General features: G+C 60.3%; 49 protein-coding genes and 1 pseudogene (1 of these 50 cut by a window edge). 25 read left to right on the plus strand and 25 right to left on the minus strand.

Features of this window, described 5'->3' with window-relative positions:
• On the plus strand, positions 1–2,444 hold the 3' portion of the coding sequence (hrpB, locus tag JOE33_RS17940; protein ID WP_187624909.1) for an ATP-dependent helicase HrpB. The gene continues 91 nt to the left of window position 1, outside the view; 2,444 of the gene's 2,535 nt are visible here — the last part of the coding sequence; the start codon falls outside the window, past its left edge; it ends in the stop codon at positions 2,442–2,444.
• 168 nt (positions 2,445–2,612) lie between these two features.
• On the opposite strand, the gene JOE33_RS17945 is transcribed toward hrpB, so the two are convergent.
• Positions 2,613–2,870: a hypothetical protein gene (locus JOE33_RS17945; protein WP_025990760.1), complete on the minus strand. Its 258-nt coding sequence runs from the start codon at positions 2,868–2,870 to the stop codon at positions 2,613–2,615.
• Positions 2,871–3,168: 298 nt separating this feature from the next.
• On the opposite strand from JOE33_RS17945, the gene JOE33_RS17950 reads away from it, so the two are divergent.
• Positions 3,169–3,936: a hypothetical protein gene (locus JOE33_RS17950; protein ID WP_187624964.1), complete on the plus strand. Its 768-nt coding sequence runs from the start codon at positions 3,169–3,171 to the stop codon at positions 3,934–3,936.
• A 120-nt stretch (positions 3,937–4,056) separates the two neighbouring features.
• On the opposite strand, the gene JOE33_RS17955 is transcribed toward JOE33_RS17950, so the two are convergent.
• From JOE33_RS17955 to JOE33_RS17965, 3 genes are read right to left on the minus strand one after another with little or no spacing between them, the layout of a single operon-like run.
• Positions 4,057–4,458 carry a hypothetical protein gene (locus JOE33_RS17955; protein WP_032615542.1) on the minus strand — a complete coding sequence of 134 codons (402 nt, stop codon included), beginning with the start codon at positions 4,456–4,458 and terminating at the stop codon, positions 4,057–4,059.
• Between the two features lie 49 nt (positions 4,459–4,507).
• Positions 4,508–5,650 (minus strand): endonuclease/exonuclease/phosphatase family protein, encoded by a 1,143-nt coding sequence (locus JOE33_RS17960; RefSeq protein WP_096244577.1) that lies wholly within the window; start codon positions 5,648–5,650, stop codon positions 4,508–4,510.
• 33 nt (positions 5,651–5,683) lie between these two features.
• Entirely contained in the window at positions 5,684–6,346 is a 663-nt protein-coding gene (locus JOE33_RS17965; RefSeq protein WP_122530064.1) for a YciC family protein, read from the minus strand.
• A 197-nt stretch (positions 6,347–6,543) separates the two neighbouring features.
• Here JOE33_RS17965 and JOE33_RS17970 point away from each other — a divergent pair, with 197 nt between their 5' ends.
• From JOE33_RS17970 to JOE33_RS17980, 3 genes are all read left to right on the plus strand, one after another.
• Entirely contained in the window at positions 6,544–7,248 is a 705-nt protein-coding gene (locus JOE33_RS17970) for a DUF2076 domain-containing protein (RefSeq protein WP_187624910.1), read from the plus strand.
• A 285-nt stretch (positions 7,249–7,533) separates the two neighbouring features.
• The gene (locus tag JOE33_RS17975; RefSeq protein WP_187624911.1) at positions 7,534–8,010 is read left to right on the plus strand and encodes an NYN domain-containing protein; all 477 of its coding nucleotides are present in this window, start codon (positions 7,534–7,536) and stop codon (positions 8,008–8,010) included.
• Positions 8,011–8,031: 21 nt separating this feature from the next.
• Entirely contained in the window at positions 8,032–8,643 is a 612-nt protein-coding gene (locus tag JOE33_RS17980; RefSeq protein WP_010426726.1) for an exonuclease domain-containing protein, read from the plus strand.
• A 4-nt stretch (positions 8,644–8,647) separates the two neighbouring features.
• Here JOE33_RS17980 and JOE33_RS17985 read toward each other — a convergent pair whose 3' ends face one another.
• Entirely contained in the window at positions 8,648–9,115 is a 468-nt protein-coding gene (locus JOE33_RS17985) for an Lrp/AsnC family transcriptional regulator (RefSeq protein WP_003313835.1), read from the minus strand.
• Positions 9,116–9,282: 167 nt separating this feature from the next.
• Here JOE33_RS17985 and yedA point away from each other — a divergent pair, with 167 nt between their 5' ends.
• Positions 9,283–10,197: a drug/metabolite exporter YedA gene (yedA, locus tag JOE33_RS17990; RefSeq protein ID WP_096125258.1), complete on the plus strand. Its 915-nt coding sequence runs from the start codon at positions 9,283–9,285 to the stop codon at positions 10,195–10,197.
• Positions 10,198–10,259: 62 nt separating this feature from the next.
• Positions 10,260–11,588 (plus strand): DEAD/DEAH box helicase, encoded by a 1,329-nt coding sequence (locus tag JOE33_RS17995; protein ID WP_003368731.1) that lies wholly within the window; start codon positions 10,260–10,262, stop codon positions 11,586–11,588.
• Between the two features lie 248 nt (positions 11,589–11,836).
• Here JOE33_RS17995 and JOE33_RS18000 read toward each other — a convergent pair whose 3' ends face one another.
• Positions 11,837–13,075 (minus strand): TIGR03862 family flavoprotein, encoded by a 1,239-nt coding sequence (locus tag JOE33_RS18000; protein ID WP_187624965.1) that lies wholly within the window; start codon positions 13,073–13,075, stop codon positions 11,837–11,839.
• 106 nt (positions 13,076–13,181) lie between these two features.
• Positions 13,182–14,099 carry a histone deacetylase gene (locus JOE33_RS18005; protein WP_187624912.1) on the minus strand — a complete coding sequence of 306 codons (918 nt, stop codon included), beginning with the start codon at positions 14,097–14,099 and terminating at the stop codon, positions 13,182–13,184.
• A gap of 121 nt (positions 14,100–14,220) precedes the next feature.
• On the opposite strand from JOE33_RS18005, the gene JOE33_RS18010 reads away from it, so the two are divergent.
• From JOE33_RS18010 to JOE33_RS18020, 3 genes are all read left to right on the plus strand, one after another.
• Positions 14,221–14,790 (plus strand): GNAT family N-acetyltransferase, encoded by a 570-nt coding sequence (locus JOE33_RS18010; protein WP_003313831.1) that lies wholly within the window; start codon positions 14,221–14,223, stop codon positions 14,788–14,790.
• 138 nt (positions 14,791–14,928) lie between these two features.
• Complete coding sequence (tesB, locus tag JOE33_RS18015; protein ID WP_054993129.1) at positions 14,929–15,798, plus strand: acyl-CoA thioesterase II; 870 nt, start codon at positions 14,929–14,931, stop codon at positions 15,796–15,798.
• Positions 15,795–16,385: an HAD family hydrolase gene (locus JOE33_RS18020; RefSeq protein WP_010435333.1), complete on the plus strand. Its 591-nt coding sequence runs from the start codon at positions 15,795–15,797 to the stop codon at positions 16,383–16,385. The genes tesB and JOE33_RS18020 overlap by 4 nt, the downstream gene beginning before the upstream one ends.
• A 255-nt stretch (positions 16,386–16,640) precedes the next feature.
• Here the strand turns inward: JOE33_RS18020 and JOE33_RS18025 are convergent, their stop codons facing one another.
• The 5 genes from JOE33_RS18025 to JOE33_RS18045 form a co-directional block, all read right to left on the minus strand.
• Complete coding sequence (locus tag JOE33_RS18025) at positions 16,641–17,630, minus strand: hypothetical protein (protein WP_010435331.1); 990 nt, start codon at positions 17,628–17,630, stop codon at positions 16,641–16,643.
• Positions 17,631–17,634: 4 nt separating this feature from the next.
• Complete coding sequence (locus JOE33_RS18030) at positions 17,635–18,525, minus strand: neutral zinc metallopeptidase (protein ID WP_096101403.1); 891 nt, start codon at positions 18,523–18,525, stop codon at positions 17,635–17,637.
• Between the two features lie 170 nt (positions 18,526–18,695).
• On the minus strand, positions 18,696–19,982 hold the full coding sequence (locus JOE33_RS18035; RefSeq protein ID WP_163023654.1) for an MFS transporter: 1,287 nt from the start codon (positions 19,980–19,982) through the stop codon (positions 18,696–18,698).
• A gap of 374 nt (positions 19,983–20,356) precedes the next feature.
• Positions 20,357–21,442, minus strand: coding sequence for a tRNA (uridine(54)-C5)-methyltransferase TrmA (gene trmA, locus JOE33_RS18040; protein WP_010437526.1), 1,086 nt, complete (start codon positions 21,440–21,442; stop codon positions 20,357–20,359).
• Complete coding sequence (locus tag JOE33_RS18045; RefSeq protein ID WP_010437528.1) at positions 21,439–22,734, minus strand: NCS2 family permease; 1,296 nt, start codon at positions 22,732–22,734, stop codon at positions 21,439–21,441. Before JOE33_RS18045 ends, trmA begins: the two co-directional genes overlap by 4 nt.
• Before the next feature lie 265 nt (positions 22,735–22,999).
• Here JOE33_RS18045 and JOE33_RS18050 point away from each other — a divergent pair, with 265 nt between their 5' ends.
• The 6 genes from JOE33_RS18050 to JOE33_RS18075 all read left to right on the plus strand — a co-directional run bounded on the left by JOE33_RS18050 (position 23,000) and on the right by JOE33_RS18075 (position 29,777).
• Positions 23,000–23,530, plus strand: a complete 531-nt coding sequence (locus JOE33_RS18050) for a (2Fe-2S)-binding protein (RefSeq protein WP_025991110.1) — start codon at positions 23,000–23,002, stop codon at positions 23,528–23,530.
• Entirely contained in the window at positions 23,527–24,516 is a 990-nt protein-coding gene (locus JOE33_RS18055; protein WP_010437532.1) for a xanthine dehydrogenase family protein subunit M, read from the plus strand. The genes JOE33_RS18050 and JOE33_RS18055 overlap by 4 nt, the downstream gene beginning before the upstream one ends.
• A complete protein-coding gene (locus JOE33_RS18060; protein WP_187624913.1) occupies positions 24,513–26,714 on the plus strand; it encodes a xanthine dehydrogenase family protein molybdopterin-binding subunit in 2,202 nt (733 codons plus the stop codon). Before JOE33_RS18055 ends, JOE33_RS18060 begins: the two co-directional genes overlap by 4 nt.
• 423 nt (positions 26,715–27,137) lie before the next feature.
• Entirely contained in the window at positions 27,138–28,577 is a 1,440-nt protein-coding gene (locus JOE33_RS18065; RefSeq protein ID WP_004416056.1) for a cytochrome ubiquinol oxidase subunit I, read from the plus strand.
• A 3-nt stretch (positions 28,578–28,580) separates the two neighbouring features.
• Positions 28,581–29,588 (plus strand): cytochrome d ubiquinol oxidase subunit II, encoded by a 1,008-nt coding sequence (gene cydB / locus JOE33_RS18070; protein ID WP_032614747.1) that lies wholly within the window; start codon positions 28,581–28,583, stop codon positions 29,586–29,588.
• A 21-nt stretch (positions 29,589–29,609) separates the two neighbouring features.
• Positions 29,610–29,777 (plus strand): DUF2474 domain-containing protein, encoded by a 168-nt coding sequence (locus JOE33_RS18075; protein WP_002555239.1) that lies wholly within the window; start codon positions 29,610–29,612, stop codon positions 29,775–29,777.
• Between the two features lie 92 nt (positions 29,778–29,869).
• Here JOE33_RS18075 and JOE33_RS18080 read toward each other — a convergent pair whose 3' ends face one another.
• Both JOE33_RS18080 and JOE33_RS18085 read right to left on the minus strand, forming a co-directional pair.
• Positions 29,870–30,994, minus strand: coding sequence for a methyltransferase (locus JOE33_RS18080; RefSeq protein ID WP_054993133.1), 1,125 nt, complete (start codon positions 30,992–30,994; stop codon positions 29,870–29,872).
• Between the two features lie 130 nt (positions 30,995–31,124).
• Complete coding sequence (locus tag JOE33_RS18085; protein ID WP_003340758.1) at positions 31,125–31,358, minus strand: helix-turn-helix transcriptional regulator; 234 nt, start codon at positions 31,356–31,358, stop codon at positions 31,125–31,127.
• A gap of 335 nt (positions 31,359–31,693) precedes the next feature.
• On the opposite strand from JOE33_RS18085, the gene JOE33_RS18090 reads away from it, so the two are divergent.
• Positions 31,694–32,470 carry a ferredoxin--NADP reductase gene (locus JOE33_RS18090; RefSeq protein ID WP_187624914.1) on the plus strand — a complete coding sequence of 259 codons (777 nt, stop codon included), beginning with the start codon at positions 31,694–31,696 and terminating at the stop codon, positions 32,468–32,470.
• A gap of 713 nt (positions 32,471–33,183) precedes the next feature.
• On the opposite strand, the gene mscL is transcribed toward JOE33_RS18090, so the two are convergent.
• Positions 33,184–33,630: a large-conductance mechanosensitive channel protein MscL gene (gene mscL / locus JOE33_RS18095; RefSeq protein ID WP_054992785.1), complete on the minus strand. Its 447-nt coding sequence runs from the start codon at positions 33,628–33,630 to the stop codon at positions 33,184–33,186.
• A 195-nt stretch (positions 33,631–33,825) separates the two neighbouring features.
• On the opposite strand from mscL, the gene radA reads away from it, so the two are divergent.
• The gene (gene radA / locus JOE33_RS18100; RefSeq protein ID WP_002555235.1) at positions 33,826–35,193 is read left to right on the plus strand and encodes a DNA repair protein RadA; all 1,368 of its coding nucleotides are present in this window, start codon (positions 33,826–33,828) and stop codon (positions 35,191–35,193) included.
• A gap of 14 nt (positions 35,194–35,207) precedes the next feature.
• Here the strand turns inward: radA and JOE33_RS18105 are convergent, their stop codons facing one another.
• Complete coding sequence (locus JOE33_RS18105; RefSeq protein WP_010434443.1) at positions 35,208–35,582, minus strand: PilZ domain-containing protein; 375 nt, start codon at positions 35,580–35,582, stop codon at positions 35,208–35,210.
• Between the two features lie 286 nt (positions 35,583–35,868).
• On the opposite strand from JOE33_RS18105, the gene JOE33_RS18110 reads away from it, so the two are divergent.
• From JOE33_RS18110 to yjiA, 3 genes are all read left to right on the plus strand, one after another.
• Positions 35,869–37,944, plus strand: coding sequence for a carbon starvation CstA family protein (locus JOE33_RS18110; RefSeq protein WP_032615065.1), 2,076 nt, complete (start codon positions 35,869–35,871; stop codon positions 37,942–37,944).
• Between the two features lie 27 nt (positions 37,945–37,971).
• Positions 37,972–38,169 carry a YbdD/YjiX family protein gene (locus JOE33_RS18115; protein WP_002555232.1) on the plus strand — a complete coding sequence of 66 codons (198 nt, stop codon included), beginning with the start codon at positions 37,972–37,974 and terminating at the stop codon, positions 38,167–38,169.
• A gap of 95 nt (positions 38,170–38,264) precedes the next feature.
• Positions 38,265–39,242, plus strand: a complete 978-nt coding sequence (gene yjiA / locus JOE33_RS18120) for a GTPase (RefSeq protein WP_187624915.1) — start codon at positions 38,265–38,267, stop codon at positions 39,240–39,242.
• Between the two features lie 105 nt (positions 39,243–39,347).
• On the opposite strand, the gene glyA is transcribed toward yjiA, so the two are convergent.
• The 5 genes from glyA to JOE33_RS18145 form a co-directional block, all read right to left on the minus strand.
• Positions 39,348–40,601, minus strand: a complete 1,254-nt coding sequence (glyA, locus tag JOE33_RS18125) for a serine hydroxymethyltransferase (protein WP_010434456.1) — start codon at positions 40,599–40,601, stop codon at positions 39,348–39,350.
• A gap of 167 nt (positions 40,602–40,768) precedes the next feature.
• On the minus strand, positions 40,769–42,220 hold the full coding sequence (locus tag JOE33_RS18130; RefSeq protein ID WP_032615068.1) for an amidase: 1,452 nt from the start codon (positions 42,218–42,220) through the stop codon (positions 40,769–40,771).
• A gap of 47 nt (positions 42,221–42,267) precedes the next feature.
• Complete coding sequence (locus JOE33_RS18135) at positions 42,268–43,161, minus strand: transporter (protein ID WP_074595014.1); 894 nt, start codon at positions 43,159–43,161, stop codon at positions 42,268–42,270.
• Between the two features lie 140 nt (positions 43,162–43,301).
• A complete protein-coding gene (locus JOE33_RS18140) occupies positions 43,302–44,294 on the minus strand; it encodes a helix-turn-helix transcriptional regulator (protein WP_010434464.1) in 993 nt (330 codons plus the stop codon).
• 138 nt (positions 44,295–44,432) lie between these two features.
• Positions 44,433–48,269, minus strand: coding sequence for an EAL domain-containing protein (locus JOE33_RS18145; protein ID WP_187624916.1), 3,837 nt, complete (start codon positions 48,267–48,269; stop codon positions 44,433–44,435).
• 383 nt (positions 48,270–48,652) lie between these two features.
• On the opposite strand from JOE33_RS18145, the gene ettA reads away from it, so the two are divergent.
• Positions 48,653–50,317, plus strand: a complete 1,665-nt coding sequence (gene ettA, locus JOE33_RS18150; protein ID WP_010434472.1) for an energy-dependent translational throttle protein EttA — start codon at positions 48,653–48,655, stop codon at positions 50,315–50,317.
• 60 nt (positions 50,318–50,377) lie between these two features.
• Here ettA and JOE33_RS18155 read toward each other — a convergent pair whose 3' ends face one another.
• From JOE33_RS18155 to JOE33_RS18170, 4 genes are all read right to left on the minus strand, one after another.
• Positions 50,378–50,875 carry a GreA/GreB family elongation factor gene (locus JOE33_RS18155; protein WP_187624917.1) on the minus strand — a complete coding sequence of 166 codons (498 nt, stop codon included), beginning with the start codon at positions 50,873–50,875 and terminating at the stop codon, positions 50,378–50,380.
• A 73-nt stretch (positions 50,876–50,948) separates the two neighbouring features.
• Entirely contained in the window at positions 50,949–51,302 is a 354-nt protein-coding gene (locus tag JOE33_RS18160) for a lipoprotein (RefSeq protein WP_032615078.1), read from the minus strand.
• Positions 51,303–51,436: 134 nt separating this feature from the next.
• Positions 51,437–53,290, minus strand: a complete 1,854-nt coding sequence (locus JOE33_RS18165; RefSeq protein WP_187624918.1) for a DUF4105 domain-containing protein — start codon at positions 53,288–53,290, stop codon at positions 51,437–51,439.
• Between the two features lie 62 nt (positions 53,291–53,352).
• Positions 53,353–53,841 (minus strand): DUF3015 domain-containing protein, encoded by a 489-nt coding sequence (locus JOE33_RS18170; protein ID WP_002555221.1) that lies wholly within the window; start codon positions 53,839–53,841, stop codon positions 53,353–53,355.
• A 276-nt stretch (positions 53,842–54,117) separates the two neighbouring features.
• Here JOE33_RS18170 and JOE33_RS18175 point away from each other — a divergent pair, with 276 nt between their 5' ends.
• The 3 genes and pseudogenes from JOE33_RS18175 (at position 54,118) to JOE33_RS18185 (ending at position 57,661) form a co-directional block, all read left to right on the plus strand.
• A complete protein-coding gene (locus JOE33_RS18175; protein ID WP_011268923.1) occupies positions 54,118–56,553 on the plus strand; it encodes an ATP-binding protein in 2,436 nt (811 codons plus the stop codon).
• A 167-nt stretch (positions 56,554–56,720) separates the two neighbouring features.
• Positions 56,721–57,050, plus strand: a pseudogene (locus JOE33_RS18180) (hypothetical protein).
• A gap of 122 nt (positions 57,051–57,172) precedes the next feature.
• On the plus strand, positions 57,173–57,661 hold the full coding sequence (locus tag JOE33_RS18185; RefSeq protein WP_003313787.1) for a TIGR00645 family protein: 489 nt from the start codon (positions 57,173–57,175) through the stop codon (positions 57,659–57,661).
• Positions 57,662–57,671 lie beyond the last annotated feature (10 nt).

Genomic DNA, 57,671 nt, shown 5'->3' on the forward strand with positions numbered 1-57,671 from the left:
CGGGCAAGACCACGCGCGTGCCGCTGGCGCTGCTTGAGGAAAACTGGCTGGCCGGGCAGACCATTCTGATGCTGGAACCTCGGCGCCTGGCTGCAAGAGCGGCTGCAGAGCGCCTGGCCAGTGAGCTGGGCGAGAAGGTCGGCGAGACGGTGGGCTATCGGATTCGTCTGGAAAGCCGGGTCGGCCCGAAGACGCGCATTGAAGTGGTCACCGAGGGGATTCTCACGCGTCGTTTGCAGGACGATCCGGCGCTGGAAGGTGTGGGGCTGCTGATTTTCGATGAGTTTCACGAACGCAGCCTGGATGCCGATCTGGCCCTGGCCCTGAGCCTCAATGGCCGGGAACTGTTTCGGGACGATCAGCCGCTTAAGATTCTGCTCATGTCGGCCACGCTGGAAGGCGAGCGGTTGGCGGCGTTGCTGGACGATGCGCCGGTAGTGCGAAGCGATGGGCGGATGTTTCCGGTGAGCATGCAGTGGGGGCGTACTTTTCAGCCCGGTGAGTTTGTCGAGCCGCGCGTTGTGCAGACGGTACTGGATGCGCTGGGCAGCGAGTCCGGCAGCCTGTTGGTGTTTCTGCCGGGGCAGGCCGAGATTCGCCGGGTCAACCAGCAACTGGCGGAAGCACTGGGCGAGCGCGGCGACATTCTGCTTTGTCCTCTGCATGGCGAGCTTGATCTGAATGCGCAACGCGCTGCTATCGAACCGGCTCCCAAGGGCACGCGCAAGGTGGTGCTGGCGACCAATATTGCGGAAACCAGTCTGACCATCGACGGCGTGCGTGTGGTGATCGATGCCGGGTTGGCGCGGGTGCCACGTTTCGATCCGGGCAGCGGCATGACGCGTCTGGAAACACAGCGTATCTCCCGTGCCAGCGCCACCCAGCGTGCCGGACGGGCAGGGCGGCTGGAGCCGGGCGTGTGTTACCGGCTATGGTCCGAAGCGCAGCACGATCAACTGGCCGCCTATGGGGCGGCAGAAATTCTTCAGGCGGACCTCGCCGGGCTCGCGTTGCAACTGGCCCGCTGGGGCGTCACGCCCGCGCAACTGGTCTGGCTCGACGTGCCGCCAGCTGCGGCTTATGCACAGGCGCAGGATTTGTTGGTGCGTCTGGAGGCGTTGAACAATCAGCCGGGTCAGCCGCCAGTCCTGACGCCTCATGGTCAGGCGATGGCTGAGCTGCCTGCTCATCCGCGCATCGCCCATCTGCTGCTGCGCGGCCATGCGCTAGGGCTGGGCGAACTGGCGTGTGACGTGGCGGCCTTGCTGGGCGAGCGCGATATCTTGCGCGGCGCTGGCGCGGACTTGCACAGTCGCCTGACCCTGCTGGCCGGTACCGAACGCGCGGCGCGTGGCGCACAAGGCGGTGTACAGCGGGCCAGGCAACTGTCGCGGCAGTATCGCGGGTATCTGCGCGGCGCAGCGAACAGCCCTGTCAGCGATCCGGACCACTCACGCTGGCTGGGCGCCTTGCTGGCGCTGGCCTACCCGGATCGCGTCGCACAGCAACGCCGAGCGGGCGGAGCCGAATACCGACTGGCCAACGGCCGCGCGGCACTGTTCGCCGAGACTGATGCGCTGATGAAACAGCCTTGGTTGGTCATCGCTGATCTTGGCAGTCGTCAGGGCCAGCGCGAAGAACGCATCTACCTCGCTGCCGAATTCGATCCGGCACTTTTTGATTCGGTGTTGGCCGAGCAGGTCAGCACCGTGGACCAGATCGACTGGGACGAACGCGAAGGTGTATTCCGTGCCGAGCGACAGCGCAAAGTCGGTGAACTGATCATCAGTCGCGAACCACTGACCGGCCTCGACGAGGCAACCCGCAGCCATGCGCTGCTGGCGCTGGTGCGTCGCAAAGGCCTGGAACTGCTGCCCTGGACGCCGGAACTGCGTCAGTGGCAGGCGCGTGTTGCACTGTTGCGCAGCCTGGATATCGAGAAAAATTCAGCGAGCGAGTGGCCTGATCTGAGTGACGCGCAACTGCTGGCGACACTGGAAAACTGGCTGATGCCCTACCTGGGCAAAGTCACTCGGCTCAGCCATTTCAGCCAGCTCGACCTGTCCTCCATCCTGCGCAACCTCCTGCCATGGCCATTGCCACAACAGTTGGAAGCGCAGGCACCCCAGACTCTGCAAGTGCCGTCAGGCTCGAACATCCGTATCGACTACAGCGAACATCCGCCGATTCTGTCAGTGCGGCTGCAGGAATTGTTTGGGCTGTCCGACACACCACGTATCGCCAATGGGCGGCAGGTGCTGAAACTGCACTTGCTGTCCCCGGCACGCCGTCCAGTACAGGTGACGCAGGATCTGGCCAACTTCTGGCGATCTACCTACATAGATGTGAAGAAGGACTTGAAGGGGCGCTATCCCAAGCATTACTGGCCGGATGATCCGTTGGTGGCGGAGGCGACGGCGCGGGTGAAACCGAGGGGGACATGAGGTCGCTCAGCATTCAACGAGCTGTTGTTTAGTTAAGACGAGAACGATCAATGTGAGAGGGGCGCACTCTCGCCGTTCAACGTACCCGAGTTGGAACACCTGATCGGATGTTGGATATCCAGACAGCCAGAGAACGCCAGGGCGCAACGCCCTGGCAGGCAGCAGATGTCACTTTTTCTTTTTAGCTGGCTTTTCAGCCTTTTCAGCCTTGTCTGATTTCTTGGCCTTTTCTGGCTTGCTATCAGCTTTTTTGGCAGCTTTCTTTGGCTCGGCGTCTTTTTTCTTGTCTTTCTTTTCGGAAGACTTGGAAAGCGTCGAGGCCGCTTCAGATTTCTTGGCCGGTGATGACTTCTTGTCTTTCAGGTCCTTGCTGGCTTTCGAGGCTTCGCCTTTACTTTTCTTGTCGTCTTTAGCCATGTTGATCACCCTTTGGTGTATGCCGGTATTGGCACGTCGCCCATGGAAGTATCCACAGGCTAATCATTAGGCGAGTGCGCTCAGAAACGGTTCAAACTGTTTTGACCCTGTCGGCCGCTGAAAGACGACATTCAGATGCTCGGCGACTCGCCAGCTTACCGAGGGCTGCCATCCCCGCTGTGTTCAGGTATTTTCAATCACGCAAACGCTCAGGGATTGATCGCGGAAAATTGCCGAGTATCCGGGGAACCAAGGAAAGACATTGAACACTGCCAGATTTGTTTTCAAATCCATTATCACGCGCTGGATGAAAAACATCTTTTCACGGGATGAAAACCGTAAAAGCGAGCTCGAACCCGAGTGGACATCCCAAGGCCCGGGTTCAATCCTCATGGAGCGGTATCACCACATCGACGCCAGCGAGCAGGATAAGGACGGCCTCTACGACTATTACTATGAGTACGATATGTACTACTTCACGGAAGGCACCTTGTCCCTCGTCGCGCGCTGTTACACGGATGATGCTGATGAAGCGAACTTTATGGGCATCGAGTTTGACGGATATGACCGCGCGCTTGAGTCTGACGATCGGTCTCTCCCGTTGGTGAGCGCAGCCCTGGCCCAGTTGAAAGCGGATGGAAAGACGAAATTCTTCACGTTCACCGGAAAGGGTTACGAGCCCATATTTGCGTACACTGAGCATGAAGGCGACACCCTGCGCAGAGAGCGCATCGAAGTGATCGCGCTGTCCCCCAGTGCTCGCTATCGTGTCCAGGCGACGCCTTACGAGGCACTTGCCACGCACTGGATTTATCCACCCGAGATAATCGACATCAGGCGCGACATCCGCGTGTTTGCTTTCGAAGACAACGGCTGGTCAGCCGATCAGGCACGCTGGCTGGACTGCTCTTGTGTCGAGCTGACCCTGCGCAAATATCCCGGACGACTCACTGGTGCTGGAATAACGGTGATTATCGATTGCGCTCGTGGCACGGCGGTTTACGGCAATGGCATCGAGATCAAGACGCCTGCGCTTGAGCGGGCGCTTGATGCGATGTTGAGCGGTGCGGGCTGACGTAGCGGGGGATACGCTTCAATTATCAGGTGCGTGCGACGGCGCAGGCCCGTATCTAAAAACTGATCTCATGAGCGCCCTGTCTTTTTTCAGGGCGCGCACAAGGACGCACCTGTTGCTTTACTTACAGTCTTCGCGTGAAAGCGTGATTGATGTAATGAACTCGCCTGTCGAGCTGGAGTACGAATAAGTGATTTTGTTACCCAGCTCCAGCACCAATAGATAGGCTGTCTGCTTACACAAGCTGCCTTGGATTTGCTGAGTCAGATAGCTGTCGTAGTAGACTTTTTCGCCAGGCCTTCCGTTGTAACCATTGATCGTGAGGTTGTAGAGGACGGTGTGATCAGCATAGGCAATCGTGTCAATTCGGGTCATCAGGTCCAGCATGATGGGAAGCTGTTTCTTTTGCTGATCGATTACCGCCGCCAGTGCTTCGTTTCCATCTTTAGCCCAGAGGGGAGTCATGAAGCAAAGTGCTGCAGCGCCCCCCAGAATAGTTTTAGCAACGTTAAGTTTTTTCAATTCAATATCCTTATTTTAGAAAACTATCTGATTACAGAGCAGGAACCCCTCAAGGCAAAACCGGCAACAAAAACCGCCCGATCACGGGCAAGTGATCAGAGATCAGCAACGTATCATCCCGCCGCACGCGTGCACTGACCCGCTTCAGGCTCGGGCTGTAGAACAGATAATCCACAGTCCGGTCCGGCCCGCTGATGCGGCTGTCGTTGGGAAAGTGCGTAAGCCATTTGCTGCGGTCGATGCCGCTGGATTCGGCGTTGTCGGGGATCATCGGGTATTTGTCCCACAGCTCGTGCAGTTCGCTGTCGGCGGCGTAGCCAAGGCGCTGCTGCTCGGGGAGGCGCTGGTATTGGCCCAGCGGCAGCAGGTTGAAGTCGCCGCCGATCAGCCAGGGCGTGCCGCCGCTTTCCAGCTTGTCCAGCTGCGTTTCAGTGGCAGCGACCTGTCTTTGTGCAGTGTCGCCGGTGTGTCTGGCGGTGGTCAGGCTGGTGTTGATGACGGCCAGCTTGCCGCCGTCACGCAAGGGCAGGTAGCTGACCAGCAAGGCATCCTTTGGCTGGAACTGACGGCTGATGAGGTTGGCGTCGGGCACCGGCAGTTGTAGGCGTTCGGCACTGTCGATATGGAAGCGGCTGAGGGTCGCGAGTTTTCTGCCGACGCTGCCCCAGATATGCGGGTTGGGCACGAACTCTGCTTTCCAGTAGAACGCTTGCGTACTGCACGGGTAGAGGTCCGCCACACGTTCCTTGATCAGCGCCAGCTGATCTTCATAGTCGGAGTTCTTGGCGCCATCGTCGACGCCTTGCAGCAGCACGATGTCGGGCTGTTCGTCACGGATGACCCGCGCCACTTCGTCCAGATTGTAGGCAAGGTCTTCATGGGTCGGGCGTTCGTCCGGGCCGCTGCCGTCGGCCATGTCGTACCAGAACACATAGCGTTTACCCGCAAGGTACTGGATGTTCCAGGTCATGACTTTCAGCGCTTGCCCCGGCACCAGTTTCGGTGCCTCGACCGCAGGGTTGCAGCTGGCCGTGACTAATTCACGGGCTGGAGGGCGCCATGTCAGTTGGAAAACCAGTAACAGCAATACGGCGACCAGCAGCAAGCCGTACAGGGTCAGACGTAGCAGTAAACGGGGCATCGGCTCGACTTGGAGCGCCTGGCGCTCAGTGAGGGATTCGGCACTGAGCATACCGAATCGACGCGCCTGACGTCAGCCTTTGCTTCAGGCGCGGTGCGCGGGCTCGCTGATCAGCATGAACAGGCGGAACGTCACGATGGTGGTGAACAGTTGCAGGAAGCTGCCGATGCTGTCGGTGATCACGGAAATCGCTGCGCTTTGCGGCTCCGGAAACAGGTACAGACTGGCGCCCTCAAGCAGCCACAGGGGAATGTAGACGCTCAGGACGCACACCAGAATGCGCGTGAAGTGCCCGGTGGTCATCTGCATGCTTTCGCGCATGGCCATGAACGGCGTGAGTTTGCGCAGAACCAGCAGGTATTCGCTGAACGCCAGTTTGATCATCACCCAGATGCCCGGTACTACGAAAAGTGAAAGGCCGAACATGATCAGCAGGGTGCTCATGGCCGAGAGCACGGCGAAGGTCGGCCACAGGCGCACGGCCATGGCCAGTACATCGCGGGTGTGTACGTCCTCGCCACGACTGCGTGCGTCGAGAAACAGGATCAGCGCGGCGGTATAGATAGGGTAGAAAAACAGCCCGATCACCAATGCGTAGGCAGGCGAAGTGTCGGCGGACATGGCGCTGCCCAGCGCTTGTTTGGCCAGCACTTCAAGAATCACGACAGGCAGACACAGCAGCGCGATGCTGCCCAGATTGCGCCGAAAGAAATAAAGCGAATCCTGGATGATGTTCAACGGGTTCATGGAGATAGATCGCAGGCTAAAAGCAGGCGCACACTTTAGCCCATGGCCCCTGTCGAACCAAGCGCAGTGGTTTTCCGCGCACGCCTTGTTATCTTTTTCTTCATGTCATTGAAGCGTGTCGATGAGGCCCCATTTTCTGCACATGGTCCTGCCATTGCGGCAGGGAAGAATTCCAGTGGCAACTCAGTGAGGTGGTCATGAACAGCGAAGAGCAAACCCTGATTGACGGTCTTTTCTCGAAACTGAAAGACGCTGAAACGGCATCCGCCCCGCGAGATGCTGCGGCCGAGGCGCGTATCAAGGAACATCTGACCCGCCAGCCCGCTGCGCCGTACTACATGACGCAGGCGATTCTGGTGCAGGAGGCGGCCGTCAACCAGCTCAATCAGCAGGTCAAACAGCGTGACGAGCAGATTCAGCAACTGCAGGCCGAGCTCCAGCAGGCCAAGGGGCAAGCCTCATCCGCGCCCGCCGGCGGCGGGTTTTTATCGAGTATCTTTGGCAGCAGTGCTCCGCGCGCGTCGCAGCCGCAACCGAGCCAGCCTTCCAGCGGTGGCTGGCGCGATGGTAGCGGTTTCAATTCTGCACCTGCGCCGGCAGCGCCGCAGGGCGGTTACGCCGCGCCTGCTCCGGCTGCCGGCAGTGGCTTTCTTGGCGGGGCGCTGAAGACCGCGGCCGGTGTAGCGGGCGGCGTGCTGCTGGCAGAGGGCATCAGCAGCATGTTCAGCCACCACAGCCAGCCGCAGGAGATCGTCGAAGTCATTCACGATGCGCCACAGGCTCAGGACACTGGCTCGTTCAATGATCAGGGCGGTTGGGTACAGCCGGATCAGCAGTACACGGCTGACGACAATTTCGACGATGGTGGCGACAATTTCTCGGACGATGATTCGTTCGTTTGAGGACGTGACGATCGCTCTCCACACTCCTGCGTGAGAATGCCTTGGGTGATGCTCTGCGTCACACATGGGCGCTGCGCCGCCTGTTCAGGATCGGACGCGGAGCGTCCAGAACGGCGTTCCCACGCTGGAGCGTGGGAACGATAATCTTTGCCATGACGCGCGTGTCTCAGAGCGGCCGGTGCCGATCCATCCCTCAATTCCTTCTTCAAACTGGCATACTGGGCGTCGATTCACGTTCCGGATCGCTGTAACCCGTGGGCATGTTGCCCGCCATGAGGAATTGCGGTGAAGAAGATCGCGGTGTTCGCCGACGTGCAGAACCTGTATTACACCGTGCGCCAGGCGCATGGCTGTCATTTCAATTACGCCGCCTTGTGGGCGGATATCAGCAAGCGCGGCGAGATCGTTCACGCGTTTGCGTACGCCATCGATCGTGGCGACAGCAAGCAACAGCAGTTCCAGCAGATCCTGCGCAATCTGGGGTTCACGGTCAGGCTCAAGCCGTACATCCAGCGCAGCGACGGTTCGGCCAAAGGGGACTGGGATGTCGGCATCACCATCGACATCATGGATTTCGCGCCGCAAGTGGACGAAATCGTGCTGGCGTCGGGTGATGGCGACTTCGACATGTTGCTCGAACGCGTGATCAGCAAGCATAGGGTCGAGGCGGTCGCCTACGGCGTGCCGGGGCTGACCGCGAACTCGTTGATTCGCGCGGCCAGCCGTTACGTGCCGATCGAAGGCGCGTTTTTGCTGAAATGAATTTACAGGGCCAGGCCAGTGTTGGAACGTATTGCAGTCATCGACTTTGAAACCACCGGTATCTCCCCGGGCCACAGCTGTCGGGCGACCGAGATTGCGGTGGTGATCATGGAGCAGGGGCGTATCGTCGAGCGCTTTCAGAGCCTGATGAATGCCGGCGTGCGTATTCCCGCGTTCATCGAAGGGTTGACCGGCATCAGCAACAACATGATTCGTACCGCCCCCAGCGCCGAGCGGGTGATGGGCGATGTGGCGGATTTTGTCGGTTCGACGCCGCTGGTGGCGCACAATGCCTCCTTCGACCAGAAGTTCTGGGATTACGAGCTGTCGCGTATCCAGCGCACGCGCGAGCAGAGCTTTGCCTGTTCACTGCTGCTGGCCCGACGCCTGATGCCCGGCGCACCGAACCACAAGCTCGGCACCTTGACCCGTTATGCGCGCCTGCCCGACACCGGCAAGGCTCACCGGGCGATGGCCGATGCGGAAATGGCGGCCAACCTGACCGTGCACCTGACCAACGAATTGCGCCAGACCCACGGCATCTCTGCCATTTCCCACCAGATGCTGTGTTCCCTGCAGAAAGTCCCGGCCGCGAAGATCGGCGAAACGCTGAAGCGCCAGCGCGGCTTTTGACCTGTCAGTGCTCCTGCTTGCCGTTGCTGATCAAGTAATCGGCCGGCAGGCTGCGTTCTACCGCCGTCGACAATACGATTGACGTCTTGCTGAAGCCAAACTTGGCGATCCGGTTGATCAGGTCTTCCAGGTGCGGCATCGAGTCGACCGCCGCGCGCATGATCACACACGGGTCGCCCGTCACCCGGTAACACTGGATCAGCTCGGGGACTTTCCACAGGTCCTTATAGGCCTGCTGATTGCCATGGCTGCCCATGCGCAGTTCGATGATGCATTGAATCGGCAGGCCGACTTTCGACAGGTCAACCTTCGCCTCGTAACCGGTGATCACGCCACTGGCCTCGAGCTTGGCGACCCGCTCGGCCACGGCGGGCGCGGACAGGTTGACCAGTTTCGCCAGTTGCGCAAAAGACGCCCGGCCATTTTTCAGCAGCTCATCGAGCAGAATCCGATCGTATTTATCCAGGGTCATGGCGTGCCTCGTACCGTGTGGTGGGCGATTTTAAAATAAAAGGAAAGCAGGCCATACAAGCATTGAATCGTAAGTTTCAGAACGGTTTAAACAGGTTTTTCTGCTTAATGTCCGCCTTCGGCCTTCATACAATAGGCCAACCATAACAATGATCCCAGAGCCTTGCCATGCCTCAGTCCGTTCGTGTTTCACCCTTGCTCATCGGTGCCTTTCTGGCCTTGTACCTGATCTGGGGTTCTACCTATCTGGTGATCCGCATTGGTGTGGAGTCATGGCCACCGTTGATGATGGCGGGTGTGCGTTTTCTGATTGCCGGCTGCCTGATGTATGGCTTTCTGCGGTTTCGTGGCGTACCTGCGCCGACCTGGCGCGAGTGGAAAGCCGCGTTCGTGATCGGCTTCCTGCTGCTGGCCTGCGGTAATGGCGGTGTGACCCTGGCCGAACACGCCGGTGTTGCATCAGGCGTTGCAGCACTGGCGGTGGCGACCATGCCGCTGTTTACCCTGCTGTTCGGCCTGTTCTGGGGCAATCGCACCACTAACCTTGAATGGGCGGGCATCGTTCTGGGTCTGATCGGCATAGGTTTGCTGAACCTCGGCTCCAATTTGCAGGCCAGCCCTTATGGCGCCGCCGTGGTGATCTTTGCCGCCGCAGCCTGGGCGTTCGGTTCGGTGTTGAGCAAGCACATGCCGTTGCCGAAAGGCCCGATGGCCAGCGCGGCGGAAATGATCACGGCGGGGGCGACGCTGCTGATCGGCAGTGCCTTGAGTGGCGAACGTCTGGCACATATGCCGACAGCGGCAGGCTGGGGCGCGCTGCTGTATCTGGTGGTGTTCGGCTCTATCGTCGCGTTCAGCGCTTATATGTACCTGCTCAAGAACGTGCGCCCGGCAGCGGCGACCAGCTACGCCTACGTCAACCCGGCTGTGGCAGTGATGCTCGGCGTGGTGTTCGCTGGCGAAACGATTGGCGTCGAAGAGTGCATGGCCATGGTGGTGATCATCAGTGCCGTGGTGCTGATTGGCCTTCCGCAATGGCGCCGGTCGCCGCCGCAAGAGGTCGTATCGACACGTACAAGCTAACCGAGGCGCGCCGGACAGGTTAAACTGCGCGCCTTGCGTTGAATCTTTCCTACGGTATTTCCATGACATTCGCCTCTCTCGGCCTGATCGAACCCTTGCTGCGCGCCCTCGAAGCGCTCGGTTACCAGACTCCGACGCCTGTACAGACCCAGGCAATTCCTCCGGTACTGGCGGGCCGCGATCTGATGGCAGCTGCGCAGACCGGCACCGGCAAGACCGCTGGCTTTGCCCTGCCGCTGTTGCAACGGCTGACCATGGAAGGCCCGAAAGTCGCGCCCAATTCGATTCGTGCGCTGGTGCTGGCGCCGACCCGCGAGCTGGCCGATCAGGTTCACGAAAGCATTCGTCAGTACGCCGAGCATCTGCCACTGACCACCTACGCGGCCTACGGTGGCGTGAGCATCAATCCGCAAATGATGAAGTTGCGCAGGGGCGTGGACGTGCTGGTCGCGACCCCTGGTCGCTTGCTCGATCTGCATCGCCAGAACGCGGTCAAGTTTTCCCAGTTGCAGACGCTGATCCTTGATGAAGCAGACCGCATGCTTGACCTGGGATTTGCTGAAGAGTTGCGCGGTATTTATGCCGTGCTGCCCAAGCAGCGTCAGACCCTGCTGTTCTCCGCTACGTTCTCCGACGAGATTCGTCTGCTGGCTGCGCAGATGCTCAATGACCCGCTGACCATCGAAGTCAGCCCGCGCAACGTCGCGGCGTCGTCGGTCAAGCAATGGGTCGTGACCGTGGACAAGAAGCGCAAGGCGGATCTGTTCATCCATCTGATGAAGAAGCATCGCTGGGGGCAGGTGCTGGTATTCGCCAAGACCCGTGTTGGCGTCGATCAACTGGTGGATCGCCTGCAGGCGCTGGGCATGAACGCCGACGGTATTCACGGCGACAAGCCGCAGGCTACCCGCCAGCGTGCGCTGGACCGCTTCAAGAGCAACGAAGTGAAGATTCTGGTCGCCACCGACGTGGCGGCGCGCGGTCTGGACATTGATGACCTGCCGACCGTGGTCAACCTGGACCTGCCGATCGTGGCCGAGGATTACATCCACCGTATTGGCCGCACCGGCCGTGCGGGGCTGACGGGGGAGGCGATTTCGCTGGTGTGTGCCGATGAAGTCGAGCTGCTGTCAGCCATCGAAGTGCTGACCCGCCAGACCCTGGAGCGCAAGGAAGAGCAGGACTTCGAACCGGAGCATCGCGTGCCGAGCACGGATGCCAGCGGCCAGATCCTGAAAAAGCCCAAGAAACCGAAAAAACCCAAGGTGTCGGGCAGCAAGCGCAACCTGGGCAAATGGGTCGACAGCGGCGAGTCCGAGCCTGCGCCGGTGGTCAAACCGGTGCGTAAAGTACCGGTCTTCAACACGGGGCCGCGCAAGAAGAAGCCTTGAAGCGCAGTGCGCATTCAACGCGGACGGAGCGCTCATTGCTACATACAAGTTCGTTTTTGATTCTGGCCGGAGGCCGTAGGAGCGAACTTGTTCGCGAAGGGGCCTGCATAATCGCCGAAAATGCATCGATTGAAACACCCTCTTCGCGAACAAGCGAAGCGTCGCCCGGTTTGCTCCTACGCCCTGCGGGCAGAATCAAAAGCGGACTTTTACATAACAATAAGCGCGGAGCGTGGCGACGATCATGATCAGCGCGATTGCAGCCACTCAACCATCCCCAACCCCGCAGCGCGGCCGCTGGCGAAGCAGGCGGTCAGCAGGTAGCCGCCTGTTGGCGCTTCCCAGTCGAGCATTTCGCCGGCGCAGAACACGCCGGGCAATTGCCTGAGCATCAGACGCTCGTCCATGGCCTCGAAGGTGACGCCCCCTGCGGTGCTGATGGCCTCATCGATGGGGCGCGGTTTGATCAAAGGCAGTGGCAACGCCTTGATGGCCTCGCTCAACAGCAGCGGATCGGCAAACGCTTCACGAGGCGCAAGCTCGCGCAACAGCGCTGCCTTGGCGCCGTCCAGCCCCAACTGACTGTGCAGATGCTTGGACATCGAGCGCGAGCCGCGTGGTTTGCTCAGGGCTTTTTGAATGTCTGTCAGCGCTTTGCCGGGCAGCAGATCGATATCCACAACCGCTGAGCCGTGAAGGTTGATCTGTTCACGAATCTGCGCCGACAGCGCATACACCAGGCTACCTTCCACGCCCGTCGCGGTCAGCACACATTCGCCCAGACGCAGGGCATGGCCATGCAGGCCCATCGCGATATTTTTCAGTGGCGCACCGGCAAACTTGTCGCGCAGCAGGTCGCTCCAGGCGCTTACCTCGAAACCACAGTTGGCGGCCTGCAAAGGCGCAACCTCGACCTGCCTTGCCTGCAGCCATGGCAGCCAGGCCCCGTCAGACCCCAGCCGCGCCCAACTGGCGCCGCCCAGCGCCAACAACGTGGCTGCCGGCTTGATCGCCAGTTCACCGTCAGCATGAGTAATGCGCAGGCTGCCATCAGTGTTCCAGCCCGACCAGCGATGCCGCGTGTGAATCGTGACACCCGCGTCACGCAACCGCTTGAGCCAGGCGCGTAGCAGAGGGGCGGCTTTCATGTCTGTGGGAAACACGCGCCCCGAGCTGCCGACAAAGGTCTCGATGCCTAGTGCATGAATCCACTGGCATAGCGCATCAGCGTCAAAGCCGCGCAACAGCGGTGCGATCATCGGCGACCGTTCGGCATAGCGCGCCAGAAAAGCGGGGTAGGGCTCTGAGTGGGTGATATTCATACCGCCCACCCCGGCGAGCAGAAACTTGCGCCCGACCGACGGCATGGCGTCGTACAGATCGACCCTCAGTCCGGCCTGGCTCAACACTTCTGCTGCCATCAACCCCGCAGGGCCGCCTCCGATGATGGCGACGGTTCGGGCAGTGGAGGGGGCGAGGTCGGTCATGGTCAGCGAAATATCGATAGCAGAGGGGTGGGGCATTCTACCCGAGCGCTCTTTCAAGGTGTGGCGCACGTCATGGCCTGCGACTGAGGCGAAGTCCCGCGCAGGGTCACAGACCCATGTCGTTCCACACCCGTTGCGCACTGTGATGGAGGATCCCGTGGCGCCTTGCGAGTGCCTGGCGGTCCTTGCTGTAGCCACCGCCGATCACGCCCATGACCGGAATGTCGCGGCCCAGGCAATGACGCAGCACCGCTTCGTCGCGATTGGCCAGCCCCTGGTCGGTGAGCTGCAGATAGCCCAGCGCATCATCCTTGTGGACATCCACGCCTGCGTCGTACAGCACCAGGTCCGGCTTGTAGAACGGCAGCAGGTAGTTCAGCAGGTCGTCGACCACGTTGAGGTAATCGACGTCGCCCATGCCTATTGGCAGCGGGATGTCCCAGTCGCTCTGCGCCTTGCGTGCCGGGAAGTTCTTTTCGCAGTGCAGCGAGACGGTAATGGCGTCCTCGGTATCGGCCAGAATGCGCGCCGTGCCATCACCCTGATGCACATCGCAGTCAAAGATCAGGACCTTGTCCACGCGGCCGCTTTGCAGCAGGTACTGACTGATCACCGCCAGGTCATTGAAAATGCAGAAACCTGCCGGGTAGTCATAGTGCGCATGGTGGGTGCCGCCCGCCAGATGACACGCCAGGCCATGCGTGAGGGCCTGTTCGGCCGTCAGCAGTGAGCCGCCCACTGCACGGATGGTTCGGCGTGCCAGAGCTTCGCTCCACGGCAGTCCGAGACGCCGCTGGTCTTCGCGCGACAGATCGCCGTCAAGGTAGCGTCTGATGTAGGACGGGTCATGAGCCAGCGCCAGAATGTCCGCCGGGCACAACTCGGGACGCATTAATTGAACGTCACTGGTCAGGCCGCTGTCGATCAAGTAATCGCGCAACAAACGAAACTTGTCCATCGGGAAGCGATGATCCGCCGGAAATTCCGGGCTGTAGTCTTCGTGGTAGATAAGCGGTAGGGACATTTTGCGTCCGTTAAAGGGCCGAAGCCCGATAGTGCCAGTAAAAGCATCCGTACGCCCAGTTGTGTGGTGCTGCGAATGGCAGCACTGACGCCCATTCATGTCTCGTGACACGGGGGAATCGATGGAACCGATACTCAAGCTTGATAGCGCCCGACTGCGGATGCGGCAGTGGCGTGACGATGACTTGCCGGCGTTCGCCCGGATGAGTGCGGACCCTCGCGTCATGCGCTATTTTCCGAAGCCCCTGAGCCACCTTGAAAGTGCTGCCATGATCGGGCGGCTGCGGGGTCATTTTGCCGAACTGGGTTTCGGGCTCTGGGCGCTGGAGCGCAAGGATACCGGCGAGTTCATCGGTTTTACCGGGCTGCATGTGGTGGGTTTCAAGGCGCCTTTTACACCGGCCGTGGAGATCGGCTGGCGCCTGGCTTATGACCACTGGGGCCTGGGCTTTGCCAGCGAGGCGGCCTGGACCGCCTTGGGCTGTGGTTTCGAGCGCTTGGAGCTGAAGGAGATCGTGTCGTTCACGGCGGTCAATAATCAGCCGTCACAAAAGGTGATGCAGGCAATCGGTATGCAGCAGGATGAGTCCGGCAGTTTCGATCACCCGAACCTTGAGGACGGCCACCCGCTCAAGCCGCACGTGCTGTACCGGATCAGCCATGAGCAGTGGCTCAAGACGCTGAAGCCCTGATCAGGTGCAGATTGAATTAAGCCAACCATCTTAAATCTGTATCATTCCATTCCAGTGGGATGGGCCCGAGGCCTGTCGGAAAATGCAGCGACTGCTGTTGCCGTACCAGTGCAAAGTCGATGTACGAGAGGAATGAGAATGAGCCAAGTGCTGGATGATCTGGTTGAGTTGCTGACGCTGGAAGCCATTGAAGAAAACCTGTTCCGCGGACACAGTCAGGACCTTGGCTTTCGCCAACTGTTTGGTGGTCAGGTGCTGGGTCAGTCTCTGTCTGCCGCCAGTCAGACGGTCGAGGAGGACCGTCATGTCCACTCGCTGCACGGCTACTTCCTGCGTCCCGGCGATGCCGGTCTGCCGGTGGTTTACCAAGTGGACCGTGTGCGTGACGGTGGCAGTTTCAGCACGCGCCGCGTCACTGCCATTCAGAAGGGCAAGCCGATCTTCACCTGTAGCGCTTCGTTTCAGTACGACGAAGAGGGCTTCGAGCACCAAGCGACGATGCCGCAGATTGTCGGCCCGGAAAACCTGCCGTCGGAATTCGAGTTGCTGACCCGCCGCGCGCACCTGATTCCTGAAGCGATGCACGACAAGTTTCTGCGTCCCAAACCGATCCAGTTCCGCCCGGTAACCTCCGAGGATCCGTACGATCCCAAGCCCGGCGAGCCCGTGAAATACGTGTGGTTCCGTGCCGACGGCAGTCTCTCGGATGTGCAGGCGCTGCATCGTTACATGCTCGCCTATGCCTCCGACTTCAACTTGCTGACCACATCATTGCTGCCGCATGGCAAGACGGTCTGGCAGCGCGACATGCAGGTCGCCAGCCTTGACCATTCGCTGTGGTTCCACAACGACCTGCGCACCGATGACTGGCTGCTCTACGCGATGGACAGCCCCTGGGCCGGCAACTCGCGCGGCTTCTCGCGCGGCAGTATCTTCAACCGCGCCGGGCAACTGGTCGCATCGGTCAGTCAGGAAGGGCTGATCCGCCATCGTAAGGATTGGGCATGACACTCGACGGTATACGGCACTGGGTGTTCGACATGGACGGTACCTTGACCGTCCCTATCCACGACTTCCCGGCAATCAAACGTGAATTGGGCATCCCTCAGGACGACGACATTCTCGGGCATCTTGCTGCGTTGCCCGCAGAGGAGTCGGCGGCCAAGCACGCCTGGCTCCTGGAGCATGAGCGCGAGCTGGCGCTGGCTTCGCAGCCTGCCGAGGGCGCGGTCGAGCTGGTTCGCGAGTTGTCGGCGCGCGGTTATCGACTGGGCATTCTGACCCGTAACGCTCAGGAACTGGCGTATATCACCTTGAAGGCCATCGGCCTGGATGACTGCTTTGCCGTCGAGGATGTACTGGGCCGCGACGAGGCGACGCCAAAACCGGACCCGGCAGGTTTGCTGCAGCTGGCCACTCGCTGGAGTGTCGAGCCGGAGCAGATGGTCATGATCGGCGACTACATGCATGACCTGAACTGCGGCCGTGCGGCGGGCGCCAAGACCATTCTGGTCAACCTGAAGGACAACCCCTGGCCAGAACTGACGGACTGGCATGCGGTGGATTGCGCAGAGCTGCGCGGGATGCTGGGGTGATCTGAGCTGCTTATCGTGCCCAGGCGGAGCGCTCATGGTTATCCACAAGTCTTTGTGGGAGCGACCGGGGCGGCGATCCGCATTGCTCGCGAAGACGGTATTTCAGTCGATGCATTTTCGACGATTATGATGACCCTTTCGCGAACAAGCGAAGCGTCGCCCGGTTCGCTCCCACGGCCTCCGGCCAGAATCAAAAGCGGACTTGTATGTAACGCTGAACGCGGAGCGTGGGGACGATAGTTATATCCTGATCACTCAAAACGGCTTGAACAGCACCGCCTGTCCTTCTGGTGAAGTGAAGATCCCGTCGCCGTTGTGGCCGACCTTCGGCACGATCACCAGACGCTGGTTCAGCCCTTCCGGGTGACGCTTCTGCAGATAGTTGAAGTAGTTCTGCCCGCGAATCAGGCGATAGGCGCCTTGCGCTTCGGCGGCACAGGTCTTGTCCAGCGCCGGGTGGTTGCGGTCGGTGTCCAGCTCGCCCATCAGGTAGGTGATGTCGCGTTTCACGTAATTCTTCTCGATGTCAGCCGGCTTTTCCTTCCCCGAATAGAACGGCATCTTGTTGAGGCCGTATTTCCAGTCGTTGAAGTTCGGGCAGCTCTGCGCGGTTACCGGTTCAGGCCGTTCCGCGTCGAAGTAAGCATAGGACGACGGATTGGCGATCACGTAGCGCAGTTTCACCCCTTCACGTTGCAGCAGGGCGTCTTCCTTGCCGCCGATCATCGCGTAGCGCTGCACCACCTGGGCACCACCGGAGTGCCCGGCAATGACGATTTCCTTCAGGTTGGGGAACAGTTTGCTGTCGCTCAGGCGCTTGAGGATGTGGTCCAGCACCAGAAACGAGCTGACCGGCTTGGGATCGGTGGAGGTTGCGCCCTCCATCCAGCTGTTCTGGCGCCAGCGCAGGATCGAGTCCGGCAAGTGGTGCGCGACGATATCCCTTTCATCCAGAAACTGCGGGGCAATCAGCAAGGTCTTGCCGCGCTCTCTGGACTGGTTGGCCGCACGTTCGATGCTGCGCAGGTAGGTTTGCGCATTGCGCAGGCGACCGTGCAGGACGATCACCACGCGCTCGATCTTCGGTTTGGGGTGTACCCACTCCTGGCTCAACCCGAGGGTCGCTTCGGCACCATTGATGGCGAGGCGATCCGGGCTGATGGAATTGACCGCTTGATCCTCGGCATGCGCCCCGAGGCTCACGAAGGCAGTGCTCAACAACAGGACCAGAAGCGGTTTAATCATGTGCTCAGAGACTCTTGGCGGCGAATGTATCGCATTGATTGATTTGGCCTTGGGCAAAGCCTGCCTTGAACCAGCGTACACGCTGTGCAGACGTACCGTGAGTGAACGAGTCCGGAGCGACTCGACCACTGCTTTGCTGTTGCAAGCGATCATCGCCGATAGCGTTGGCCGCGTTCAATGCTTCTTCAATATCACCCGGCTCGAGCCAGTTCAAACGATTTTGTGCGTTGTACGCCCAAACACCGGCAAAGCAGTCCGCCTGCAGCTCCTGGCGGACCAGTAAACCGTTGGCACCTTCCATTTTCTGTCCGGATTGGCGAGCCTTGTCGACCTTGGCGGAAATGCCCAGCAGGGTCTGCACATGGTGCCCGACTTCGTGAGCGATCACGTAAGCCTGGGCGAAGTCGCCAGCGGCAGAAAAGCGCTGGGCCATTTCACGGAAGAACTCCATGTCCAGATAGACCTGCTGGTCAGCCGGGCAATAGAACGGACCGGTTGCCGAGGTGGCGCGACCACAGGCTGAATTGACCTGACCGCTGAACAGCACCAGCGTAGGGTCCTTGTATTCGCGACCGTTCTGGGCGAACACGGCACGCCAGGTGTCTTCAGTATCGCCAAGGATGCTGCGCACGAATTCGGCCTGCTGGTCGTTGGCCGGCGGCGCTTCACGCGTTTGCGCGCTGGGTGGGGCGCTCTGCTCGGTCACTTGTCCGGTCAGTTGCCCGAGAATCTGCATCGGGTCCTGACCGGTCAGCAGGCCGATGGCGACGATGATCACGATGCCGCCCAGACCCAGCCCCTTGCCGCCGATGCGCATGCCACCGCCGCCGCCACTGCTGCCGCCATCGCGCGCATCGACTACGTTGTCGCTGCGTCGGCCTTTTTTCCAGAGCATGTCGGATCCCTCTTCTTTTCGTGCAATGAGTGTCGCTGCTGATACGCGAATATGCCAGTCCGGCGTTTCGGCCAGCGTCGTGTGCAGAATGCGAGGGTATAGAGGTGCAACGGGGCTGATTGGTTCGCGCAAGCTGTGCCGTGGCTATGTTTTGCTGAAACCTGCCGCTGTCAGGGCTGTTTGACGGGCTGAGCGTTCAGTACGTCCGGCGGCGAGGCGTCGGCAAAACGGTCGACCTGGCGCAACGATTTGAAGCCCGTCATCCAGGCGCCGACTACGCCCAGCGTGCAGACGCCACCCATGATTGCCGCAGGGATTGCGCCGACCAGCGAGGCACTGGTGCCGGCGCGGAACTCGCCCAGTTCGTTGGAGGAGCCGATAAACAGCATGTTCACGGCGTTGACCCGGCCGCGCATGTTGTCCGGCGTCGAGAACTGCACCAGCGCCGAACGGATGAACACGCTGACCATGTCCGCCGCGCCCGCGATCAGCAGGGCCAGGCACGACAGCCAGAACAGTGTCGACAGTGCAAACACCAGATTCGCCACGCCGAACAGGCCGACGGCGAGAAACATGGTCATGCCGACGTTGCGCTGCAGCGGGCGCATGCTCAGGTAAATACCGACGCCCAGTTCCCCGAGGCTCATCGACGCGCGCAGCATGCCCAGCCCTTGCGGCCCCAGGTGCAGCACCTCATGGGCGTAGATCGGCAGCAGCGCCACTACGCCGCCGAGCAGCACGGCGAACAGGTCCAGCGAAATGGTGCCAAGGATGATCGGCCGCGAGCGAATGAAGGCAATACCCGCGGTGAACCGGCCCCAGGCGCTGGAGCCCAGTTCCACCGGCTTGCCGGCAAAGGGCGTTGCCACGGGGGCGAGAAACAGGATGCCGGCTATAAATGCTGCGACGCAGACCGAATAGGTCAGCTCTGCGCCGCCCAGCCAGTACAGATAGCCACCGATCAGCGGGCCACCGACGGTCGAACAGCGCATGATCACGCTGTTGGTGGCGATGGCCGAGGCCAGTTGGTCGCGCGGGACAATCTGCGGCAACAGACTTTGCAGCGCCGGACCGGTAAAGGCGCGGGCGCAGCCGTACAGCATCAGCGCGCCGTAGATCAGCCGCAGGTCTTGCAGCTTCAGCGCCGAGAACACCAGCAGAATGACGCCACAGATCGCCTGCACGCCCCAGCTGAACATCAGGATGACCTTGCGGTTGTAACGGTCGATCAGGTCCCCGGCAGGCATCAACAGCAGCAACATGGGAATGAACTGGGCAAGACCCACATAGGCCAGCGCCATCGGCTCACGGGTCATGTCATAGACCTGCCAGGCAACGACCACGGCCTGAATCTGCATGGCAAACACGGCCATCAGACGCGAGAGGATAAAACTGACGAAGCCGGGCTGGCTGGACAACTTGACCGGGGCAGAAGGCGCGGAAGACTCGGAGCTCAAGAAAAAGGATCCCATCGAAGCAGCTGATTCAGGTTTTTGGTTTATACCCTAGCGTATCGATAGGAAGCTAATAAATATTCTGACAGTTTCGCAGTGACGAGCATGAAAGAACTCTCGTTCCTCACGCTCCAGCGTGGGAATGCATTTCACGACGCTCCGCGTCGCAAGAGGACGCAGAGCGTCCGGAACGGCATGCGACGCAGAGCGCCGCACGATAGACGAGATTATCGTTCCTCACGCTCCAGCGTGGGAACGCCGTGGGTGACGCTCTGCGTCACAGATCTGCGCCGCGCCGCATGTTCAGGATAGGACGCGGAGCGTCCAGAACGGCATGCCGACGCAGAGCGTCGGCACGATAGTCAGTCAGAGGAGCCTCAACGCCGAACCAGCAGCACACCCGATTCCATGTGGTGGGTGTACGGAAACTGGTCGAACAGCGCGCAGCGTTCGACCCGATGGGTGTCGTGCAGTTGGGCAATGTTGGCGGCCAGGGTTTCCGGGTTGCAGGAAATGTACAGAATGCGTTCGAAGCGCCGGGTCAGTTCGCAGGTGTCCGGGTCCATGCCGGCGCGGGGCGGGTCGACGAACACGCTGCCGAAATCGTAGCTCTTCAAGTCCACACCGTGCAGACGGCGGAACGGGCGCACTTCATTCAGGGCTTCGGTGAGTTCTTCGGCTGACAGGCGCACCAGCGTCACGTTGTCCACGCCGTTGTCATCCAGGTTGCTCAGCGCCGCATTGACCGAGGTCTTGCTGATTTCGGTCGCCAGCACCTTGCGCACGCGGGTGGCCAGCGGCAGGGTGAAGTTGCCATTGCCGCAATACAGCTCCAGCAGGTCGTCCTGCCGCTCGCCCAGCGCATCGAAGGCCCAGTTGAGCATCTTGCCGTTCACCGTGCCATTGGGCTGGGTGAAAGCGCCTTCGGGTTGCCGGTAGCTGAAGGTGCGGCCAGCCACGTCGAGCTTCTCGGTCACGTAATCATGCCCGATGACCAGCTTCTGGCCTTTGGAGCGGCCAATCAGGCTCACGTCCAGTTCGGCGGCCAGTTGCTCGGCTGCGGCCTGCCATTCGGCGTCCAGCGGGCGGTGATAGCACATGGTGATCATCGCGTCGCCTGCCAGCGTGGTCAGGAAGTCCACCTGAAACAGCTTGTGGTTCAACGTCGGGCTGGCTTCCCAGCGTTCGCGCAGCACCGGCATCAGCGCGTTGATGCGCTCGCTGGCGATCGGCAGGCCTTCAAGCAGGATCGGCGTCCTGTTGTCGCCCGGCGCGAACATCGCGTAGTAGCGCTTCTGGTCTTCGCGCCACAGGCGGAACTCGGCACGCAGCCGATAGTGTTCGCGTGGCGAGTCGAACACCTGCGGCTCGGGTGCGTCGAAGGGCGCCAGCAACTCGCGCAGGCGGACGGTTTTTTCTTCGAGCTGACGGTCGTAGCTCGCAGGGTCGAAGGGAACACTCATGCGTTGAACCAGCCCAGCTTGATCACGAACAGGATCGACAGGATCACCAACGCCGAATTCAGCTCGCGCCAGCGTCCCGACAGCAGCTTGATCGCTGTCCAGGAAATGAAGCCAAAGGCAATGCCGTTGGCGATGGAGTAGGTGAATGGCATGGCCAGGGCGGTGATGACCACCGGCGCGGCGACCGTGATGTCATCCCAGTCGATTTCAGCCATGCCGGAGGCCATCAACACCGCGACGAACAGCAGCGCGGGTGCGGTCGCGAAGGCGGGCACGCTGCCGGCCAGCGGGGCGAAGAACAGCGCCAGCAGGAACAGCACGGCGACCACCACGGCGGTCAGACCTGTGCGGCCACCGGCACTGACGCCCGCAGCCGACTCGATGTAGCTGGTGGTGGTCGAGGTGCCCAGCAGGGAACCGGCCATCGCGGCGGTACTGTCGGCGATCAGCGCACGGCCCATCTTCGGCATGTGCCCGTCCTTGCCCATCAGGCCGGCGCGTTTGGCCACGCCGATCAGCGTACCGGAGTTGTCGAAGATATCGACGAACAGGAAGGCGAAGATGATGCTGACCAGACCGACGTCCAGCGCACCCATGATGTCCAGTTGCATGAACGTGGGCGCTAGCGAAGGCGGCATCGACACCACACCGCCAAACGGCGAGAAGCCCAGGGCGATGGACACCAGGGTCACCGCCAGAATGCCGATCAGCACAGCGCCGCGCACTTTGAGGTGATCCAGGGCCACGATCAGAAAGAAGCCCAGCGTGGCAAGTATCGGGGCGGGCTGCTTGAGGTCGCCCATGCCGACCATGGTCGCCGGGTTGCTGACCACGATACCGGCGTTATGCAGGGCGATCAGCGCCAGAAACAGGCCGATACCGGCCGCAATTGCCGAACGCAGGGGCAGTGGAATGCTGTTGATGATCCATTCGCGGATCCGGAAGATCGACAGGATGAAGAACATCACCGCTGAAATGAACACCGCGCCCAGCGCTACCTGCCAGCTGTGGCCCATGTGCAGGACCACGGTGTAGGTAAAGAAGGCGTTCAGGCCCATGCCCGGCGCCAGAGCGATCGGGTAGTTGGCGATCAGGCCCATCACCGTCGAGCCGATGGCCGCTGCCAGGCAGGTGGCGACGAACACGGCGCCCTTGTCCATGCCGGTTTCGCCGAGGATGCTCGGGTTGACGAACAGGATATAAGCCATCGCCAGGAAAGTCGTGACGCCCGCAAGAATCTCGGTCCGCACGTTGGTGTTGTGTGCCTTGAGTTGAAACAGCCTTTCCAGCATGTCTGGCTCTCCGTGACGCGGCGTGCGTCGTGAATGATCGACTCCAGCAGCAAAGCACAGACTGCAGGGCAGCCCGTTTGATTTTTGCGGGTCGGAAAAAGCCGCGCATCATACCAGCAGCTTGGCGGGATGGCTGCCTGTGGATGACGGCCATTCGATGACAAGTACGCTCATCAAGAAAGCCTGAACGTTGCAAACCTCGCGAAGTCCCACCCCTTAAGACGCATAAAAAGTGCGCTAAGTGACCGCCTACCGTGAGGTTTCCATGAGTGCAACGACCCCGAACCCCCAGGACTTCGCTACCCACGCGATTTCCCTGACCCTGAACGGACAGCTCCGCCAACTGGATGTGCTGCCCTGGACCACCTTGCTTGACCTGCTGCGTGATCAGCTCGATCTGGTCGGCACCAAGAAAGGCTGCGACCACGGCCAGTGCGGTGCGTGTACCGTACTGCGCGACGGCACGCGCATCAATGCCTGCCTGACGCTGGCAATCATGTGTGACGGCGCCGAGCTGACCACCATTGAAGGCCTGGCCGATGGCGACCAGTTGCACCCCATGCAGCAGGCGTTCATCAAGAATGATGCGTTTCAGTGCGGCTACTGCACCCCCGGGCAAATCTGCTCGGCAGTCGGGCTTGCCAATGAGGGGCGCGCCAAGACGCGTGCCGAGATTCAGGAGTTGATGAGCGGTAACCTGTGCCGCTGCGGTGCCTACAGCAATATTCTGGCTGCTGTCGAAGAGGCGCTGCCCCAGTTCCACAATGCCGCGCCGAAGCCGGAGGTGAACGCATGAATCCGTTTACCTACAGCAAGCCGACCGACGTCACCGCTGCGGTCAACCTGAGTGGACCGGCTACACGTTTCATTGCCGGCGGCACCAATCTGCTCGACCTGATGAAAGAAAACGTCGCCACGCCCGAGCACCTGATCGACATCACTGGCCTGCCTTTAAGGGATGTCAGTGAGACGGCCTCGGGCGGTCTGATGATCGGTGCGCTGGTCAGCAACGCCGACCTGGCCTATCACCCGCTGGTCGAAGCGCGTTACCCGCTGTTGAGCAAAGCCGTGCTGGCCGGTGCTTCGCCGCAGCTGCGCAACATGGCCAGCACCGGCGGCAACCTGCTGCAACGCACCCGCTGCTATTACTTCTATGACACCGGCGTGCCGTGCAACAAGCGCGAGCCGGGCAGTGGCTGCCCGGCGCGCACCGGCCTGAATCGCATTCACGCGATCCTCGGTGCCAGCGAAGACTGCGTCGCGACTCACCCGTCCGACATGTGCGTGGCCCTCGCTGCGCTGGAAGCCGTGGTGCATGTTCAAGGACGTGCCGGCCGCCGCACTATCGAGTTCGCGGATTTCCATCGCCTGCCGGGTGATGCGCCGCAACGGGACAATCAGTTGGCCGACGATGAGTTGATCGTCGCCGTCGAGCTGCCTGCCAACGGCTTTGTCAGCCACAACGCTTATCTGAAGATCCGTGACCGTGCGTCCTACGCGTTTGCCCTGATATCGGTCGCTGCCGCCATTGATCTGGACGGCGACGTGATTCGCGAAGTGCGTCTGGCATTGGGCGGCGTCGCGCACAAACCATGGCGCGACAAGGCGGTCGAGGCGCTGCTGATCGGCAAGCCGGTCACTCGCGAGAACTTCGCCGCTGCCGCAGACGCCATGCTTGAAGATGCCCAGCCTCTGGAGCACAACGGTTTCAAAGTCAGACTGGCCCGCCGCGCGATCATCCGTGCCTTGAGCGATGCCGCAACAGGAGGGAGCGCCCAATGAACCAGCCATTTTCGCCAATGGGCAAGCCTGTGGACCGCGTCGACGGCCGTTTGAAAGTGACCGGTGGCGCACGTTACGCCGGCGAATACCCTGAAGAAGGGTTGCTGTATGCAAGCGTGGTCTCCAGCACCATCGCCAACGGTCGCGTCGCCAGCATCGATACAAGCGAGGCGTTGAAGGTAACGGGCGTGGTCGCTGTCATCGACCACACCAATCGTCCGTCGCTGGCCAGTTACGACGAAAACTATGAGGACGCCGATTCGGCCGACGGTTCGCCGTTTCGTCCTTTTTATAACGACAACGTCATGTACAGCGGCCAACCGCTCGCGCTGGTCGTCGCCGATACGCTGGAACTGGCCCGACATGCAGGCTCGCTGGTGCGCATCGAATATGAGCAGCAGGAGCACCAGACCGACCTGCAAGCCATGCTCGACACCGCCTATGACGCGCCTGCCGAATTGCCGCCGCCGCGTGGCAACTTCGAAGGCGAACTGGCCAGCTCTGCGCTGAGCGTGGACGTGACCTACAGCACGCCCAGCGAATACCACAACCCGATGGAGCCGCATGCGTCGACCGTCCTGTATCAGGCCGACGGCAGCTTGCAGATTCACGACAAGACGCAGGGCACACAAAACTGTCAGGACTACCTGCACAAGGTCTTCGGCCTGGAAAAGGACAAGATCCGTGTACTGGCCGCCTTTGTCGGTGGTGCCTTCGGTTCCGGCCTGCGCCCGCAATATCAACTGCCGCTGGCGGTGATGGCTGCTCTGCACCTCAAGCGCTCCGTACGCCTGACGCTGACCCGCCAGCAGATGTTCACCTTCGGTTATCGTCCGCGAACCATTCAGCGTCTGCGTCTGGGCGCGGCTGCCAACGGTCGTTTGCTGGCGGTCGGTCATGAGGCGATCGGGCAGACTTCGCGTTTCGAGGACTTCAGCGAGCACGTCGTGGAGTGGAGCGGCATGCTCTACCACTGCGACAACGTGCAGTTGACCTACAAACTGGTGCCGCTGGATGTCTTCACGCCGCTCGACATGCGTGCGCCGGGTGCTGCCCTGGGCATGATCGGCCTGGAATGCGCCATGGACGAACTGGCTTACGCGTTGGCCATCGATCCGGTGCGCCTGCGCCTGACCAACTACGCCGAGCGCAACGGTAACGAAGACAAGCCGTATTCGAGCAAGGAATTGCGCGAATGCTACGCCCAGGGCGCCGAACGCTTTGGCTGGTCCAGTCGCAACCCTGAGCCTCGCAGCATGCGTCAAGGCCGCCAGCTGGTCGGCTGGGGCATGGCGGGTGGTGTCTGGGAGGCCATGCAGATGAAGGCCAGCGCCAAAGCGCGTCTGCAAGCAGACGGCAAGCTGGTGGTCAGCAGTGCCACCACCGATATCGGCACCGGCACCTATACCGTCATGACGCAGATTGCTGCAGAGTCTTCGGGTATCGAGGTGGATAACGTCAGCTTCCTGCTGGGTGACTCTTCGTTGCCGACTGCGCCGTTGCAGGGTGGGTCGTTCACGGTTTCCTCAGTCGGTACTGCGGTGCAGCAGGCCTGTCAGGCGTTGCAGCGTCAGGTACTGGAAGTTGCCAAGGGGCTGCATCCGCAATTCGCTTCTGTGACGCCGGATGAGGTTCGCTTCGAGGCGGGCAAGCTATACGTGGGCGATCAGGCGCTATCGATGGCCGAACTGGCAGCGTCTCAGGCCCACGGGGTTATCGAGGTGCAAGTCGACGCCGAGCCGGACAAGAAGCGCGAAGCCTACGCCGCAGCGACGCACTCGGCGGTGTTCGTTGAGGTGCTGGTCGACGAGGATCTGGGCACTATCAAGGTCAATCGTGTGGTCAGTGCCGTGGCCGCGGGCAGGGTAGTTAATCCGAAAATGGCGCGCAGCCAGATTCTGGGTGGCGTTGTCTGGGGTATGGGAATGGCGCTTCAGGAAGAAGCGATGCTTGACCACGACCTGGGCCGCCCGATGAACCACAGCCTGGCCGAGTACCACATTCCGGTGAACGCTGACATTGGCGACATCGACGTGCTGTTTGTCGAAGAACACGACGACATTGTCAACGCGCTGGGTTCCAAGGGCGTCGGCGAAATCGGTATCGTGGGTGTGCCGGCAGCGATCGCCAACGCGATCTACCACGCCACCGGCAAGCGTATCCGTGAGTTTCCGATCACGCTGGATAAGCTGTTGTAACAGCGAGCTCAAATCCAACTGCCCAGCATGCCAACGCTCTGCGTTGGCATGCAGTTGGTGACGCCCTGCGTCCTCTTGCGCAGGCGGTGCGGCGCAGGTGTGACGCGGAGCATCACGAACTGCATTCCCACGCTGGAGCGTGAGGAACGATAGGCGTCCGAAAGTGCTCCGCGTCTGCAATCGCTCTGCAGGTGAGACAACCCGCCACGCGACAATAGACCACACGACTTTAATGGCTGAACAGGACTACTCTTTGAGGGTCGATTGATCTGCATCAGTGCGTTCAGGCAGTGATCAGTGCATCGACCAGCGTTTTCGCCATTGGAAGCGCCAGAATAAAGAAACATAAGCACTCATTACCGTGGGGGCAATCGCTGTTGGCTTGCGGCCGGCAGCAGGTTTCATCTGAGAGAGGAACATCTTATGTTCGGTTTAGAGGCTATAGATCTCGCCCGGATTCAGTTCGCATTCACGATTTCGTTTCACATCCTGTTTCCTGCCATCACCATCGGTCTGGCAAGTTACCTGGCTGTGCTCGAAGGTCTGTGGCTGAAGACCCGCGATGACGTCTACCGTGACCTGTACCACTTCTGGTCGAAGATTTTTGCAGTCAACTTCGGCATGGGCGTGGTTTCCGGGCTTGTCATGGCCTACCAGTTCGGCACCAACTGGAGTCGCTTCTCAGACTTCGCAGGTGCTGTGACCGGTCCGCTGCTGACCTACGAGGTGCTGACCGCGTTCTTCCTCGAAGCGGGCTTCCTCGGCGTGATGCTGTTCGGCTGGAATCGTGTCGGGCGCAACCTGCACTTCTTCTCCACGGTAATGGTCGCCATCGGCACGCTGATCTCCACCTTCTGGATTCTGTCGTCCAACAGCTGGATGCAGACACCGCAGGGGTTCGAGATCATCGACGGTCGGATCATCCCGACTGACTGGTTCGCCGTGGTCTTCAACCCGTCGTTCCCTTATCGTCTGACGCACATGGCAATTGCCGCGTTTGTGGCAACAGCGTTCTTCGTCGGTTCGTCGGCCGCCTGGCACCTGTTGCGGGGCCGCGACACACCTGCGGTGCGCAAGATGCTCTCGATGGCCATGTGGATGGCCCTGCTGGTGGCGCCTGTCCAGGCTGTCGTCGGTGACTTCCACGGTCTGAACACGCTCAAGCATCAGCCCGCGAAGATTGCTGCCATCGAAGGTCACTGGGAGAACGTCGGTGACGAACCGACCCCGCTGATCCTGTTCGGCATTCCCGACATGAAGGAAGAACGTACCAAGTACGCGGTGGAAATCCCTTATCTGGGCAGCCTGATCCTGACCCACAGTCTCGATAAGCAGGTGCCGGCGCTCAAGGAATTCAAGCCTGAAGATCGTCCTAATTCGACGATCGTGTTCTGGTCGTTCCGGGTCATGGTCGCCCTTGGCATGTTGATGATCTTCACCGGTCTGTGGAGCCTGTGGCTGCGCAAGCGCGGCACGCTGTATAACTCGCGTCCCTTCCTGTACCTGGCATTGTGGATGGGGCCGTCTGGCCTGATCGCCATTCTCGCCGGCTGGTTCACCACTGAAATCGGCCGTCAGCCTTGGGTCGTGTATGGCCTGATGCGTACTGCGGATGCTTCGTCCGGGCACAGCGTGGCGCAGATGAGCATCACTCTGGTGCTGTTCGTGGTGGTCTACTTCGTGCTCTTCGGCACAGGCCTTGGCTACATGATGCGTCTGGTTCGCAAAGGGCCGAAAGCCTACGTCGAACATGTGCCGCACGGTGGTCCCGGCCAGCAACGCACACCGGCCCGTCCGCTCTCCGCCGCTGTTGAAGGCGAAGAAGATGGCGACAATCTTGACCGTCACGGCAAGGGGATTTAAGCCATGGGTATCGATCTTCCGCTGATCTGGGCCATCATCATCGTCTTCGGCATCATGATGTACGTGGTGATGGACGGCTTCGATCTTGGTATCGGGATTCTCTTCCCGTTCATGAAGGACAGTTCCGACCGCGACGTGATGATGAACACCGTCGCGCCGGTCTGGGACGGTAACGAAACCTGGCTGGTGCTGGGCGGTGCGGCACTGTTCGGTGCATTCCCGCTGGCCTACTCGGTGGTCCTCTCTGCGCTGTACCTGCCGCTGATGTTCATGCTCATGGGCCTGATCTTCCGTGGCGTGGCGTTCGAGTTCCGCTTCAAGGCGACCGAGCTGAAGCGTCACTGGTGGGACAAGGCTTTCATCGGCGGCTCGCTGGCTGCGACCTTCTTCCAGGGCGTGGCGCTGGGTGCCTACATTGAAGGCATCCCGGTGGTCGATCGCCAGTTTGCCGGGGGCTCGCTGGACTGGCTCTCGCCATTCCCGATGTTCTGCGGGTTGGCCTTGATCGTCGCCTATGCGCTGCTGGGCTGCACCTGGCTGATCATGAAAACCGAAGGCTCGCTGCAGAAGGCGATGCATGATCTGGCACGGCCGCTGGCTCTGGCGGTACTTGCGGTCATGGCCGTGGTCAGTTTGTGGACGCCATTGGCCCACGCTGATATCGCGCATCGCTGGTTCAGCATGCCGAACCTGTTCTGGTTCATGCCCGTACCGATTCTGGTACTGGTGACCATGTACGGTCTGTTCAAGGCGGTTGCCCGCAATGCCCACTACACGCCGTTTCTGCTGACCCTGTTGCTGATCTTCCTGGGTTACAGCGGCCTGGGCATCAGCCTGTGGCCAAACATCATCCCGCCTTCGGTATCGATCTGGGCAGCCGCCGCGCCGCCGCAGAGCCAGGGCTTCATGCTGGTGGGCACGCTGTTCATCATTCCGTTCATCCTGGGCTACACCTTCTGGAGCTACTACGTGTTCCGCGGCAAGGTGACGGCTGCAGACGGTTATCACTAGTCCGAACCGAGGAGAATGACGATGTCTGGTAAAAATTCCATGCACGATCCTGATCCGGCGCTGAGCAAGCCGCTCTGGCAACGACTGGCCTGGCTGGTCGGAATCTGGGCGGGCAGCGTATTCGCGCTGTTCATCGTGGCCAGCCTGATGCGCATGTTCATGAGCGCAGCGGGCCTGACGACACACTGATACTGAATTCCCGTTCGTGTCTGCGGACACGTTTTGCGACCCTCTTGCCACTCGCGTGGCAAGGGGGTCTTTTTTTGTGCCTTGGGCGCGGGCTACTTGCGGGCTTTCAGAATCACGAATTTCGGCGTGGCGGCGACTTGTTCGACGCCGCGGAACAGGCGCGACAGCTTGGTGTGATAACCCAGGTGACGATTGCCGACGATGTACAGCGCCCCGCCGGTCACCAACGCTGCACGCGCTTGAACAAACATCCGCCAGGCCAGAAAGTCGCCTACCACTTGCTGCTGGTGGAAGGGCGGGTTGCACAGCACCACATCCAGCGAGTCAGGCTCGTGCATCTCCAGACCGTCGCCTGCTTGAACCCGTACGTCGCGATCACCCAGCGTCGCCCGCCAGTTCTCGGCTGCCGATTGCACGGCCATGAATGACTCGTCGACCAGCGTGTAATGTGCCTGCGGGTTGTCCAGCGCACTGGCGATGGCCAGCACGCCATTCCCGCAACCCAGGTCTGCGACCCTTGCCGTACCAAGGTTTCTCGGCAGATGAGGCAGGAAGGCGCGAGTGCCGATGTCCAGCCCGTCGCGGCAGAACACATTGGCATGGTTGAGCAGTTCGATGGCCGGTTCATCCAGCCGGTAGCGGGTCGGGTAGGGCGAGGTCCGCACTTCCATGGGCTGTGGCGTGGCAAACAGCAGCCTGGCTTTTTTCACTGCCAGCGAGGCTTGGACCGGTCCGACATATTCCTCCAGCAAGTCGCCAGCCGAACGCGGCAAATGCTTGACCATTGCTGCAGCGATAACCCGTGCGCCGGGGGCCAGCTGCCCTTGCAGGCGTATCAGTTGCTCTTCGAGCAGCGCCAGGGTCTTGGGCACGCGGATCAGCACCCAGTCGAAGGGCCCCTGCAACGCTTCGCTGGCCGGAATGTGCGGCACTGCGTCGTAGCTCATGCCGTTGCGCGCCAGATTCTTTTCCAGACCCTGCGCCGCCAGAAACGAGTCAGTACTACTGATGACAGTGGCATGCGGTGCAAGACTTGCGGCCAGGGCGCCGAAACTGTCATTGAGCACCAGAACCCGGCTTTGCAGGCTCAGCCCTGCTTCTGCAACATGATTGAGCAGGTACTCGTCAGCGGCATCGAATGCCTGCAGGGGCTCATCCTGTTGCTCGGGTTGGCGAATGAGATCAAGTTCAGCGAAGGGACTGATGAGCAGGGGCATTGGCGGGAAAACTCTGTGCAATCGAAGGTATGTCAGTGAGCCCGATGACAGGTGGGCTCGCTGAGACAGACGATTTTACGTATTTTTTCGTTCCGATACCTGTCTGATTACGCGGTGATTGCCCGTTTTGTCAGAACATTCCGCTGAGCGCGGCTTGTACGGCTGCAGCCGTCTTGTTGCAGACCCCCATTTTTTGAATGGCGCTGGCAATGTGGAAGTGAATGGTGCGCTCCTTCAGGCAGAGGATCATTGCGATGTCGCCAGCTGTTTTGCCTTCAGCGGACCACTTGAGGACTTCGATTTCTCTCTGAGTCAGGTTTTTTGCTGGCGAGGGCTGTGAGAAATTTATGTCCATCGTGTTCATGTAGCCTCCTTGCAGTACGTGTACAGACCTTGCTGGGTGTTTATCCAGTCTAGGAATAAATAGACGGCAATCTGTGGGCACGCCGCTCAGCCGGACGGATGGGCTGATGGCACTTGGCGGCGTGTTGTCGGCCTGCCGGCTGAAACCCGCGCGCGAGAAGGGGCGGGGGAATTCGTCCTGTGTGTGTTCGACCCTGAAGGAGCTGATCCAAGAACCAAATACTCTAAGCGGCAGAGCCCGCTGCCGGTTAATCCATCACAAACAGCCGGTGTTTATCGAGCCTGCTTTGCGGGACACTGGGTTCTGCTTTCATATTCAGGAGTTCAAAGCGCACCATGACCGTCAGTGACGATAAATTCACCCGCCAGACACTGCAGCGTGTTACGCCGTTGACCGCGAACCTGTTTACCCTGCGCACCACGCGTGATCCCGGTTTTCGCTTTCGTGCCGGACAGTTTGCGCGTCTCGGGGTGACCAAGGCCGACGGTTCAGTCGTATGGCGCGCCTACTCGATGGTTTCTTCTCCGCACGATGAATTTCTGGAGTTCTTTTCCATCGTGGTTCCGGATGGCGAATTCACCAGCGAGTTGAGCCGCTTGCGCGAAGGCGACAGCCTGCTGGTGGAAAAGCACGCGTTTGGTTATCTGACTCTGGATCGCTTTATCGATGGGCGTGATCTCTGGCTGTTATCCACAGGGACGGGAGTCGCACCGTTTCTGTCGATCCTTCAGGATTTCGAGGTCTGGGAGAAGTTCGAACGGGTGATCCTGGTGTACAGCGTTCGTGAGTCGCGCGAGCTGGCCTATCAGCAACTGATTGCCGAACTGATGCAGCGTGAGTACCTGGCTGAATACGCTGACAAGTTTCTGTTTCTGCCCACGGTGACCCGCGAGCAGTATCCCGGCGCATTGAATGGGCGGATCACGCAGTTGATCGATAACGGAGAGCTGGAGCGCGCTGCCGGCATTGCTCTCACGCCGGAGCATTCGCGGGTGATGCTGTGCGGCAACCCGCAGATGATCGATGACACACGGGCGATTCTCAAGCAGCGCGACATGCGCCTGAGCCTGTCACGCAAGCCTGGGCAAGTGGCGGTGGAGACGTATTGGTGATGGGGGGCGGCTAGCGATGGCTATCGTGCCGAGCATTGGCACGATAGTCACATAACTATCGTTCCTCACGCTCCGCGTGGGAATGCAGTTCGTGACGCTCTACGTCACACAGCGGTTCTGTGATGTCAGGTGGATTGGTGTTTGGCTCAGGTCACCTTTGCGCCCTTACGGCGCCTTACTTTGAGGGACCAAAGTAAGCAAAGCCCGCAGCTCCGTTTCCGGCCCGACTTCGTCCTGTCACTTACGTCCCAATTTGCGTTGTCAGTGCCATCGTGTCCGAAAAGCACTTTAGAGTAGTCGGGCTAGAGGCACGGCCCGGAACCTGATGACTATCGTTCCTCACGCTCCGCGTGGGAATGTAGTTCGTGACGCTCTGCGTCACACAGCGGCTTTTCTTTGTCAGGTGGATAGGGTTCGGCTCAGGTCACCTTTTCGCCTCTCGGCGACTTACTTTGATGGGGCCAAAGTAAGCAAAGCCCGCAGCTCCGTTTCCGGCCCGACTTCGTCGGGTTCCTTCGCCCTGTCACTGATCCGGGGGTCGCCGCACCGGGCCATCCATGGCCCGGTGCGGCTAGCCTGGCGTCCTGCCAGGCTACCCCCGGATCAGCGCCAGGACTCAGCCGTCACTAACGTCGCACTCTGCGTCGTCAGTGCCATCGCGGTTGAAAAGCACTGCGCGGGGACTATGGCCTGCAGATTTATGCCTTACTCAATCAAAGCGGACGAGCAGGGTCGACAGTGACTGGCGCTGCCGGTGTGTTCTGCTCCTTGAGCAGGTCACGAATCTCGCTCAACAGGACTTCCTGCTTGGAAGGCGTCGGCGGCAGGGTAGGTGCCTTGGCTTCTTCGCGCTTCAGGCGGTTGATGGCCTTGACGCCCATGAAGATCGCGAACGCGACGATGATGAAGTCGATGACGGTCTGGATGAACTTGCCGTAAGCCAGCAGTACTGCCGGGGCAGTCCCTTGCGCGGGGCGCAGGGTGACCGCCAGGTCGCTGAAGTCCACGCCACCAATCAACAGGCCCAGCGGCGGCATGATGACATCGCCGACGAACGAAGAAACGATTTTGCCGAATGCCGCGCCGATGATGATACCGACGGCCATATCGACCACGTTACCTTTGACCGCGAATGCCTTGAATTCTGTAAGCACGCTCATGGGTAATTCCTTGTAACAGATAAATTTGATCGAATTAAGTGTAGCCCAGCCGCGCTCTTGCCGCCCGCGCTACGTTCAATCGACCGGAGTCGTCCGTGTAAGTTTTATCCGGTTTTCAAAAGCAGTTGTCGCCTGGCGACTGGCAGGTATTGCAAGCTGCGTTATCATGGGCGTTTTTTAACGACTGGGGTTGTAATGGCCAAGGCCAAACGCTTGTACGGCTGCACTGAGTGCGGCGCGACATTTCCCAAGTGGGCGGGCCAGTGCAGCGAATGCGGTGCCTGGAACACACTGGTCGAAACCATGATTGAAAGCGGTGCCGCCGCGCCGCCCACCGGGCGCACGGGATGGACCGGTTCGCAGGCGCAGATCAGGACCCTGGCAGAGGTCAGCGTCGAAGAGATCCCGCGTTTCTCCACTAACTCCACCGAGCTGGACAGGGTGCTCGGCGGCGGTCTGGTTGACGGTTCGGTGGTGCTCATCGGCGGCGACCCCGGCATCGGCAAGTCCACTATCCTCTTGCAGACGCTGTGCAACATCGCCCAGCGCATGCCTGCGCTGTATGTCACCGGTGAGGAATCCCAGCAGCAGGTCGCCATGCGCGCCCGGCGTCTGGGTCTGCCGCAGGACAAGCTGCGGGTCATGACCGAAACCTGTATCGAGACCATCATTGCCACCGCCAAGGTGGAGAAGCCCAAGGTAATGGTGATCGATTCGATCCAGACGATTTTCACCGAACAGCTGCAGTCTGCCCCTGGCGGGGTGTCGCAGGTTCGCGAAAGCGCCGCCTTGCTGGTGCGTTACGCCAAGCAGAGCGGCACGGCGATCTTTCTGGTCGGTCACGTCACCAAGGAAGGTGCCCTGGCCGGTCCGCGTGTGCTCGAGCACATGGTCGATACCGTGCTGTATTTCGAGGGCGAGTCGGACGGTCGCCTGCGCCTGCTGCGTGCGGTGAAGAACCGCTTTGGCGCGGTCAACGAGCTGGGCGTGTTCGGCATGACCGACAAGGGCCTGAAAGAAGTCTCCAACCCGTCGGCGATTTTTCTGACCCGTGCGCAGGAAGAAGTGCCGGGCAGTGTGGTCATGGCCACCTGGGAAGGCACGCGGCCGATGCTGGTGGAAGTGCAGGCACTGGTGGACGACAGTCACATGTCCAACCCGCGCCGCGTGACGCTGGGTCTGGATCAGAATCGTCTGGCCATGCTGCTGGCGGTCCTGCACCGCCACGGCGGCATTCCCACCCACGATCAGGACGTGTTTCTCAACGTGGTAGGCGGTGTGAAGGTGCTGGAGACCGCATCCGACCTGGCCTTGATGGCTGCGGTCATGTCCAGTCTGCGCAATCGCCCGCTGCCGCATGACTTGCTGGTCTTCGGTGAGGTGGGGCTATCCGGTGAAGTCAGGCCGGTGCCCAGCGGCCAGGAGCGCCTCAAGGAGGCCGCCAAGCACGGCTTCAAACGCGCCATCGTGCCCAAGGGCAACGCACCGAAGGAAGCGCCGCCCGGCTTGCAGATCATTGCCGTTACGCGGCTGGAACAGGCACTGGATGCGCTGTTCGAGTAACCTCGCCCTGAGAATTATTCCTGCAGTTCGATCAAGGCTGCCAGTTCCCGATCCAGTTCCTCGGGGTCTCCGAGGTTCAATTCGACCAGCCGCCTAAGGTGGCTGATTGACTCCAGCCCTATGTGCCGGCAAACGAATCCAAGTTGCCGGTTGTTGTCATGGGTGATCTCGACATCCATTTTTACATGGGCATCGTTGCTTAGAATGATGTCGACTTCAAAGGGCTGCGTCTGATCACCGCTCCACGGATCTGGCCGTTCGATCAGCAACCCTTTTAGAGAAAGGTCGACCAGTTGCACTTTCCAGCTTTTGTCGCCTTGCTTCAGATCGGTCTTGGCATCAAAGGCAATACGTTTGAAACGACGGCGATCTGCAGGTGAGTCGGTCATCGAATGAACTCTCTTTTTGACCGCCACCGGAGGTCAGCGGGCCGGTCGTTATCTGATCGATTATGTTGTCCATGCACGATAGACCGGAAAGCAATGACAGAACAGTTCCGCATCGCTGTTTTGTGATCGGGACGCCATCTGTCGAGGCCATTCCAGCCCTCTATGCCGGGTATCTGCCGCAATTGATCAAATTTCGACCTAGACCTTGGTTGGGGGTGGTCTTTCGCTGATCCGGCGCTAAACTCGCATGGCTTGCCTTCTAGTCAACTCTGCTGGAATAAAAAAAATGAAAAATAATAATAGTCTGATGCGCCATGTTCCCTGGCTCATCGTTGCAATTGTCGGGGCATGTGCTCTTGGGGTCGTGGCCTTGCGTCGCGGAGAGGCGATCAACGCCTTGTGGATCGTGGTCGCTGCGGTAGCTATCTACCTGGTTGCCTATCGTTACTACAGTCTTTTCATCGCCACTCACGTCATGCAGCTCGATCCGCTGCGCGCGACACCGGCGGTGGTCAACAACGACGGTCTGGACTATGTGCCGACCAACAAACACATCCTCTTCGGTCACCACTTTGCAGCCATCGCTGGCGCCGGCCCGCTGGTCGGCCCGGTACTGGCAGCGCAAATGGGCTATCTGCCGGGCACGCTCTGGCTGATTGCCGGCGTGGTGCTGGCCGGTGCGGTGCAGGACTTCATGATCCTGTTCCTCTCCACGCGCCGTGATGGACGCTCGCTGGGCGACATGGTCCGCGAGGAAATGGGCCGTATCCCCGGTACCATCGCGTTGTTCGGCTGTTTCCTGATCATGATCATCATCCTCGCGGTGCTGGCGCTGATCGTGGTCAAGGCCCTGGCCGAGAGCCCGTGGGGCATGTTCACGGTCATGGCGACGATCCCGATCGCGATGTTCATGGGCATTTATATGCGCTACATCCGTCCTGGGCGCATTGGTGAAATCTCCATCGTCGGCGTCATTCTGTTGCTTGGTTCGATCTGGGTCGGCGGCATGGTAGCGGCTGATCCGACCTGGGGGCCGATGTTCACGTTCACCGGCGTGCAGATCACCTGGATGCTGGTCGGTTACGGCTTCGTAGCGGCCATGCTGCCGGTCTGGCTGCTGCTCGCGCCACGTGACTACCTGTCGACCTTCCTGAAAATCGGCACCATTCTGGCACTCGCCATCGGTATTCTGATTCTGGCGCCCGAGCTGAAAATGCCGGCTCTGACCCAGTTCACCAACGGCACAGGCCCGGTCTGGAAGGGCGCGCTGTTCCCGTTCCTGTTCATCACCATTGCCTGCGGTGCAGTGTCGGGCTTCCACGCGCTGATCTCGTCGGGCACCACGCCCAAGCTGCTTGATAACGAGAAAAACGCCCGTTACATCGGTTACGGCGGCATGCTGATGGAGTCCTTCGTGGCCATCATGGCGATGGTTGCCGCTTCGGTGATCGAGCCGGGTGTGTACTTCGCCATGAACAGCCCGGCTGCCGTGGTCGGCAGTGACGTGGTAACCGTCGCGCAGACAGTCTCCAGCTGGGGCTTTGCCATCACGCCGGAGCAACTGACCGCTGTCGCGAAAGACATCGGTGAAAATACCGTTCTGGCCCGTGCCGGTGGTGCTCCGACGCTGGCCGTCGGTATCGCACAGATCCTCCATCAGGTGCTGCCGGGTGAGAACACCATGGCGTTCTGGTACCACTTTGCGATTCTGTTCGAGGCGTTGTTCATCCTGACCGCTGTCGACGCCGGTACTCGTGCCGGACGCTTCATGCTGCAGGACCTGCTGGGCAGCTTCGTTCCAGCCTTGAAGCGTACCGAGTCGTGGACGGCCAATGCCATCGGCACCGGCGGTTGCGTGGCGCTGTGGGGCTATCTGCTCTATCAGGGCGTGATCGACCCGCTGGGCGGCATCAATACCCTGTGGCCGCTGTTCGGTATCTCCAACCAGATGCTCGCCGGTATCGCCCTGATGCTGGCCAGCGTGGTGCTGATCAAGATGAAGCGTCAGCGCTATGTCTGGGTGACCATGCTGCCTGCCGTCTGGCTGCTGATCTGCACCGTGACCGCGGGCTTGATCAAGCTGTTCGACGCCAACCCTGCGGTAGGTTTCCTGGCCCTGGCCAAGAAATACAGCGCCGCGGCCGATGCCGGTCAGATTCTTGCCCCGGCCAAAACCATGGACCAGATGCAGCACGTTATCTTCAACGCTTACACCAACGCCGGGCTGACCATATTGTTTCTGTTCGTGGTGGTCAGCATTCTGTTCTACGCCATTAAAGTCGGCCGTGCTGCGTGGAGCACCAAGGAGCGCACCGACAAGGAAGCTCCGTTCCAGGCCATGCCGCCAGCGTCACAGGTGTGATGATGGTTACCCAAAGAGGATTTGCCCATGTTCAATGACCTGAGTCGCCTCGGCAAATACCTCGGTCAGGCCGCGCGCCTGATGGTGGGCATGCCGGACTACGACACCTACGTTGAACACATGCAGAACACCCACCCGGACAAGCCGATGATGACCTACGAGCAGTTCTTCCGGGAACGGCAAGAGGCGCGTTACGGCGGCAAGGGCGGACCGAAGTGCTGTTGATCCGCTGATCTGCGTTATGGTTTGATCCGACGCGCCGCAGGCCATCACCTGTGGCGCGTTTTCATTTCAGCTGAATGCCTCACGCCAGGAGCCTTATGACTGAGTTGCAACCTATCCCCGTGACCGTGCTGACCGGTTTTCTGGGCGCCGGCAAGACCACCTTGCTGCGCAATCTGCTCAAGGCCGAACACGGCCTGAAAATCGCCGTGATCGAAAACGAATTCAGCGATGCAGGCATCGACAGCCAACTGCTCGGCACCGACCCAGTGCAGATCATGACCCTGTCCAACGGTTGCGTGTGCTGCACCATCCATACCGACCTGACCAAGGCGCTCTACTTGTTGCTGGAACGTCTGGACAGTGGCGAGATCGCTTTCGACCGACTGGTGATCGAGTGCACCGGACTGGCCGATCCCGCGCCGGTCGCGCAGACCTTTTTCATCGATGAAGAGCTGCGCGAGCGTTACATCCTCGACGGCATCATCACCCTGGTCGACGCCGCCCATGCCGATACGCATCTGGCACAAACCATCGCCCAGGCACAGATCGGCTTTGCCGACCGGCTGCTGGTCAGCAAACGTGATCTGGTCGACGATGCAGCTTTCGAGGCCCTGAGCGCGCGCCTGACCCGCATCAACCGCCGCGCGCCTATCCGTATTGTCGAGCACGGCAGGATCGACCTCGCCGAACTGCTCGACGTGCGCGGCTTCAACCTCAACGCTGACCTCGGCGGCGGCATGATCCTGCGCCCGCTGGCCCCGGTCGGCAATTCCGCTGACCGCATCAGCAGCCTTGTCCTGCGCAGCGAAAAACCACTGAACCTGGACCGCCTCAGCGAGTTCATGAACGAACTGCTGGAAGACCACGGCAAGCAACTGCTGCGTTACAAGGGGGTGCTCAACATCGAAGACGAACCGCGCAAGATGGTGTTTCAGGGCGTACTCAAGCTCTACGGCTTCGACTGGGACACTGAATGGGCCGAAGGCGAAAAGCGCGAGAGCGTGATTGTGTTCATTGCCGATGAATTGCCGGAGGAGAAAATACGGGCGGGGTTCGAGAAGGTATGCGGTTGAGAGGTCGGACAGCGGCTGAGCTTCTGCTCACACAGTGAACCGCCCAGTAAAAAGCCCCGGCTCTCACGAGTCGGGGCTTTCGGTACTGCGTTTAAACGAGGCTTATCAAGCGCCGTAAACCGGCAGCCTGGCGCAGATGGCCTTGACCTTCTCGCGAACCGCGTCGATCACGGCTTCGTTGTTCAGGTCTGCCAGGATGTCGCAGATCCAGCCGGCCAGTTCCTTGCACTCTGCTTCCTTGAAGCCGCGAGTGGTCACTGCCGGGGTGCCGAAGCGCAGGCCGGAGGTGACGAACGGGGAGCGTGGGTCGTTCGGAACGGAGTTCTTGTTGACGGTGATGAAGGCACGACCCAGAGCGGCGTCGGCGTCTTTACCGGAGATGTCCTGTTTGATCAGCGACAGCAGGAACAGGTGGTTCTCGGTACCGCCGGAGACGACGTCGAAACCACGCTCGATGAATACACCGGCCATGGCCTTGGCGTTTTTCACCACTTGCTGCTGGTAGGTCTTGAACTCAGGCTGCAACGCTTCCTTGAAGCAAATGGCCTTGGCTGCGATGACGTGCTCCAGCGGGCCGCCCTGGGAGCCAGGGAATACGGCGGAGTTCAGCTTCTTCTCGATATCGGCGTTGGCGCGAGCCAGGATCAGGCCGCCACGTGGACCGCGCAGGGTCTTGTGCGTGGTGGTGGTCACGACGTCGGCGAATGGCACCGGGTTCGGGTAGACGCCTGCGGCGACCAGACCGGCTACGTGAGCCATGTCGACGAACAGGTACGCACCGACCTTGTCAGCGATTGCGCGGAAACGCGGGAAGTCGAGGATCTGCGAGTAGGCAGAGAAACCGGCGACGATCATTTTCGGTTTGTGCTCGACGGCCAGGCGCTCGACTTCGTCGTAGTCGATCATGCCGTTGCCGTCGATGCCGTACTGAACGGCGTTGTACAGTTTGCCCGAGGACGAAACGCTGGCGCCGTGGGTCAGGTGACCACCGTGAGCCAGGCTCATGCCCAGAATGGTGTCGCCGCCTTGCAGCAGGGCCAGGTATACCGCCGAATTGGCTTGCGAACCCGCGTGTGGCTGGACGTTGGCGTAATCGGCGCCGAACAGTTCCTTGGCGCGGTCGATGGCCAGTTGCTCGATAACGTCGACGTACTCGCAACCACCGTAGTAGCGCTTGCCCGGATAGCCTTCGGCGTACTTGTTGGTCAGGACCGAGCCCTGAGCTTCCATGACGGCCGGACTGGTGTAGTTTTCCGAGGCAATCAGCTCGATGTGTTCTTCCTGACGCAGAGCTTCTTGCTCCATGGCGGCAAACAGATCGGCGTCGTACTTGGCGATAGTCAAATCACGGCTGAACATGGCAGTCCTCAAGGGGGCATGGCGGAAAAGGCGACTATTCTACCCCATCGGGTTTTATCTGGCATATGAAAGGCAGTCATCTTGAACAGTGAAGGGGTTCACGCAGCCCGGTAAAAGGCGCGTGATCCTGGGTTTTGTGGGCTTCTGGAGGCAAAACTCCCTTCGCATCAACCTGCATCAGCACTCAAGGGCGGCCTGCGTGCGGCCCACGGCTGGGCGCGTTCCAGTTGGCCGGCAAGGCTCAGCAAGGTCAGTTCGTCGCCAAACCGCGCGGCGAAGTGAGAACCCAGCGGCAGCGAATCGGCTGTCCAGTAGAGGGGCACGGACATGGCTGGCTGGCCAGTCGCGTTGAAGATCGCCGTGTAGGGCGAGTAGCTGTGCGAAAGCGCGATGAAGTCCTGCAGGGACCGGCTGTCGTCGTCGAAGGCCAACTCTCCCAGGCGAGGCGGGGCGCGGTTGAGCGTCGGGGTGAGAACAATGTCGTACTCTTCGAAGAAACCGGCCATCGCCCGGCCCAGTGCATGCATCGATTCGACCGCCGAAATGTAGCGCGTTGCAGGCAGTTGCCCGCGCTCGCGCAGAATGACACGGGTGCGCGGCTCCAGCTCTTCCATGGCCACCGGGAAGCCGCGCATTTTGCCTAGCAGATCGAGGTAGCCCTGAGTGTGTGAGCCGATGATGTCGAACGTCGCGTCGAGGAATTCAGGTAGCTGGACGGGCAAGGTAGCCGGAATCACGTAATGGCCGAGCGCCTCCAGCAAGGCCGCAGTGTGTTGCAGTGCAGCCAGGGCTTCCGGCTCAGCCGGCCACGGCGATATAGCCGAGACCAGAGCTATTTTCAGGCGCTTGGGATCGCGGCCTGCGGCGTGTGCAAAGGGCGTCGCAGGCATGGGCGCTGCATAGGGAGCCCCAGGATCACTCCCGGCAGTGGCGTCGAGCAGGGCGGCGCTGTCGCCTACCGACAGGGTAATTGCATGAGCCGTGCTCAGACCTGCCCAGCCCTCACCGACCATCGGGCCTGACGGCAGCAGCCCACGCGACGGCTTGAAGCCGAATACGCCGCAGCAGGAAGCCGGCACGCGAAGCGAGCCGCCGCCATCGTTGCCATGCGCGAAGGGGATGGCGCGCGCCGCAACCAGAGCGGCTGCACCGCCGCTGGAACCGCCCGCGCTGTATTGCGGGTTCCAGGGATTGCGGGTCGCGCCGAAGCGCTGCGATTCGGTGCTGTAGGACACGCCGAATTCAGGCGCGGTGGTTGTCCCGATCAGTTGGCAGCCCGCCTGACGCAGTCGGCTGACGATTTCGCAATCGATGTCTGAGCGAAACTCGCCCAGCGCATGCGAGCCACTGGTCATGCGTGCCCCCGCCATCGGGGTGAACATGTCTTTCACCAGGGTCGGTACGCCGGCCATGACGCCCTGTCTGACGCTGCTCCCGGTCGCCTGACTACGCGCCTGATCGTAAAGCCTTTCGCTGACAGCATTCAGGCCTGGCTCGACCTGTTCGACCCGCGCGATAGCGGTTTCCAGCAGCTCGCCTGGGCTCACCTCGCCATTGCGTACCAGTGTTGCCAGGCCGCGGCCGTCCAGCGTATTGAATAATTCGTGCAGGTCTTTCATCGATCGTCTCCAGGATTGAAAGCGTGTCGTCGCGGTGCGTACGCCACTTAAAAGCTGATGCCGGTACGCAGCGCCACGGTGTAGCCCTCGGCACGGTTGCGGGCGTCGAACTCCTTGTAGGCGTGCAACCAGATGGGTGGCAGCCCGGCGCCGGGTTTGAAGTAGCTCACTGCAGGGCCTGCGGCGAGTACTCGGGCACGATTGCCGCGGGTCAGCCCCGGCGCGTCGTCGTCCGACAGCTGCCGGTAGTAGTAGCCGCCAATGCCGACGGTCCAGTCGCCCACATGCTGGCCCACTGCAAACTCATGTCGGTACTCAACGCCACTGCGGTAATCGGTGTCGGGGTTGCGCGCGTTTATATCGATCTGGAAACTCGAGGAAACCTCGAAGCCGCCGGGTGAAATGTAGGTTGCATTCAACAGCGGAGAAACCGTCCAGTGGTTCGTGCCAGGGCTGACCAGACGGTTTTTGTCATAGTCCCCGGTGGGCGCCTGAAACATCAGTTGGGTATTGATGCCCAGCCCCGGCCCGAGCTTCCAGTCCAGGATGATCGGCACCACTTGCAGGTCCGCTTGGCGAAACAGCGATGCACTGTCGCTGAATACCCGTTGCCCCCCTGCATTCACGCCCAGGTCTGCATCCATCTTGAAAAAGATCGGCACCACCGCGAAACCATAGCGGGCACCGAGAAACTCCTGCTCGGTCATTCGCAAGTAGGCGAGGCCGATCGCCAGGACGTTGATCTGGAAATCGTTGGGGCTGTCCTTGCCGTGGCTGTCCTTGATGACATCCGCATGGTAGTTACTGATGCGCGTGCCGACGGTGCCATTGGCAGTGGAGGGCGGCATGAAGCCTGCGCCAAAGTCGAAAACGCCAGCGGCTGTCGTGGGCGCAGCGTTTTCGGTGGCGCAGGCCGTGGACGATAACCACAGGATCGCCATGGCGAGTCCTGAAGCGCTAAGGAAGTGGTTTTTTAATGACATCGGTAAGTGCCTTGTTATTTTTATGGGCGAGCACGGCCCTCCCTTGCGGGGTGGCAGTTATTGGAAAAACCGGAAATGAGGGGTAGAACGCGTTGGCGTCAGCTGTCAGTCAAATGCAGTAACTGAGCGATCTGCGCTTTACGGGTGACACCGAGCTTGTTGTAGATCTTTCTCAAGTGGTGCCGGACGGTGCAGGGCGACATACCGATGTTGCGTGCGACTTCCTTGTAAGTCTGGCCGACCGCAAAGCCTCGGGCGACCTGAAGTTCGCGCGTGCTCAACAGCTCCAGACTGCTGCGTCGGCGCGCCGTCAATAGAACGAGGTCGCCTACGGGTTGCGACGTAATGTGCAGGTTCTGACTCGAATAGCCCTCTTGGGGGTCGCACTGTCGAGGCAGGCGATTGGACGGTCTGTCAGGCCATTCCGAGCCCAGCATCGACGAGAATGCAGGCTCCATGGAAAGCAGCACGCCGTAACGATCGCTCACCGCCATGGCGGTCTCGTCGTAAGCACCCTGGGTTTCCCGCAGGGTCGTGAGCGTGCGCAGATAACTGGCCTGTTCGGCGGCGACTAGATGCGGCATCAGCCACTCGATCAGGCGCTTGTCCAAGGGCGAAAAGGGCGTGTGGTCGGCCGAGCGAAACAGCGTCAAATGCACACCCTGCTGGGTGTGCGGGTCGGTCAGGACAATGCCCAGCGCGAAGCAAAGGTCGTACTGGCGTCCGAGTTCGGCAAGCGCGGAAGGTGCATCCGCTGCCGTGCAGTGAATGACCTGACAGACGCCCTGGGTCTGATGCATTCTGCCGACGCTGGCGTCCGAGGTCTTGAGTTGCTCCCACTCGGCGGCGTAACCGCTGGGCAGGCCGAGCAAAAAGGAACTGTGCTCGACGGGCCAGTTGTCACGCCAGGTGGATCTTCCCCACCAGGCCTTGTCGAACTGCACCAGCGCGCGCACCCGCTCAAGCGCCTGTTGATGGAACGTAGAGATCGACGCGCTGCTGACCTCGGTCTGAAGCTCGAGAATCACCTCGTTCAAGGCTTCAACGACCTGACAGGAAACACTGTCCAGGGATGTTGTATCGCTGATCATGCTACCCCCTTGTGTTCTTTGTTATGGGTAGAGCGCTCGCTGTCATTGACGCTGTGCGAGGCAGTGGCTCAAGTCTACTCATATTCAAGGGTTCGGCTATCGTTCAAATGTACGATGGCCGGGGCGCCAGGCTTGCCCTCAATCCAGCATGAACAATGCGTCATTGCTGAATTGCGCTTCGAACTGCGCGGGGGGCATCGGGCGGCCGAACAGGTAGCCCTGCACTTCGTCGCAGTCATGTTCGCGAAGAAACTCCAGCTGCTCATGGGTCTCCACGCCTTCGGCGATCACCGAGAGGTTCAGGCTGTGGGCCATGGCGATGATAGCGCGGGCGATCTGGGCGTCCTGCTCGCCGGACGGCAGGCCATCGACGAAGGTGCGGTCGATCTTCAGTACGTCGATCGGGAACTGTTTGAGGTAGTTCAGCGACGAGTAGCCGGTGCCGAAGTCATCGACTGCGATGCTCAGGCCAAGGTTTTTGAGGCCATCGAGGATCTGCATGGCCTCGTTGACCTCGCGCATCAGGATGCTTTCGGTCAGTTCCAGCTCCAGGCAGGCGGGCGACAGGCCGGTCTGTTCGAGTATATGGGCGATACGCTTGCCGAGCTGACCGTCCGAGAACTGCCGTGCCGAGATGTTGACCGACACCTTGGGCACGCGAACCCTGGCCTGATGCCAGTGTTTGAGTTGGCGGCAGGCTTCGGTCAGGACCCAGTCGCCGACCTCCACGACCAGCCCGAGCTCTTCGAGCACCGGGATGAAGTCGTTGGGCGGCACCAGTCCGCGGCGTGGATGGCGCCAGCGCAACAGGGCTTCCGCGCCCGTCAGGCGTTTGCCGTCGCCGCTGAACTGCGGTTGGTAGAAGAGGGTGAACTCCTTCTGCTCCAGGGCATGGCGCAAGTCGCTTTCCAGCTCCAGACGCTCCAGAGCCGTGGCATTCATGTCCGCCTGATAGAACTGGAAGTTGTTCTTGCCGCGCTCTTTGGCGTGATACATCGCCGTGTCGGCGTTCTTCATCAACTGACTCAGTTCCTTGCCGTCCTGCGGGCTGAGGGCAATGCCGATACTGGCGGTCACGAAGAACTCGCGGCCTTCCAGTACAAACGGCGTAATCAGGCTGGTCAGAATGCGTTCGGCAACGTGAATGGCGCGATTCAGCGCGGCTTCGCGGGTTTCATCCGGTTCCAGGAGCAGGGTGAATTCATCACCCCCCATGCGCGCCACAGTGTCGTCAACCGACACACAGGCGAGCAGCCGCGTGGCCATTTCCTGCAACATCCGGTCGCCGGCAGCATGGCCCAGTGAGTCATTGATCGGTTTGAAACGGTCGAGGTCGAGGAACATCAGCACGACCCAGGCCTGTTGGCGTTCGGCGTGCTGCAGTGCCGAATGCAGGCGATCCTGGAAGAGGGTGCGGTTGGGCAGGTGAGTCAGCGCGTCGTAGTACGCCAGACGGTGGATCCGGTCCTCGCTGGCCTTGCGTTCGCTGATATCGCTGAAGAAGCACACGTAGCTGGCCAGATCGCCTTCATCGTCGAGGACTGCGGTAATGCCGACCCAGGCCGGATAGTGCTCGCCGTTACGGCGCTTGAGCCTGATTTCACCTTCCCACGTGCCTTGTCCGTTCAACTGCCTGAGGATATGGCGCAGGCGGGTTTCCTGTTCGGATTCCACGGTGAGCATGCCCGGCAACTGATCGAGCACCTGCGCCACTTCATAGCCACTGACGCGGGTAAAGGCCTCGTTGGCCTGCACGATATAGCCGGCGGGGTCGGTAATCAGAATGGCGGAAGTCGAATGCTCGAATACCGTGGCAGCCATGCGCAGGTCTTTCTCGGCCCGACGCTGCTGACTGATGTCCCTGCCCACGCCGAAGATGCCCTCGAAATTGCCGTGTTCACCCCACACCAGAACCACGCGCAGTTCCACCGGGATCTTGCTACCGTCGGCACGCAGGCAGTCGAACAGGAACATTCGGATGGTGACTTCTTCGCGCAGCCTGGCGAGTTCCTGAGGTTTGTCGAGGACCTTGTCGATGCGGTCCATGAGTGCATCAAAACCGACTATTTGCTGGGGGTTGGCAATGGCAGCGGACCAGCCGTTCTGCAGGATCCACTCGGCGCTGTAGCCCAGCGCACGTTCTACCGAAGGGCTGACGTAGTTGACTGCCAGCCGGCCGTCGGTGGAGAAAATCACATCGCTGATGCTTTCAGCGAGCATGCGGTAACGCTGTTCGCTGTCACGCAGCGACTGGCTGGACGCGACCTGCTCGGTAATGTCCTTGGCAATGCCGATGATACGGGTGACCCGGTCCTCTGCATCCCAGGCCAGCGCCTGCTCGCGAATGTCGAAAGACCGCCAGTTGCTCTCGCGGTCCCGGAAGCGCAGCACGCGTTGCAGTAATTCATTGTGCCCGTGGTGACGCTGGCGCAGGCGCATGTCCTGATAGTTTCGGGCGTCGTCAGGGTGCAGCAGGACTTCCCAGAAGAACTCGCCCATGGCGTGCAGTTCTGACTTGCTGTAACCCAGCGTGTAGCCGAAGTGGTGGTTGCTGTAGATCACTCGCTGGCTGAGCACGTCCTGAACGTACAAATGGTCTGGTACGGTTCTTACCACGTCGGACCAGAAGCTCTCGCGGTCCAGCAACGACAGCTCGACCTGTTTACGGCTGGTGATGTCGCCAATGCTGAGAATCACGGCATCGAAGTCGCTGCGTGTCTCGGGCAGGCGCATGACCAGCCACAGGTGCTGATCCTGACCGTCTGCGCGGGTCAGACAGATTTCCAGTTCCAGCCGTGGCTGCCCGGTGAGAACCGCCTGAATGATCGGAATGCCGACGCCAGGACGCGAGCGCGATTCGCCCTCGATCAACGGTTGCCATGCCTGTTCGCTGTGCTCGATGTTCAGCAGGCTCAGGGCAACTTCGTTGAGTTCGCTGATGTGCAATTGCTGCAACAGGCGTCTAAGAGATGCCGGCTGGCTCTTGAGCAGACGCTCGAAGTCCTCTTCGGTACTGACCTCGAGAGCTTCCAGTTGCTCCTGAAGGCCGGACATGTCCATTACACAGATTGCGACGCCCGCGCCTTCGAAGATATCCCGGTAGCGGCGTCGGCTCTGCAGCATCTGGCGCTGGCGTCTGCGCAGGCTCATCAGCGCGATCAACGGCAGAATCGAAAGCAGCAGGCCTATCAGGCACTTGCCGATCAGTGGCGCAAGCAGTTCGCTGCGGGCCTTGTAGGTGTCGAACAGCCCTCGCAGTTGCCAGTCACTGTTGTTCAGCGGTTGAAGCAGGATGGTGTCGGACAGGCCACTGTCCGCTTCGTTGGCGGGCACCGGTTCATGGAGGATGACCCGCTGCGTCTTGCGCTGTTCGAGACGCCACAGGTGCTGAAAGTCCTGAGCCGGCTGGCTGGCAAGTTCCTTCAAGGCTTCGGGCGCCACGCGCAATGCCCAGTAATCGCCGCTCACGCCGTTGCCCAGGCGAATCAGTACATAGATCTGGTTGCCGTCTTCGGAGCCGGTATAGAAGTAGGGGCGACCCCGCGCCTGTTTCATGGCTTGTTCGAGAAACTCACCGTCGCGCGAGGCCTCAGCGCTGTCACTGACAATCTCACCCTCCGGGTTCAGGCGAGCGACGCTGCGCAGCGCGGGCAGGGCAGTGCGCAGGTTCAGCAGCGTCGTCGGCTGCTCCAGCCGCTCCCCGGAGGATAGCGCCTCGTCCAGCAGATTCATGGCGATCTGCGCCTTGAGCGCCATGTTCAGACTCATCCGGTCGGAAAGCTGGACGCTGTACTCCAGACTGCGCTGACGCTGGCGCTCCTGAGTCTGGTGAAACTGCTCGATCAGTTGCCAGAGCAACAGGGCAAGCACCACCAGTACCAGCCCCGCCAGCATGCCTTTCACTGACCCACGCAAAGGCCTGGTCGCACTGTCTGTAGCGACACTGGATGAGGACAGAGGCGTTGAAGTGGGCAAATCGCTGTTCCTGACTGCTGGGCTGAAGCAGTGATGCTTTATGTAAAATAGCTGGGTCGGCCGAAGAGGGCGGCTAGCATGCCTTTAGTTGTGGCAAAGTGCCAGTCCTGTCGGGCCGTATCGTTTGCCCTGCACGCAGCATTCGGGTAGCTTTGCGCAACGCGTGGTATCCACCGACTCCTGCATGAGTGACTCCACTTTTTGCAATATCAATCAGGCTTTATATTTGCCAGCACTGGCCCGATATGTTTCCAACTGAGTTTATTCAAGGCTCGGAACGGTCTCGCGGCAAGTCTCAAGGACAAATAAAAGCTTTTTTCCGGCCGGAGCTTTAAGCTCGTTACCCAAATCGGTCCTCATTACAGACGCTAGGTTTTCATTTCATGGCTCAATACGTCTACACCATGCATCGGCTGAGCAAAGTTGTGCCGCCGAAGCGTGAAATCCTGAAAAACATCTCTCTGTCTTTTTTCCCCGGTGCCAAGATCGGTGTGCTGGGCCTCAACGGCTCGGGTAAATCCACGCTGTTGAAAATCATGGCGGGTGTCGACACCGAGTTTGATGGCGAAGCGCGTCCGATGCCGGAGCTCAATGTGGGTTATCTGCCGCAGGAGCCACAACTTGACCCGAACAAGACGGTCCGTGAGGTCGTGGAAGAGGCGGTCAGCGTGATCAAGGACGCCCAGGCGCGTCTCGATCAGGTCTACGCCGAATATGCCGAGCCGGATGCTGATTTCGACAAGCTGGCGGCCGAGCAGGCCAAGCTCGAATCCATCCTGCAGGCCAGCGATGGCCATAACCTGGAGCGTCAGCTGGAAGTCGCCGCCGACGCGCTGCGCCTGCCGGCCTGGGATGCGAAGGTTGCGGTCCTTTCCGGTGGCGAAAAGCGCCGTGTCGCGCTGTGCCGCCTGCTGCTCTCCGCACCGGACATGCTGCTCCTCGACGAACCGACCAACCACCTGGATGCCGACTCTGTCGCCTGGCTGGAGCATTTCCTCCACGACTTCCCGGGGACTGTGGTTGCCATCACGCACGACCGTTACTTCCTGGATAACGTGGCTGGCTGGATTCTGGAACTCGACCGCGGCGCGGGCATTCCTTACGAGGGCAACTATTCGGGCTGGCTTGAAGCCAAGTCCGACCGCCTGGCGCAGGAATCCAAGCAGCAGACCGCTCACGAAAAAGCCATGAAAGACGAGCTGGAATGGGTCCGCAAGGGTGCCAAGGCGCGTCAGTCCAAATCCAAGGCGCGTCTGCAACGCTTCGAAGAAATGCAGTCGCAGGAATTCCAGAAGCGCAGCGAGACCAACGAGATCTACATCCCGGCCGGTCCACGTCTGGGCGACAAGGTTATCGAGTTCAAGAACGTTACCAAGGGCTATGGCGACCGCGTGCTGATCGACAACCTGTCGTTCTCCATGCCCAAAGGCGCCATCGTGGGTGTGATCGGCGGTAACGGTGCCGGTAAGTCGACGTTGTTCCGCATGCTGATGGGCAAGGAACAGCCGGACTCGGGCAGCATCGAAGTCGGTGAAACCGTGCAGCTGGCCTGCGTGGACCAGAGCCGTGATGACCTGGACGGCAGCAAGTCGGTATTCCAGGCAGTGTCAGACGGTTCCGATGTGATCCGTATCGGCAACTATGAGATTCCGTCGCGTACCTATGTCGGTCGCTTCAACTTCAAGGGTGGCGATCAGCAGAAGTTCGTCAAGGACTTGTCCGGTGGTGAGCGTGGTCGTCTGCACCTGGCGTTGACCCTGAAAGAGGGCGGCAACGTGCTGCTGCTCGACGAACCGTCCAACGACCTCGACGTGGAAACCCTGCGTTCACTGGAGGAAGCGCTGCTAGACTTCCCGGGCGCTGCCATTGTGATCTCTCACGATCGGTGGTTCCTTGACCGTGTCGCCACGCACATCCTGGCGTACGAAGACGATTCGCAAGCGATCTTCTTCGAAGGCAACTACACCGAGTATGAAGCGGATCGCAAGAAGCGTCTGGGCGAAGCTGCTGCTCAACCGCATCGAGTGCGTCACAAAAAGCTGGCCTGATCAGCGTTCAGGCACGCGCCGCTCTTTGCAAGGAGCGGCGCTGCCGTCGGTTGGCCTGGCTCACGCGTCAGGTTCGATCAGCAACACTTCAATCGACTGATCGCCCGCCGGGCGCTGCCACAACACTTCATCGCCTTTCTGCGCGCCAATCAGGGCGCGGCCCAGTGGCGACCCCCAATTGATCAGCCCTTTGGCTGCATCGGCCTGATCCTCTCCGACCAAGTGCACGCGCTGCTGGTTATCCTGCTCATCCGCGAACGTCACCCAGCTGCCGATCTGCACTTTTTCGGTCGACACGGCCGGTGCGACGACCTGCGCGCTTTGTAGGCGCTGATTGAAGTAACGCAAATCGCGTTCAAGGTCGGCCAGTCGCTGCTTGTCCGCCGCTTCGCCCAACGCAGTTTGCGTACTGTGCTGCGCCTGCAGGCTGCCGACGTGTTTCTTCAACAAGGTCAGGCCTTCGACAGTGACGTAGTTGATTTGCGTACTGACCAGCCGCTCTACCGGTTGCTCGGCCTCGGCGGCAGCGTTGTCTTCGTTTACGAATGCGCGGCTCATGAAATGTCCTCCCTAATAGGCTTTGGGCCACAGCAGGGCATCATTGGTTTCGTCGAATTGCGCAAGTGTCGGATCAGTTCGGGCGGTAGGCCTTGGCGGCACTTCGGGTCTTTTCCCGCTCCCAGGCGCGGTCACGCTCATTGAAGACCTGACCGGGATCGAGCCGGTCGCGATTGTCCTGGGACGTCTCGCACTGACGAAAGCCATCGGTCCAGCCTTCGGCGTAGAGCTTGTCTTTCAGGTAACGGGGCACGTTCTTGCGGAATTGGCCGGTAGTGGCGCCTGCTGCGTCCCTGCCGCTGCTGCAGCCATCCTGATAGCCGTCTGCAAAACCCGGCGGATAACCCTCGGCCAGCATCTGGTCACGGGTGGACTGACAACCCGCCAGCACGATGGCCAGCGACAACAACAGCCAATACCGCTTCATGGTGATTCCCTCTGCTTATGAGAGGAGTCTAGAAGGTAAATTGTGAGTTATTCGTAAAAGCGATGTAGGGAGCGTGTAACGGCAGTGTGCTTTTATTTTCGGCGAACACTGCCAGCGATTCACTACTGACCCGGTCAGTAGTGATACCACTTCACCTCGAGCATCACCTCGTTCTGCGGCGAGCTCATCTGGCTGAATTCGCGCTGGGCGCTCAGGCGCAGGCCGAGGTTGCGGGACAGTTCCCATTGCTGGTTGAGGCTGAAGCTGCGGCGTACTTCGCCGTTGGTGAAATAGTCGCCCTTGGCTTCCAGGCTGAGGTTGCCCAGCGGGTTGCGCCACAGCACGCCAGTGTTGAAGCCTGCGGCAGGGGAGATGAATTCGGCGAAATCGTTGTTGTGCTCGACCCGCACGGTGCCCAATCCAAAGCCGAGCATGTCGTCGGCCAGCTGCCAGGTGCCGCCGCCACCACCGTTGACGTGGCTGACCAGGTTTTCGTCGCCGTGCTTGCCGAGAACCCGTTCCAGACCGCCGGTGACTTGCCATGACCAGGGTTTGAGCAGCTCGGTACGCGGAGTCAGTGAGCGAATGGTCGCCAGGTCCAGTTGCTGCACCTGCCAGTCATTGCCTTCGTACTGACGCACCTTGAGCTGAAGAATCTCGATCTGCGCGCCCAGCGGGAAGCCATAGGCGTTGTCGTTCAGGTCGTGATAGGCCATGCGCAGGCCATATTCGGCAAACGCCTTGTCACCGCGTGTGCCCGCTCCCAGCTGCCAGGTGCGTGATTCATGGCCTTCTTCCGGCAGGCCGGGGCGCGGGATGTCCAGTTGTGGCGGCGGGTTCTGATTGATCGCCTGCAACAGCTCGAAGCTGCGTTGCGAGCGTTGCGTATCGCGCTCAAGACCGTTGGCGCGGTAACGCTCCAGACGATAGGCGGCGTCCTGAATCAACGCGCGGCGTTCTTTGGGCTGCGCGAGGTACTCGCTGTTCTGCAGTTGTTTCTGATCGGCGCTGACTTTCAATACCCACTGTTGCTCGTCTGCATCGAGCGGTTCGGCGCGGCTCAGCAACTCGCGTTCGCGTGACGGGCGATAGTCGATCTTCTCCACCAGCCCGGCGGCCTTGATCGCCTTGACCGTATCGGTCGGGATCGCGGTCAGGCCGAACTGATCGGTAAGTTTCAGGCCAGGGCGGGCGACTTGCAGCAATTCCAGCAGCCGGTAGGAGCAGTTTTCGTCGAAGAAGAAATAACTGAAGCGGATCTGTTTCAGCTCCCAGACGTGCTCGACCATGCGCCCGGTTTCTTCCGCAGTCAGGTTCAGCCGGTATTCCCACAGGTCACGGTTTTCCAGGCTGCGGTATTCCGAGAGTTTTTCCTGATACGGCACCAGCGCAAACAACCCCGGGTAGCCGCCTGCCAGACCTTTCCACGCATACAGAATGCTGTTGTCCATGCCTTCGATGTAGGCACCGAAGTTGATCGCGTAGCTCAGCAAGGTGGTGTTGTTGGTCTTCGCGCTGGCCGGATCGATGCGCAGCAGCGTATGGCCAAACATCGACGAGGGACTGTTGAGGTACGCGGCCGGGAAAATCAGCACCGTGCTGTCCGGGGCCACATCCTTGTACCAGGCCTTGAATTCCTTGCAGTCCGGGGTCGGCAGGTCCGTCAGGTGCAACTGGTCACGCAGCCAGCGGGTGCGTGCCGGGTACACGCACTGGGCGTGGGTCTGCTCATTGCTGACCGGTGCGTAAATAGCGTTGAGTGTAGCGCTCAGCTCCGCCTGCGGGTCGTGTGCACCGTTGGCGGCGAGAAAGAATTTCGGGTCTGTGACATAGCTGCGCCAGCCACCGAGCTTGCCGGCTTCGTAGTGACCCAGGGAAATCCAGAACGGCTGATTGGCCAATTGCTGCAAACGGTCAGCGCTGGCATGAGGTGCCGCGCACAAGGGGGCACAGACAAACAGCGCCAGCGATACAAGACGTTTGAGCATAGAGGGCAACTAGTCAGAAAAGGGGATCCCGCCCTTTACGAAGAAAGGGCGGGCGAACGACTTTAAGCCTGGGTAGCGTACTTGGCCAGAGTCGGATCGTTTTTCAGAACATTGACGGTGTTGGTGTGAACGTCTTCGGCAGTGGCGTCGGCCTTGCTGAAGATTTGCGAGAAGTGCTCGTGAGTGACGGCGGCGAAGTGCTCGCGGTCTTCTGGTGCAACGCCCAGTACCACAGCGTAGGTCGTCAGAGCTTCGCCCTGACCCATGGCCATGTCCTTGGAGAGTTCATCCATCATGCCGTTCATGGCAAGCCAGGATTTACCGCCATAGGTCAGTGCGCCGTTGGTGGAGCAGCCGTTAGTGCCGGAGGTCATGCCGAAGGTGGCGTTACCCGAAGTACCGTTGGTGGTCGAAGCCAGGAAGTGAGCTGGAGTACCGCGTTGACCTTCAAACAGCATGTTGCCCCAACCGCAGTCAGGACCGCCTGGTGCTTGAGCCATAGCGTTGATCGATACAGCGGCGAAGAGCGTTCCAAGAAGAATCCGTTTCATAGCTTTTTCTCTTTTTAGTTCAGCCAAGGGTCGAGTTTCTTGAGTCGTTACATCAAGACAGACGGCCAACCAGCAACCACCTGTTCAGTTTGGAGTTTAGGCACGTTCCAAGGGTTCCGTCATCGATTACAGATTATTGCTTGAAAAAGGCTTTTTTCAGGACGCGGCTCATGGCAGTACCCACGCAAATGCCTTTCGGCTCTTTCCTGCCTTGCAAGTCGTGTACAGCGAGCGCCAGAATGCCGACATCTGCCCCGCCTGATGTAAGGATTACTGATGCCCGATTCTGTCGCAGCCAACCTACGCCTGGCGCCCAACGCGCTGACCCGTCCGTTTTCCGCTGAGCAGTTCAGCTTTGCGACCACCCACGAGCTCGAACCCTTTCGCGGTGTCCTTGGCCAGGAGAGAGCCGTAGAGGCCCTGCAGTTCGGCGTTGCCATGCCGCGCCCCGGTTACAACGTGTTTGTCATGGGTGAGCCCGGCACCGGGCGCTTTTCGTTCGTCAAACGCTACCTCAAGGCCGAAGGCAAGCGGATGCAGACGCCGTCGGACTGGGTCTACGTCAACAATTTCGACGAGCCCCGCGAGCCCAAGGCTCTCGAGCTGCCGCCTGGTACCGCTCATGAATTCACCGCCGACATCGGCGGCCTGATCGACAACCTGCTGGTGACCTTCCCGGCGGTTTTCGAGCATCCCTCGTATCAACAGAAAAAAAGCTCGATCGACCGCGCGTTCAATCAGCGCTACGACCGCGCACTTGATGTCATCGAGCGCCTGTCGCTGGAAAAAGACATCGCGCTGTATCGCGACAGCTCCAACATCGCGTTCACGCCGATGGCCGATGGCAAGGCGCTGGACGAGGCCGAGTTTTCGCAACTGCCCGAAGCGGATCGCGAGCGCTTCCATGAAGATATCTCCGCGCTCGAGGAGCGTCTCAACGAAGAGCTGGCCAGCCTGCCGCAGTGGAAGCGCGAGTCCAACAATCAGCTGCGTCAGTTGAATGAAGAAACCATCACCCTGACCCTGCAACCCTTGCTGGCCCCTCTCTCGGAAAAATACGCCGAGAACGCTGCGGTCTGCGCCTATCTGCAGGCCATGCAGGTGTACCTGCTCAAGACTCTGGTCGAGCAATTGGTCGATGATGCCAAGACCGACGCCCAGGCGCGCAAGCTGCTGGAAGAGCAGTACAGCCCGAGTCTGGTGGTCGGGAATACCCGTGATGGCGGTGCACCGGTGGTTTTCGAGCAGCACCCCACCTATGACAACCTGTTCGGGCGCATCGAATACAGCACCGATCAGGGCGCGTTGTACACCACCTACCGGCAACTGCGCCCCGGCGCGCTGCATCGCGCCAACGGCGGTTTCCTGATTCTGGAAGCCGAAAAAATGCTTGGCGAGCCGTTCGTCTGGGATGCGCTCAAGCGTACCCTGCAATCGCGCAAGCTGAAGATGGAGTCGCCGCTGGGCGAGCTCGGCCGCGTTGCCACCGTGAGCCTGACGCCGCAGGTGATCCCGTGGAACGTCAAAATCATCATCATCGGTTCGCGCTCGCTGTACTACACCCTGCAGGACCTCGATCCTGACTTCCAGGAGATGTTCCGAGTGCTGGTCGACTTCGACGAAGAGATTCCGATGGTCGACGAGACGCTTGAGCAATTCGCTCAGTTGCTCAAGACCCGGACCTCGGAAGAGGGCATGGCGCCTTTGACCGCCGACGCGGTGGCAAGACTGGCGACTTACAGCGCCCGCTTGGCCGAGCATCAGGGGCGTTTGTCGGCGCGTATCGGTGACCTGTTCCAACTGGTCAGCGAGGCCGATTTCATCCGGCAACTGGCCAATGACGACAAGACCGACGCCGGGCATATCGAGCGTGCGCTCAAGGCCAAGGCCACCCGTACCGGGCGGGTCTCGGCGCGGATTCTCGATGACATGATGGCTGGCGTGATCCTGATCGACACTGACGGCGCGGCAGTCGGCAAGTGCAACGGTCTGACGGTTCTGGAGGTCGGCGACTCGGCCTTCGGCGTACCCGCGCGCATTTCCGCGACGGTTTACCCGGGCGGCAGCGGGATCGTCGACATCGAGCGCGAGGTCAACCTTGGCCAGCCTATCCACTCCAAGGGCGTGATGATCCTTACCGGCTACCTCGGCAGCCGTTATGCCCAGGAATTCCCGCTGGCGATTTCCGCGAGCATCGCGCTCGAGCAGTCCTATGGGTACGTAGACGGCGACAGTGCGTCGCTGGGCGAGGTCTGCACGCTGATCTCGGCGCTGTCACGCACGCCACTCAAGCAATGCTTCGCGATTACCGGCTCCATCAACCAGTTTGGTGAAGTTCAGGCGGTGGGCGGGGTCAATGAAAAGATCGAGGGCTTCTTCCGCCTCTGCGAAGCACGTGGGCTGACCGGCGAGCAGGGCGCGATCATTCCGCACGCCAATGTCACCACGCTGATGCTGGATGAGCGTGTGGTGCAGGCTGTCCGTGCCGGGCAATTCCACATCTACGCGGTGCGTCAGGCCGATGAGGCGTTGAGTCTGCTGGTTGGCGAACCCGCCGGTGCGCCTGACGAGCATGGCGAGTTCCCTGAAGGCAGCGTCAATGCGCGCGTGGTGGAGCGTCTGCGCGATATTGCAGAGATGCTCAGCGACGAAGACCTCAAGGAAGAGCTGGAAAAGGAGCCAGCGCAGTTGCAGCCTGAACTCAAGGTCTGACCGCGCAGGAGCCGGGCGGTGCGGGGCCGCCCGATGCTCCGTTCATCAGGGATAGTTTCTTGCAGGATGGTTTTCTTCTAGTCTGATGTGATCGCAGTGGCCAAAGTGATTGGCGTGCATCCTGCTTCATGAGAAGGATGAATACTGTTGCTGATCAGGAGCGCATCATGCAGCGTAGCCTTTGCCTTACCCGAGAATGCATGGGGCTGATGACCCGTATCGAGTGTGTCATCCGGCCTCTCCCTCATGACAGCGGACAGTGGATGGTGCTCTTCGCGGCCGGAATGGCCGAAGAACAGCCTTCCGCAATCAAGTCCTAGGGGCCTTTCAAGGGCCTGCCCGCAGCGCAATCGGTACTGACCAGCATTATCGAAAGCCTGTCGTTGCATGGCTACCAATGTGCCGATGACATCGCTATCTGGGCTTTGCACATCCAGGCCGAACTGCGCCGTATCGATAGCGACAGGACCGTCTGTCAGCGCTCATCGCTGTTCTAGTCTTCAATCCGTTTCCTCAGCCGTGGGCTTGCTGCCGCTGTGCGATATTTTGTCGCACGGTCAGAGCGGCGCATTACCGCTGATATACTCGCCCGCTCCTTTAAAACACCTTGCGAGTACCAATGGAACGTTTTTTTGAAAATGCCATGTACGCATCGCGCTGGCTGCTGGCGCCGATCTATTTCGGTCTATCCCTCGGCCTGCTGGCGTTGTGTCTGAAGTTTTTCCAGGAAATCTTTCACGTCATTCCCAACATCTTCTCGCTGGCTGAAGCTGACCTGATTCTGGTGCTGCTGTCGCTGATCGACATGGCGCTGGTCGGTGGCTTGCTGGTGATGGTGATGATCTCCGGCTACGAGAATTTCGTGTCGCAGCTGGACATCGATGAGGACAAGGAAAAGCTCAACTGGCTGGGCACTATGGATTCGTCTTCGCTGAAGATGAAAGTCGCAGCGTCCATTGTCGCGATTTCCTCCATCCACTTGTTGCGGGTGTTCATGGACGCCACCAACATCAAACCCGAATACCTGATGTGGTACGTCATTATCCACATGACGTTCGTGATCTCGGCGTTTGCGATGGGCTATCTGGACAAGGTCACCAAGCACTGAGACGACGCTG

Source organism: Pseudomonas sp. PvP027 (assembly GCF_017833005.1).
Classification (GTDB): Bacteria; Pseudomonadota; Gammaproteobacteria; order Pseudomonadales; family Pseudomonadaceae; genus Aquipseudomonas; species Aquipseudomonas congelans.

Coding starts and splice junctions, on each gene's coding strand:
- JOE33_RS17960 (WP_096244577.1), bottom strand. CDS start 5,650: ATGCTCAGTGCCGAATCCCTCACTGAGCGCCAGGCGCTCCAAGTCGAG.
- JOE33_RS18135 (WP_074595014.1), bottom strand. CDS start 43,161: ATGGCGATCCTGTGGTTATCGTCCACGGCCTGCGCCACCGAAAACGCT.
- JOE33_RS18160 (WP_032615078.1), bottom strand. CDS start 51,302: ATGAAGCGGTATTGGCTGTTGTTGTCGCTGGCCATCGTGCTGGCGGGT.
- JOE33_RS18185 (WP_003313787.1), top strand. CDS start 57,173: ATGGAACGTTTTTTTGAAAATGCCATGTACGCATCGCGCTGGCTGCTG.
- JOE33_RS18115 (WP_002555232.1), top strand. CDS start 37,972: ATGTTCAATGACCTGAGTCGCCTCGGCAAATACCTCGGTCAGGCCGCG.
- JOE33_RS18045 (WP_010437528.1), bottom strand. CDS start 22,734: ATGCTGGAAAGGCTGTTTCAACTCAAGGCACACAACACCAACGTGCGG.
- JOE33_RS17950 (WP_187624964.1), top strand. CDS start 3,169: ATGAAAAACATCTTTTCACGGGATGAAAACCGTAAAAGCGAGCTCGAA.
- JOE33_RS18055 (WP_010437532.1), top strand. CDS start 23,527: ATGAATCCGTTTACCTACAGCAAGCCGACCGACGTCACCGCTGCGGTC.
- JOE33_RS18030 (WP_096101403.1), bottom strand. CDS start 18,525: ATGCTCTGGAAAAAAGGCCGACGCAGCGACAACGTAGTCGATGCGCGC.
- JOE33_RS18010 (WP_003313831.1), top strand. CDS start 14,221: ATGGAACCGATACTCAAGCTTGATAGCGCCCGACTGCGGATGCGGCAG.
- JOE33_RS18105 (WP_010434443.1), bottom strand. CDS start 35,582: ATGACCGACTCACCTGCAGATCGCCGTCGTTTCAAACGTATTGCCTTT.
- JOE33_RS18130 (WP_032615068.1), bottom strand. CDS start 42,220: ATGAAAGACCTGCACGAATTATTCAATACGCTGGACGGCCGCGGCCTG.
- trmA (WP_010437526.1), bottom strand. CDS start 21,442: ATGAGTGTTCCCTTCGACCCTGCGAGCTACGACCGTCAGCTCGAAGAA.
- JOE33_RS18050 (WP_025991110.1), top strand. CDS start 23,000: ATGAGTGCAACGACCCCGAACCCCCAGGACTTCGCTACCCACGCGATT.
- JOE33_RS18155 (WP_187624917.1), bottom strand. CDS start 50,875: ATGAGCCGCGCATTCGTAAACGAAGACAACGCTGCCGCCGAGGCCGAG.
- JOE33_RS18000 (WP_187624965.1), bottom strand. CDS start 13,075: ATGACCGACCTCGCCCCCTCCACTGCCCGAACCGTCGCCATCATCGGA.
- JOE33_RS18020 (WP_010435333.1), top strand. CDS start 15,795: ATGACACTCGACGGTATACGGCACTGGGTGTTCGACATGGACGGTACC.
- radA (WP_002555235.1), top strand. CDS start 33,826: ATGGCCAAGGCCAAACGCTTGTACGGCTGCACTGAGTGCGGCGCGACA.
- JOE33_RS18165 (WP_187624918.1), bottom strand. CDS start 53,290: ATGCTCAAACGTCTTGTATCGCTGGCGCTGTTTGTCTGTGCCCCCTTG.
- JOE33_RS17985 (WP_003313835.1), bottom strand. CDS start 9,115: ATGACCCTGGATAAATACGATCGGATTCTGCTCGATGAGCTGCTGAAA.
- JOE33_RS17995 (WP_003368731.1), top strand. CDS start 10,260: ATGACATTCGCCTCTCTCGGCCTGATCGAACCCTTGCTGCGCGCCCTC.
- JOE33_RS17965 (WP_122530064.1), bottom strand. CDS start 6,346: ATGAACCCGTTGAACATCATCCAGGATTCGCTTTATTTCTTTCGGCGC.
- JOE33_RS18075 (WP_002555239.1), top strand. CDS start 29,610: ATGTCTGGTAAAAATTCCATGCACGATCCTGATCCGGCGCTGAGCAAG.
- JOE33_RS18175 (WP_011268923.1), top strand. CDS start 54,118: ATGCCCGATTCTGTCGCAGCCAACCTACGCCTGGCGCCCAACGCGCTG.
- JOE33_RS18060 (WP_187624913.1), top strand. CDS start 24,513: ATGAACCAGCCATTTTCGCCAATGGGCAAGCCTGTGGACCGCGTCGAC.
- yedA (WP_096125258.1), top strand. CDS start 9,283: ATGCCTCAGTCCGTTCGTGTTTCACCCTTGCTCATCGGTGCCTTTCTG.
- tesB (WP_054993129.1), top strand. CDS start 14,929: ATGAGCCAAGTGCTGGATGATCTGGTTGAGTTGCTGACGCTGGAAGCC.
- glyA (WP_010434456.1), bottom strand. CDS start 40,601: ATGTTCAGCCGTGATTTGACTATCGCCAAGTACGACGCCGATCTGTTT.
- JOE33_RS18170 (WP_002555221.1), bottom strand. CDS start 53,841: ATGAAACGGATTCTTCTTGGAACGCTCTTCGCCGCTGTATCGATCAAC.
- yjiA (WP_187624915.1), top strand. CDS start 38,265: ATGACTGAGTTGCAACCTATCCCCGTGACCGTGCTGACCGGTTTTCTG.
- JOE33_RS18110 (WP_032615065.1), top strand. CDS start 35,869: ATGAAAAATAATAATAGTCTGATGCGCCATGTTCCCTGGCTCATCGTT.
- JOE33_RS17970 (WP_187624910.1), top strand. CDS start 6,544: ATGAACAGCGAAGAGCAAACCCTGATTGACGGTCTTTTCTCGAAACTG.
- cydB (WP_032614747.1), top strand. CDS start 28,581: ATGGGTATCGATCTTCCGCTGATCTGGGCCATCATCATCGTCTTCGGC.
- JOE33_RS18065 (WP_004416056.1), top strand. CDS start 27,138: ATGTTCGGTTTAGAGGCTATAGATCTCGCCCGGATTCAGTTCGCATTC.
- JOE33_RS18080 (WP_054993133.1), bottom strand. CDS start 30,994: ATGCCCCTGCTCATCAGTCCCTTCGCTGAACTTGATCTCATTCGCCAA.
- JOE33_RS18085 (WP_003340758.1), bottom strand. CDS start 31,358: ATGAACACGATGGACATAAATTTCTCACAGCCCTCGCCAGCAAAAAAC.
- JOE33_RS18005 (WP_187624912.1), bottom strand. CDS start 14,099: ATGTCCCTACCGCTTATCTACCACGAAGACTACAGCCCGGAATTTCCG.
- JOE33_RS18140 (WP_010434464.1), bottom strand. CDS start 44,294: ATGATCAGCGATACAACATCCCTGGACAGTGTTTCCTGTCAGGTCGTT.
- ettA (WP_010434472.1), top strand. CDS start 48,653: ATGGCTCAATACGTCTACACCATGCATCGGCTGAGCAAAGTTGTGCCG.
- mscL (WP_054992785.1), bottom strand. CDS start 33,630: ATGAGCGTGCTTACAGAATTCAAGGCATTCGCGGTCAAAGGTAACGTG.
- JOE33_RS18090 (WP_187624914.1), top strand. CDS start 31,694: ATGACCGTCAGTGACGATAAATTCACCCGCCAGACACTGCAGCGTGTT.
- JOE33_RS18025 (WP_010435331.1), bottom strand. CDS start 17,630: ATGATTAAACCGCTTCTGGTCCTGTTGTTGAGCACTGCCTTCGTGAGC.